Consider the following 57,671-nt stretch of genomic DNA (forward strand, 5'->3'; position numbering starts at 1 on the left):
TTTGTTGAACTTGTTAAGCCATAATTTCCCTCTTTTTGAGGGTTTTTACCTATAAATTTTTTGAGTTTATAGGTAAAAATATAGAAGGGATAAAATGGATTATTCGAGGCCAATAGAAATAGTGCATAATGTTTTTTGGGTAGGATATGTAATTCCTAATGACCCATTTCAATGTCATGTATATTTGATAAAAAATGGTAAAGAGAGTATTTTAATTGATCCTGGCAGTATGATAACTTTTCCAATAGTACTTGAAAAAATAACATCAGTTATGCCGCTTAAAGATATAAAATATATTATTATGCATCATCAAGACCCAGATATTGTTGGTTGCTACTCAACTCTTGAAACTCTTTTTCCAAAGGGTGAAAGATATATAGTTACTCATTGGCGTACTGAAATGCTTCTTAAGCATTATCAATGGAAAACGCCTTTTTATTTAGTAGATTCAAATGATTGGAAATTGAAAGCTGGAGATAGAGAACTTGAATTTGTTTTTACTCCATATGCTCATTTTGCAGGAGCCTTTTGTACATATGATAAAAAAAGTAAAATTTTATTTTCTAGTGATTTATTTGGAGGTTTAACACCTGAGTTTGAACTTTTTGCAAAAGATGCCAATGAATATTTTGAATATGCAAAAACTTTTCATAAACATTATATACCAAGTAAAGAAGTTTTAAATTATTCTATTAATAAAATAGAAAAAAAAGATATTTCAATGATAGCTCCACAACATGGAAGTATTATAAAAAGAGAACTTATTAAACCTTTAATTGAAAAGTTAAAAAGTTTAGATTGTGGTCTTTACTTAATGGATGATTATATTAGCGATTTAGATATCTTGTCTAAAACTGATGAAGTTTTTAAAAAATTTTTAAAAGACTCAGTTTCTCTTTCCTCTTTTGAGCTTATATTGAAAAATTTATTTTCGAATTTAAAGGAAATACTGCCTTTAATAGAAAAAATAAAAGTATGTGGGAAATCTTTCTATTCTGATAAAGAGTACTGTTTTGAATATAAAAACTTTAAATTAAAAGAGACTAAATATAAAAAGGAAACTTTTTCATTTAAAAAAGAACTTTTTGATGAAAAACATAAAATAATTGGAAATATGTATATTTTTATTGCAAAAGATATAGATGAAAAAGATAGAAAATTTTTAGATTTATTATTAAAACAGATATCAACACCTCTAGCAATTTCACTTGAAAAAGAGATGATTTTAAGAGATTTAGAAAAGAATAATCAACTTTTATATGAAAAGTCATTAAGAGATCCATTAACAGGACTCTATAATAGAGGATTTATGAAAAGTTATTTAAATAAAATATGTGAAGCAAAAAGATATAATATTCCTTTAAGTATTGCAATTATTGATATAGATTTTTTTAAAAAAATAAATGATAATTATGGTCATTTAATAGGAGATTGTGTATTAAAAGAACTTTCAAATCTTTTAATAAAAAATTTCAGAAATTCTGATATAGTTATAAGATATGGAGGAGAAGAAATATTAGTTGTTATGCCTTTTACAACATTAGACAGAGCCTGCAAAAAAATAGATAAAGTTAGAAAAAAGATAGAGACTTATGATTTTTGTGGGAAAAATTGTTTAAAAGTTACAATCAGTGCTGGAGTAAGCGAATTTGAGGGAGAAGATTTGGGAGATCTTATTCAAAAAGCAGATAAGAATTTATATGAGGCAAAAAAATCTGGCAGAAACAGAGTTGTATGTAAGGAGAAGTGATGGATTTTGTATTACAACAGATTATTAATGGGTTTTCACTTGGGAGTATGTATGCATTAATTGCAATTGGGTATACTTTAGTTTATGGTGTGCTTAGACTCATAAATTTTGCCCATGGTGATATTATGATGGTAGGGGCATTTTTAGCTTTTATTTTTGTAGGAATATTTACAGGTTGGAAGTTTAATCCAGTAACTTTACCTGTATTTATTGCAAGTGTAGGTCTTTCAATTTTATTTACCTCAATTATAGGAGTAATGACTTATATAACAGCTTATAAACCTCTTCTTGATAAAAATGCTCCTAAAATTTCACTTTTAATTACTGCTATTGGTATTTCATTTTTTTTAGAGTCTCTATTTAATGTTATAGCAAATCAATATTTTGGAGGTAATTATCAAAGTTTTTATTTTCCTAAATGGTTTTCTCAAGTTTTTGAGTTTGGTAGGATTACCGTGCCTATTCTTACAATTTTAGTTCCTATTATGACAGTTTTATTATTAGGAGTAGTATTATATATTCTTTATAAAACTAAAATAGGAATTGCTATTAGAGCTCTTGCTTTTGATATACAAACGGTTAAATTAATGGGAGCTGATTCTAATAAAATTATTGCTTTTGTTTTTATTCTTGGTTCTAGTTTAGCGGCTCTTGGGGGAATATCTTATGCAATGGCTTATCCAAGTATTGATCCTTATATGGGGGTATTAGTAGGCCTTAAAGCATTTGCTGCTGCAGTAGTTGGAGGTATAGGTAGTGTAACAGGAGCTGTTATTGGTGGATTTATTCTAGGATTCGTTGAAGTTGCAATTCCTGGATTTTTTCCAGAACTCGGTGGATGGAAAGATGCTTTTGCCTTTATTTTACTTATTTTTGTGTTATTATTTAAGCCAACTGGAATTATGGGAATCGATTTTGAAAGACAAAGGTTTTAAAAATGCAAAATGGAGAATGGAAAATGGAATATAAACTTAGTTTATCTTCTACTAATTATTTTACTTTAGTTGTGATTGTTACAGCTATTTTTGTAGGATTTTTATATGTTTCACCAACACTTTTAAATGACTATACTATTACTGTGCTTGGAAATATTTATATTTTTATTATCTTAGCAGTTAGTTATAACCTTATTAATGGAGTTACAGGGCAATTTTCATTAGAACCAAACGGGTTTGTAGCAATAGGTGCATACGTCACAGCAATTTTAATGTTATCCCCTGAAATGAAAGAAGAGATGTATATGTTAACAGAGCCTTTGCCTCTTATTAGAGAACTTTTCTTGCCAAATCCATTTTTTGTTTTAATAATAAGCGGTATAGTATCAGCATTAGTTGCACTAACTCTTGCTTTTCCTGTTTTTAGAGTAAGAGGTGATTATTTAGCAATTGTAACACTTGGATTTGGTTTTATTATTAGAATTTTTCTTATTAATAATCCAGAAATATCTAATGGTTCTATGGGGCTTGATTCAATTCCACCATTTGCAAGTTATTTTTGGATAGGAGTAGCTGCACTTATTACTGTTATTTTAGTTTATAATATAGTATATTCTCGTTTTGGTAGAGCGATGAAGGCTGTTAGAGATGATGAAGATGCGGCTCTTGCTATGGGAGTTAATACTTTTAATGCAAAAACACTAGCTTTTATGACTAGTGCATTTTTTGAAGGAATGGGTGGAGGTTTGATGGCTAGTAGTATTGGTTCAATTTCACCAGATCAGTTTACATTTATGTTGACATTTCAGTTATTAATTATTATAGTATTAGGCGGTCTTGGAAGTATGAGTGGTGCAATTATTGGTACGTTTTTATTTATTGGAGGTATGGAAATGTTAAGGCCTCTAGATGAAACAGCTTGGAGTATTGGGCCAATTCATGGTATTCCAGGTCTTAGAATGGTTGTATTTAGTTTAATTCTTTTATTAATTATGCTCTTTGCAAGAAGAGGCTTGCTTGGAGATAAAGAAATATGGGATTATATAAAATTTAAAAGGAGAGATAATGACTGATATTTTAAAAATTGGAAAATATGAATTTACAAGTAGATTAATTGTAGGAAGTGGAAAATACCCTGACTTTCAAACTACTCGTGACGCAACTCTTGCAAGTGGTGCTGAAATGATTACAGTTGCAGTTAGAAGGGTTAATATACTTGACCCAAATGAAGAAAATTTAATGGACTATTTTAAAGATACTGATGTTAAAATCTTACCAAACTCTGCTGGATGTACTACGGCAGAAGAAGCAATTACACTTTTTAGATTAGTTAGAGAAGCTACTGGTATTGACATTATAAAACTTGAAGTTATTGGGGATACTGCAAAAACTTTATATCCAGATGTAATAGAAACTTTAAAAGCATGTGAAGTTTTAGCAAAAGAAGACTTTACTATAATGGCTTATACTAATGATGATCCTATTATGGCAAAAAGACTAGAAAACGCAGGTGCTGCGGCAGTAATGCCTTTAGCTGCTCCTATTGGAAGTGGGCTTGGAGTTCAAAATAGATACAATGTAGTATTTATAAAGGATGCAGTAAATGTACCAGTAATTGTAGATGCTGGAATTGGAACAGCAAGTGATGCAGCAGTTGCTATGGAACTTGGTGCTGATGGAGTACTCACAAATACTGCTATTGCTAAGGCTCAGGATCCTATTGCAATGGCTGAAGCTATGAAACATGCTGTAATTGCTGGAAGACTTGCTTTCAAAGCTGGTAGAATTCCTAAAAAACCTTATGCTACTGCTTCTTCACCACTTGAGGGGCTAATAGAGTTTTAGCCTATTTTCTCTTTGGAGGTTTAGTTGAATATATTTTTATATTTTTTGTTATTTTTAGTTTTTATTTATATTTTTGCGGCTTTATATTTATATCTTACTCAAGATAAAAAAGTTTTTAATGGAAAATGGGCTAAAGAATACTCACCAAAACTTATAAAGAAAATCTATTTTAAAACAAAAGATGGAACAATTCTTGAGGGTGGATTTACTAAAAATGGTGAAAACTTACCACTAGTGTTATATTTTAGTGGAAATGCAAATAATGTTTTAGAATTTTTAGACAAAATTGCCACAAATCTTAAAGATTATAATTTTATTGGATTTAATTATCCTGGATTTGCTAAAAGTGAAGGTAAAGCAAGCGAGGAGTGTGTATTACAATATGCTACTGAGATTTATGATAAATATCACCCTGATATTGTTATGGGAAGGAGTCTTGGTAGTGCAGTAGCAAGTTTTGTTGCAAGTAAAAGGGATGTAAAAGGAGTGGTGCTTATTACTCCTTTTGATAGTATTGAAAATATAGCAAAAAAGAAATATCCAATTTTTCCGATTTCCTTACTTCTAAAACATAAATTTAAAGAAGCTGATTTTATTTCTAAAACAAAAGCACCTGTTGTAGTAGTAGCATTAAAAGATGATGATTTAATTCCGAGTAGTTCTTTAGAGAATTTATTATCACATATTAAAAATTTAAAAGATGTAATTTATTTTGATGAAATCCCTCATGGATTTATTTTTGACCATCCAGATATTATAAAAATTTTACATAAAGCATTAAAGGAAGTAAGTGAAAGCAGTGTTTTTTGATTTAGATGGTACTTTAATTGATAGTGCAGAAGATTTAGCAAATTCTATAAATTTTATGTTAAAAAGTATAGGAAAAAATCCATATGATATAGAACTTATTAAAACTTGGGTAGGAAATGGGGCTACAATGCTTGTAAAAAGAGCTCTTAGTGGTAGTTTTGAGATAGGTTATATTGATGAAAATGAATTTAAAAAAGCTCTTAATATTTTTATGGAGCATTACAAAAATAATTTATGCATAAAAACACAAATGTATCCTGGTGTAAAAGAGACTTTAGATAAGCTTAAAGCTAAAAAATTGGCAATTATTACTAATAAGCCTTTTAAATTTGTGACTCCAATTTTAAAAGAATTTAAAATAGATGGATATTTTGATTTAATCTTAGGAGGTGATAGCCTAGATGAGAAAAAGCCATCTAAAAAACCTCTTTTATTTGCATGTGAAAAGTTAAATGTAAGTCCAAGTGATACCATTATGGTTGGAGATAGTAAGAATGATATTTTTGCGGCTAAAAGGGCAGGAATAAAGTCAATTGCCATTACTCATGGATATTCTCAAGGTGAAGATATAAAAGGACTTGATGCTGACTTTGTTGTAGATGATATTAGAGAAATCTTAAAGGTAATATATGGGTAAAGTAGCAATAATTGGCGGAGGAGTTGCTGGGTGTGGAGCAGGTATTTATTTAAAACAAAGAGATGTTGATGTAATGATTTTTGAAAAGAAAAGTTCACTTGTATCAGGTCCTCCTATGTGTCATTTGCATGCAGGAGGAAATTTATATCCTGAAATATCTCTAAACCAAAGACTTCAGCTTCTAAAAGAATCAATTGATTTTTTGAAGTTCTTTCCTTTTGCAATTGATTATAGACCTACAATAGTAGCAGTTCCAAAAGATGTCAATATTTCTATGAAAGAAATTTTAAATGCCCTTGAAAAGATAAAGGATTATTATAAAGAGTTAGTGAAAAAAGATAAAAGTAATAAAGTTTTAGGTGATCCAGATGAGTATTATAAAATATATTCAAAAGAAGAAATTGAAAAATTAAAGTCAAAAGTAAATGTTCCAAAATCAAATGAAGATTGGATGGCAGTATTTGCTAGAAATATTGATTTAGATACCATTAAGTATCCAGTGATTTTAGTAAAAGAGTTTGGACTTAATGTTTTTAGAATAGCAGCAAGCGCTGAGATTTTACTGAAGGATAACTTTTTGTTAAACACTGAAGTAGTTGATGTAAAAAGAGTAGGGGATAAGTGGGAAATTATTTATAAAAAAGAAGGTAAGGTTTTTAAAGATGTATTTGACTATTTAATCAATGCAGCTGGGTTTGAAAGTGGAGTGATTGATGATTTTGTTGGATTTAAAGAAGAAAGATTTGTAGAGTTCAAAGCAGCTTATGTTACAAAATGGGAAAATGATGAAAAATATTGGCCAGAAATTATTTTTCTTGGAATTAGAGGTACTGATAAGGGGCTTGGACAATTTACTCCATATCCAGGGAGTCATTTTCAGTTACATTATATGAGTAAAAAATCAACACTTTTTGAAGATGGATTAGTAAAAACTAAGGATTCCTCTCAACCAGAGTTACCTAAGAGACATATAGAAAAAATAGAAAAAGGTTGGAATTTTGAAGAGGTAGAAAAAAGAACTAAAAAAGCAATTGAATATATCTCAAAATTTATTCCATAATTTAAAACGGCAAAAGTAACAAAAGTGCCTCTCTTTGGTGCTCAACAGATTCCAGGCAATGATCCAGAACTTCGTGCAGCTGAGGTTTTTATAGGAGATAGATATGCAAGATGTGAAATTGTAAAGGCTTCTTCTATTATAGAAATGTCAAAAGTAATTGAAAAAGAACTTAAAAATTTAGGGTTTAAAATAAATAACAAAAAAGATTTAGAAATTAATGAAAAAGAGATAGAAAATTTAGCTAAAAACTTGGCAAAAAAAAGAGGATATCCTGAGGATTTAGGACAAATTAATTTTAAAAGATATTAATGAAATAAAGAAAAGCAAATTTTTTAACGATATGCAAAAGCTAAAAAGTAGAGACATACGCTGCCCTAACAGGTTAAGTGCACTTTTTTTAACGCTTTTGCGTCGCTAAAATTTGCAATTGTTTCGCTCTTTTAGTTAGTGCTTAAAGATGTTGGATATTTAATGGGTTTTAGTATAAAAATCACAAACGCTAAAGTGCCCTTACGGTTTGGTGTGATTAATTTAGCAAAAATTTTTATTAAAAAAAGTTACGTTTTTATTTTGTAAGATATTATTTTAGGTTTAGTATATAAAATTAGATATTAAGTTGTAAACACATTTTTGAAGATGCTTTAATGAAGTTTAAGTGGCGGAGAGGGTGGGATTCGAACCCACGGTACGGTTGCCCGTACAACGGCTTTCAAGGCCGCCGCCTTCAACCACTCGGCCACCTCTCCAACATTAATTAAGAGCTTAGATATAAGTAGTGGTGCCCGGGGCCGGACTCGAACCGGCACGGGCAAAATGCCCGAGGGATTTTAAGTCCCTTGCGTCTACCAAGTTCCGCCACCCGGGCTTGGAGTGAAATTATAGCAAGTTTTTCTTAAATTTTGCTTAACTGGAGGCGCCACCCGGATTCGAACCGGGGATCAGGGCTTTGCAGGCCCCTGCCTTAGCCACTTGGCTATGGCGCCAAAAAATTTTTAATGGAGCGGGCTACGGGGCTCGAACCCGCGACCTCCACCTTGGCAAGGTGGCGCTCTAGCCAACTGAGCTAAGCCCGCTTGGAGTGAAATTATATTAAAAAAAAGAAAAAAAAGCAATAGAATTTTTTACTGTTGTAATACCAATTCAAATAAATTAAGACATCTAAAGTTTTGGAAAAGAAGATGAAGATATAATACCAATTCTCAATTAGTTAGTTACTTTAAAAATGTTTAAAACTGCCATTATTTCAATACTTTTCATCATTTTCCATTGTCCATTTTCCATTGTCAATTGGTATAATACCAATTCCAAGATATTTAGACACTTCAGTATAATAAAATTTAGTTAATCAAATACAACCAATTAAAGCATATACTTCTATTTAAAAACTATGACTATATTAGAATTGGTATAAGGAAAAGAAAGAAAAGATAAAGAGTAAATGTAAGATTTTAAATAAGGTGTGGTATTAGTATGTTTTAAATAAATTAGACTAATTTAGTAAGTTTATTGAGTGTTTTTTTAAAGCATAAGAAGTATTTAAAAAAAGAGGAAAGAAGAAGTTAAAGTTTTGGACCAGCTTTTTCGTATTCTCTCCCCTCACTAACGTCTTCATATCTTTTGAAGTTTTCAATAAACATAGAAGCTAGTTTTTTAAGTTGAGCATCATATTCTTCTTTATTTTCCCATGTATTTCTTGGATTTAGCACTTTTGTATTTACTCCTGGCAATTCTTTTGGAATTGCAAGATTAAACACAGGTAAAGTTTCAAATTCAGCCTTCTCAATACTTCCATCAAGGATTGCATTAATACATGCTCTTGTATCTTTAATACTCATTCTTTTACCTATTCCATAAGGACCACCAGTCCATCCTGTGTTTACTAAATATACATTTACATTGTGTTTATCAATCTTTTCTCCAAGAAGTTTTGCATAAACTGTAGGATGAAGAGGTAAGAAAGGTTCTCCAAAACAAGCACTAAATGTTGCAACAGGCTCAGTAATTCCTCTTTCAGTTCCAGCTACTTTTGCAGTATATCCGCTTAAGAAATAATACATTGCTTGTTCTTTTGTAAGTTTAGATACAGGTGGTAATACTCCAAATGCATCTGCTGTTAAGAAAATAATATTTTTAGGATGTCCACCTTGGAGTGTGCATTCGTAATTTTCTATATGTTCTATAGGATATGAAACTCTTGTGTTTTCAGTTTTGCTTGAATCAGTATAGTCTACTTCTCCGTTATCTTTTATTACTACATTTTCAAGTAGTGCACCTCTTTTTATTGCTGAGTATATTTCAGGTTCGCTTTCTTTATCAAGGTTGATGACTTTTGCGTAGCATCCACCTTCAAAGTTAAATACTCCATTATCATCCCAACCGTGTTCATCATCACCTATAAGTTTTCTTTTTGGATCTGTTGATAAAGTAGTTTTTCCAGTACCAGATAATCCAAAAAATAAAGCTACATCACCTTTTTCTCCGATATTAGCAGAACAATGCATAGAAAGTTTGCCTTCGAGTGGTAACCAGTAGTTCATCATAGTAAATATACCTTTTTTCATTTCACCACCATACATTGTACCACTCATAACTGCTAAATTTTCTTCTATATTAAATGCTACAAAAATATCACTATTTAGATTTTCTTCTTTATAATTTGGATATTTTGCAGGTCCTGCTACTAAAAATGTAAAATCTGGTTTGAAGTTTTCAAGCTCCTCTGTGTTTGGCAATATAAACATATTCATTACAAAATGTGCTTGCCAAGCAATTGGAGTTATAAATCTTATTGCACGTCTAGAGTCAATACTAGCACCTACAAAAACATCGATAACATATAATTCATCATATTTTGATAGTTCTTCTTTTGTGAATTTTTCGAGTTTTTTGAAAGTTTTAGGAGTAATTGGTTGGTTTATATTTCCCCATGCTATAAATTTATCGCTTGGAGGTTGTTTTACAAAGTATTTATCTTTTGGGCTTCTTCCTGTGAACTCTCCAGTATCTACAGCTGTAGCACCACTTAAAGTCTCTTTAACTTCACCTCTTTTTAATGTGTCTTCAATTATTTTATCATAACTTGGGTTTTGAATAATATTTTTGGCCTTTATACCAATCTTTTCAAGTTCTTTTATCATAATTTTCTCCTAAATAAATGTGGTAATTGGAGCATAATTATAACAAATTTTTGAGTGTATATATAAAGATAAGGAAAATTTTTATTAAAAGATAATTATTAAAGAAAAGAAGAGAGGGAGATTATAGGTCTTTTTCAAGACCAGATTTTTTTAGAGTATATTCAATAAATTTGTAACTAATAATAATTAAAATTGGCCACATAAAAAATATAATAATACCCCATGTTGAGTCTATTTTATGAACTTCTGGGTTAATTCCATTTGGCATTAATTTTTCAGTAGCCATAAGGAAACTGCCAAAAAACATCATTAATAAGAAAATTATTTTTTTCATTCTCACTCCTTAATATGCATGAGATTCTGGATCTGCAATTTCTTCTCTTGTAATAGGACCTTCTTTTTTCATTTGATACCATACCCAAATGATGTATCCTAAAACAAATGGTACAGCAACACTAACCCATGCCATAACCATAAGAGTATATTTGCTACCAGAAGCATTTTGGATTGTTAAACTACTTTGTAAATCAGCATAGCTTGGATAAAACGGTGTACCATTTAGACCAGCTAGTGTAAATACAATAATACCAATTAATACAGTACCAAGTCCACTAAACCAAATACCTTTATTTGATTCTTTAAATGCTGTAATAAATACTCCATATACAAATAATACAAGACCAATTAATAAAACAATTAATTGAATTGCACCAAATGCTAGTAAGTTTTGTAGATATTTTCCATCTACTAAAGTTACAGTACCTTTAGGGTCATGTATATCATATGAATACCCTTTCATTGTTAAAAGACCATAAAGTACTACAAGTAAAGCAACTAATAATATTGCAAAACATCTTTTTACTGTAGCTCTAAGTCTTGCTATTAAATCAGGAAACTGCCTGTTGTCAATATCATTAATTAACCAAAGAGCGCCTAAAATTCTAGCTACTGCAAATACTAAAATACCCATAGCAAGGTTAAACCATGCACCATGTTTAAAGTCAATTGCTGCTTCTAAACCTCTTAAATTGATTCCATCAGGAGCAGTTCCCCACTCAAGAATTCTTGTAGCATAATCAAATCTAAAGTTACTTCCTGTAAAAAATGTACCAACTGCTGCACCAATTAATATTATACCTACAACACCGTTGAAGTAAAGGAAAAATTTATAAGCACCTTTACCAATTAAATTGTTTGGCTTATTCATATATTCATAAGATACTGCTTGAAGTACGAATGCGAATAGAATTAGCATCCATACCCAATAAGCCCCACCAAACGAAACTGAATAAAATAGTGGAAACGCTGCATAGAGTGCCCCACCAAAAAGAACTAAAGTTGTAAAAGTTAGCTCCCATTTTCTACCAAGAGAGTTAAGAATAGCTCTCTCTTCTGTTTCATCATTTGTTAAATGAAATAGAGTTTGTCCACCTTGAACAAATGTCATAAGTAAGAATAGTCCTCCAAGAACCGCAACAATTATCCACCAATAAAATTGGAGATAAAAGTGTGTTGCGTCTACTGTAATTGGTGCCCAATTCATTAGTGCGCTCCTTTTGGTCCAGATTTAACGACCGTAAATAGGATTTTTAGTTCTGCAATACCAAGAATTACAAATGCTGTTAAGAACATAAAGAATGTAGCTTGAACATTTTGTAGTGCAATTGGTGTTACAGATTCTGCTGTTGGAAGTACTCCAAATACTGTCCATGGTTGTCTTCCAATTTCTGCTGTCATCCATCCAAAGCTTGTTGCAATCCAAGGTAGTGGAACTGAAATAACAGCTAGTTTTTGAAGTAGTGTACTGTTTTCAAATGTTCCTTTCATAATTGCTACATAAGCTAAAATGAATAGAATAATAAACCAGAAACCTAAAGCAACCATAATATGGAATGCATAGAATACAGGTGGTACTGGTGGATAGATTAGGTTAGGATCTTTATTTGCAAAATATCCATATCCAATTAAGTCAGCTTTTGTCAGTTTAGTTCCAGTTTCAGGATCTTGCCAAATAACTTTATAAAAATCAGCTTTTGCTGCTTCCATAGCTTGTGTATCACCAGCTTTTTTAGCTTCATGATATTTGAATAGATCTTCTCTTGCTTCTTTACCAATTTGAGCTAATTTACTTAAAGGCCAAATGCCATATTCTTCATTTCCTTGTACTAAGTCTTTAAGTCCAGGTACGAATGCATTTAGGTCTCTTTTTCCAAGAAGTGATAACATTTTTGGAAGTTCAATTTTAAATACAAAAGCTTCATCATTACTTTGAACTGTTCTAGCATCTAATGCTTTAGGAATACCAATTGCTACAATTGGTGCTCCTCTTTCACCAACGTAAAGTCCTTCAGCTGAAGCAATTTTTGTTGGTTGAGTATTTGCAACTTCATATGCATGTTCATCTCCAATTACTGCAAGGAAAATTGATGAAATCAAACCAAAAGCTGCTGCAACTGCTGCTGATTTTTTAGCAAAGTCAACATGTTTTTTTCTTAGTAAATATAATGCAGATATACCAAGAACGAAAATACTTGCCATTGTATAACCAGAACTAACCACGTGTAAGAATTTAACTTGAGCAACTGGTTGAGTGATCATTGCCCAGAAATTTGTCATTTCCATTCTTGAAGTGTCAATATTGAAGAAACCAAATTCATTACTTGGATGTTGCATAAATCCGTTTGCAATTAAAATCCAAAGTGCTGAAAGGTTTGAACCAATCGCAAGTAGCCACGTAGAAGCTAAGTGCACACCTTTAGATACTCTTTTCCATCCAAAGAAAGAAATTGCTGCAAATGTTGCTTCCATAAAAAATGCAACTATACCTTCAACTGCAAGAGGTGCTCCAAATAAGTCACCAACCACCCATGAGTATGTAGACCAGTTTGTCCCAAACTCAAATTCGTGAATAATACCAGTAGATAGACCAAGTGCAAAGTTAATTCCAAAAATTAATTGCCAAAACTGAGTAATTTCTTTCCACTCTTTTTTACCAGTTTTTACGTAAATTGTCTCAAAAAATGCTACCATAAAAGACATACCTAACGTAAACGGTACAAAAAAGAAGTGGAATAGTGCAGTCATTGCAAATTGGGCTCTTGCCCATTCAAGCATGCTGTAATCTATCATGCTATTCCTCCTTTGTTTGTTTGGTGGTTGTAATTCCTGTAAGTTGCTTAATATATAATTCTTTTAAGTTTTCTTCTCCCTTTACTTTTGTATGAATATTAGGGAAAAAGAAAACTTTAAGCACTACAAAAATTACAACCAATTTGATAATAATAATAACCCACAGCTTACGCCCAAGGTCTGATAGGTTTTTAAACCCATCAATGTAAAAGAACAAGATTCGTTTAAACATAAAGCCCTCCTTCGAGGCTATTGAAAATTATATATCAATTTAGTTTATCAGTCAATAAAATTTAACAAATAATTAATAAAAATATTGAGAAATTATCTCAATGATTTTATTTTAACTTTAAAAATTGTTAATGGTAAAATTAGAGTAAAATAGAGGAAAAAGGAGAGTTTATTCAGTAACTGTAACTTCTTTTACTTCACTCTCCCAAAGACCATGTTTAGTACAATAACTCATTGCAGTTAGTTTAAGTTTATTTTTAGTAGGGATGATATGAAAATCAACTTCTACATGGTCTTTTTGATTTCCAAGAGTACCTGGAGCAAATGTAGCTTGTCCTAGTAATGTTTCTCCATCCCAAAGTTGAACATATGCAATGTAATGATCAAAATCATCAGGATGAGAGTATTCATTTCCAACTTTAACTTTAACTTTAAATTTTTCACCTTTTTTTGCATTGTCTTCACAAATTACAAATGGTGAATGTCTGTCGATATAGTCTTTTTTTGCTTCTCTATCTATTTGAGAAATGTCTTGGTATCTGTTTACTTTTGGCATTTTTGCCTCCTTTTGATAAAATTTGTGGATATATTATAACACAAAAAATAAAAAAGACAATAGGACTCTGAATTAATTAATAAAAAATTATAAAAATTTAGAAAGGAAAAATTTGAAAAAAGTTGAAGTTTTTACTGATGGAAGTTCGCTCGGAAATCCAGGTCCTGGGGGATGGTGTGCAATATTAAGATATAAAAATTATGAAAAGATCCTAAAAGGAGGTGAAAAATATACAACTAACAATAAAATGGAACTAATTGCAGTTATTGAAGCTTTAAACCAACTTAAAGAGCCTTGTGAGGTAGATTTATATAGTGATTCTACTTATGTATTAAAAGGAATAAAAGAATGGTTAAATAATTGGATAAAAAAAGACTTTAAAAACGTAAAAAATCCTGAGCTATGGAAAAAGTATATTGAAGTAAGCAAGCCACATAAAATTAATACGATTTGGGTCAAAGGACACTCTGGATTTAGAGAGAATGAAATTTGTGATAAAATTGCAAAAGAGGAAGCTTTAAAAATGAAAAGTGAAAAATGAAAAATTTTGGAGTAAAAAATGCTTATTACAAAAGAAGAAATATCTAAATATTTAAAAGAAGTGCCTCCTGTTCCTGAGAGTGTACAAAAATGTTTAAAGTATTTAAAAGAAGGTGAACTTAAAAAGGCAGCTCTTGAAGCTGATAAAGATTTTGTTTTAAAAAAACAAATTGAAAATATTGTAAATTCTGCCTATTTTTCTCTTCCAAATAAGGTTGAAGATACTATACAGCTTTTTAGTATGATTGGTCTTGAGATGGCAAAAAGTATAGTGTATTCTTATCTTGTAAGTTTACTTCAACCAAAGACATGGAAAATATTTAATATTCCTTTTGCTGATTTTCAAGCAAGTTTTATGAATGAGTTTGAAAAGTATATGATATTAGAATTTGGTGAAGAAACTTTTAAAAACTATGCAGAAATAGGGGCAATAGTTCCTGCGAGTGTATGTGTTTGTGATAAACTTTTAGGGAGTAAAAAAGAAGAACTTGATATAATAATGAGTTCTACTCCAATAGAATATGGCACTCTTATAAAAAGAATGACAGGAATAACTCTGTTTGGTATTGCAGCAACAATTACTAAAATTTGGGGACTTGAAGAAGAAAAAGTATCTGTATTAGCTCAAGCTGATTGTGATAGTTGTAAAAATAAAATTGCAGCTTTAACTCATTTTTTGTTTTTTTATTTAAGTAGTAAACCGCAGTTTTATGATATTAATTCTTTAATAGAATTTAAATTAGAATGTATATCATTAATACCAAAAACATATGAAAGGATTACAAATGATAGCTGAAGAATTACAAAAGAGCTTGGGATATCAGTTTAAAAATGAAAAATTGATAACCGAGGCTCTAACACATAGAAGTTATACAAAAGATTTTAATAATGAAAGATTAGAATATTTAGGAGATGCAGTACTTGATTTAATTATTGGAGAATACCTCTATCATCTTTTTCCAGATGCAGAAGAAGGTATTTTATCAAAGCTTAGAGCAGCTCTTGTAAATGAAGACTCTTTTGATAAACTTGCTAGAAGGCTTGATCTTGGGAAATATTTGTTTCTTTCACCTGCAGAAGAAAACAATAGAGGTAGAGAAAAGCCATCAATTCTCTCCAGTGCATTTGAAGCATTGATTGGTGCACTCTATTTAGAGGCTGGTTTTGATATGGCAAAAGAAGTTACTTTAAAGCTTTTAAAAGAAGAATACCCAATAATTACGCCAGAGAAGTTGCTTAAAGACTATAAAACAACTCTTCAAGAAATAACTCAGGCTCATTTTGGAGTAGTACCTGAGTATAAACTTATTAGTGCTACTGGACCAGACCATAAAAAAGAGTTTGAAATAGGTGTATATATTAATGATAAAGAGTATGCAAGAGCAAAAGGAAAAAGTAAAAAAGCAGCTCAGCAAGAAGGGGCTAGACTTACTATTGAAAAACTAAAAAAAGAATTAAATTTGTAATTTGTGTATTGGTTAATTGGTTGATTAGGCTTTAAAACAACGAATTGGAGGTTTAGAGTGTTTAATAGTTTTGGTGAAATTTTTAGGTTTACTACATTTGGTGAATCACATGGAGTAGCTTTGGGTGTGGTGATTGACGGAGTACCAGCTGGAGTTGATTTTGATGAAGAGTTTTTAATTAGTGAGCTTGATAGAAGAAGACCTGGTAAAAATAGATTTGCTACAGGAAGAAAAGAAAGTGATACACCTGAGGTTTTAAGCGGGATATTTGAAGGAAAAACAACTGGTACTCCTATTGCTATGGTAATTTTTAATAAAGACCAAAAAAGTAAAGATTATTCAAATATAAAAGATATCTTTAGACCTGGTCATGCTGACTTTACTTATTATCATAAATACGGAATAAGAGATTATAGAGGTGGTGGAAGAAGTAGTGCAAGAGAAACTGCTGCACGTGTAGCAGCAGGTGCGGTTGCTAAGATGATTTTAAGAGAATTTAATATTGAAATTCAAGCAGGGGTTATTGAAATAGGTGGAATTAGGGCTAAAGAAGAAAATTTTGAATATGCAAAAAATTCTCCTGTTTTTGCGTTAGATGAAAATGTAGAAAAAAAATGGATGGAAATTATTGATAAAGCAAGAAATGAACATAATTCATTAGGAGGAGTTGTAAAACTTAAAATAAGAAATCTTCCAATAGGATTAGGTGACCCTATTTATTATAAGCTTGATAATATTTTAGCTAGTGCAATGGTTAGTATCAATGCCGTAAAAGGTATATATATTGGAAATACAAAAGCTCATAAGCTTACAGGACTTGAAAATAATGATGAAATAAGTAAGAATGGATTTTTAAGCAATAATTCAGGAGGGGTTCTTGGAGGTATAAGTAATGGTGAAGATGTTGAAATTGAAATATATTTTAAGCCAACTCCATCAATCTTTAAACCCCAAAAATCAATTGATATAGCAGGAAGAGAAGTAGAAGTAAACTTAAAAGGAAGGCACGACCCAATTGTAGCCGTTAGAGGCTCTGTTGTAACAGAAGCAATGGCGGCGTGCGTGGTTGTGGATATGATGCTACTTAATATGACAAGAAAAATGGAGTATTTAAAGAGAATTTATCAATAAATGTGAATAGCAAGCCAAATTGCTATTTTTTTTGTTTTTAAGAGAGTGTGAGGAGTTTTTGCTGGAATAAACAGAAAATCTCCTGCTTTTAGTTTTTTAACTTCTCCATTTATCTCAATTTTTGCACAGCCTTTGAGTAAAACTACCCATTCATCTTCTTTTTGACAAAAAGTTTGAGGAGTTTTTAGGCTGTTTGAGATAATTTTTTTGATTTTAATATTTTTATGTTTTAGTAGAGTTTTAAATATTTCATTATCAATTTCAGGTAATGTTTCAATTTCAAATAAATTTTCCATTTTTCTCCATTTGTTTTGCTTTTTTCCAAAAAATTTTCAAAGCTTTTTTTTCTCTCCAGCCAATTTTATAATAAATAATTTTGTCTAAGTATTCCTTAGCTTCTTTGTAGCTAATTTCAATATTTTCAGCATATTTCGTTAAAGTTGTGTAAGGGATTTTTTGTTTTTGTCTTAGGAAGTTTTTTATTAATTTTTTATATTTTTTATTGTTTTTATTTGCACAAAATACAGCAAATACAAATGGAAGTTTATATTTTTTATACCAAACTTCTGCTAAATCAATACAATTTTTCTCTTTAAAAGCTTTATCTCCTATTACAACTTTTCCGTTTTGTTTTAGAATTTTTGCAAGGACGTTTGATGTAGCAGATTCAGTATCTTCTCCCTTTCCTTTACATACAATTACTGTTTTTACTTTTTTTTGGGCAATAATACCCGCATTGAAGCATTTTTTATTTTTTGTTTTTATTGAAGAGATAAATGCAGCTTCAATTTGTCCTTTTTCAAACCATTCATTGATTTTTGCAGGGTAAGACTTACTAACTTTTATCCCTTTTTTTTTCAAAAATTGATAAAATGGCAAGAGGTTTAGATAATTAATATGACCGATCTTCATAAGAACCTTTTTAATGAAATTTTATCATAAAGAGAAAAAATGAAATTACTTTTAAAAAAATCAATACATTCGGCTTTTATAATATTAAAATATGTAATTCCAATATATATTTTGGCAGATATTTTATATTATTATAATGTTTTGTCTTATGTAAGTTTTATATTTGAACCTATAACTAAATTGCTTAATTTGCCAAAAGAAACAGCTCTTTCTATAATAAGTGGAGTTTTTTTAAATCTTTATGCAGCAATTGCTTTTGCAGCACCTCTTGATTTAGATGCAAAACAGTGGAGCATACTTGCTATTTTTCTTGGAGTTTGTCATTCTTTATTGGTTGAGAGTGCAATTTTAAGAAAACTTGGCGTTTCAATAAAATATTCTTTTATATTGAGGATTTTAGGTGGTTTTATAATTGCTTATAGTGCTACTTTTATTCCTAATAATTATTTTGGAAACATTACTTTAAATAATGCTTCTTTTGTTAGACCTCATTATGAAAGTTTTATCAGTATGTTATTAAACTCTTTTTATAATTCTTTAATTTTGTCTTTAAAGATTATAATTTTGATAGTTTTTTTGATTTTTATAATGGAAGGAACAAAAAGAATTTTTAAAAATTTTAATATAAGCAAAAGTTTTTCTATTTTAATAGGATTATTTTTAGGGATTACTTATGGTGCAGCTATTTTAATTGAAGAATCAAAAAAAATGAAAAAAAGTGATATTTTTTTTATTGCGACTTTTTTAAGCATTTGTCATTCTGTAATTGAAGATACATTGTTATTTGTTATATTTGGGGCAAATTTTATTATTGTAGTTTTAGTAAGACTAATTTGGGCTATAATAATAGCTTATATGATAACTTATTTATACAATAAGAAATTCTTAAAGATATAAATTTTTTCAAAAATTGATAAAATGGCAAAATATTTAAATAATAAAAAGGATAGAAATGGTAACGGTAGAGTTTTTAGGACCTATTGGAAAAGAACCAATTAAAGTTAATGTTAAGAGTTTAAAAGAACTTCGTGAGATTTTAAATAGAGATGAAAATTTAAAAAAATGGCTTGAAAATTCAGCTGTTGCAGTTAATGATAAGATTGTAAGTAGTTTAGATGTTAGTTTGAAAGATGGAGACAAGGTAGTTATACTGCCTCCAGTTTGTGGAGGATAATGAAGTAGCCAAGTTCCAAGGTTATAAGAAATATTGTAAGGAGATGTCATGGTTGAGATTTTTAAAGGTGGAATACCAGTAGTTGATACATTAAACAGATGGTATGAAGAGTTTAAATTAGATGGTTTTGGGGCTATGATTCCTTTTATTGGGATTGTCAGACCTGATAATGGGGTTGAGGGGCTTAGTTTTGATTTATATCTTCCTATGCTAAATGAATGGTTTAAAAAATGGACTAATTTAAAAGATGTAAAAATAATAATGGCTCATAGTTTTGGTGATGTAATGGTAGGAGAGTCAAGCTTTTTGTGTGTAGTTTTTACAAGACATAGACGAGAAGGGTTCAAGTATTTAGAAGAATTTGTAGAAGATTTTAAAGCAAATGCACCTATTTGGAAATATGACTTAATTAATGGTAAAAGAGTTTTTGCAAGCGATAGAGCAAAACCATTGCCTCAGGCTGGAATACTTAAATAAATGGAGAATAGGGAATGATTAATGAAGGAGCCAAGTTCCAAGTTTTGAGTTTAATAAATAATCAATATACCAATACCAAATATACAAATACACGAAAGGTCTAAAATGGCTCACATTAGTTTTGAAAAATCAATAAAAATTTTAAATGAAAATTTGCCTAGGTGTAAAGGAAGTGAAAAAGTATTTTTAAGTGATTCTCTAAATAGAGTTTTAGCAAAAGACATAATAGCAAAATATGATAATCCTTATATGCCAACTGCATCAATGGATGGATATGCAATAAAATATGAAGATTTAAATAAAGAGATAAAAATAATAGGAGCTAACCCTGCTGGAAGTTTTGAATATGATGAAATAAATGAAGGTGAGGCAGTTAAAACCTATACTGGGTCGTTTATGCCAAAAGGTGCTGATACTCTTGTGCCAATTGAAAATGTTGAGGTTAAGGGAGATAAATTAATAGTTAAAGAAAAAGTTGAAAAAGGTTATGCAGTTAGACCTGTGGGAGAGGATTTTAAAAAGGGTGAAGTTTTAATAGAAGAAGGAAGTTTACTTAAAGCAGGCGAAATTGGAGTTTTGGCATCTTTAGGGATTCCTGTGGTAGATGTGGTTAAAAAGCCGACTGTCAGTATCCTTGCTACAGGTGAAGAGATTGTGGACTTGGATGAAGAGTATAATTTAGGACAAATTAGAAGCTCAAATAACTATACTCTAACTGCTCTTGCAAAAAGTCTTGGATTTAATGCAATTAATCTTGGAATTGCTGGTGATAAAAAAGATGAAATTAAATCAAAAATCCTTGATGCTCTTAAAAATAGTGATATTGTAGTAACTACTGGTGGAGTTAGTGTTGGAGATTTTGATTTTGTAAAAGAGATTACAGGTGAATTTGAAGTACTGTTTCACGGAGTAAATATAAAACCAGGTCAATGGATAATGATAGCAAAAGCAGGAGAAAAATATGTAGTTTCACTTCCAGGATTTCCATATAGTAGTTTTGTGACATTTTTAGTTTATGTAGCGCCAATTTTAGAGAGTTTAGAAAATAGAAAGGTGCTTAAAAAAATAAAAGCAAAGCTTAAGCATAAGTTTATTAAAAAATTTAAAAAATATCAGTTTGTTGCAGTAAATATTGAATATGAAAACGGTTTTTTTGTAGATACTTTTGATAAAAAGCAAGGAAGTAGTGGAATTCTTACAAATTTAATTAATAATAAAGCCTTAATGTGTTTGAGTGAGGGGTTATATGAGCTAGAAGAGGGAAGCGAGGTTGATGTTTTGGTGTATGAAAGAGTCATATAAATGGAAAATGTAAAATTGAAAATGCAAACGAAGTGAGTAGATGTTGTAGAGGTTAGTAATGGTTGTAGAGGTTGTTCTAAAATTCTAATACTTCTATAACCTATAATACCTCTATTACTTCTAAAACCTTTAATACTTTTGATAAAAAATTACCAATATACAAATATACCAAATAAAAATTGATAAAAAAAATAAAAACAGAAAGGAAAAAAATGAAACTAAAAACTCCAATGTATGTGATTGAAGAAGAAAAGCTTGAAAAAAATTTAAAAGTCCTTGATAAAGTTCAAAAAGAAGGAAACTCAAAAATTCTTGTAGCTCTAAAAGGATATGCGGCTTGGTCTACTTTTGACTTATTAGAAAAATACTTATCAGGCGCTACTGCTAGTGGGCTTTGGGAGGCGAAACTCGCTAATGTGAAACCTTGGGAAGTACATACATATTGTCCTGCATTTAAAGATGATGAAATAGATGAGGTAGCGGATATCTCTCATACAGTTGTATTTAATTCATTTAATCAATTAGAGAGATTTGAAGATCGTGTAAAAGATAAATCTTTAATAGGTCTTAGGGTAAACCCTGGAGTTTCAAGTTCTCCTGTACCACTTTATGATCCATGTGCTCCATATAGCCGTCTTGGAATTACAAAAGAAAATTTTAGAGCTGATAAATTAAAAAATGTAAGTGGACTTCATTTTCATGCCCTTTGCGAACAGCTAGATACTGCACTTGAGAGAACACTTGAAGGATTTGAAAAAAATTTTGGTGAGTATATAAAAGATATGGAGTGGGTAAATTTTGGTGGAGGTCATCATATTACAAGAGAGGGTTACAATGTAGATAATTTAATTAGACTAATCCGTGAGTTTAGAAATAGATATCCAAATATAAAAGATGTATATCTCGAACCTGGTGAAGCAGTAGGGTTAAATGCTGGATATTTAGAGGCAGAAGTGCTAGATATTATTGATAATGGTATGAAAATAGCAATACTTGATACAAGTGCTGAAGCTCATATGCCAGATGTATTAGCAATGCCATATCGTCCAAATGTTAGAGGTGCTGGAAAACCAGGGGAGAAAAAATATACTTATAGATTTGGTGGAGTTACTTGTCTAGCTGGGGATGTAATAGGAGATTATAGTTTTGATGAACCTCTAAAGGTTGGTGATAGAGTAATATTTGAAGATATGGCGATTTATACATATGTTAAAAATACTGCATTTAATGGGGTGAGACTGCCAAGTATAGTTATAAAAAGAAAAGATGGAACATTTAATATAGCAAGAGAATTTCATTATGAAGATTTTAGAGATAGACTAAGCTAATTCACATTACATTTTTCATTCTCTACTTTTCGCTTTTCATTTTTATTTTTCTTGGTATAATACCGCAAAAAAAGGGTTTTATTTTGGCTAAAAATTTGATAATAGTAGAATCTCCTGCAAAAGCAAGAACAATTAAAAACTTTTTAGGTAAAGATTATGAAGTAATAGCTAGTAAAGGACATATTAGAGATTTGCCAAAAACTTCTTTTGGTATAAAAATAGAAGATGATAAATTTATTCCTCAATATCGCGTTACAAAAGATCATCAACAAATAGCAAAAGAGTTAAAAGAAAAAGCTAAAAAAGCAGACACTATATATATAGCGACAGATGAGGATAGAGAAGGTGAAGCTATAGGATTTCATATAGCGCATGTTATTGGTAAAAACCCAGATGAGCTACCAAGAATAGTATTTCACGAAATTACAAAATCAGCTATAAAAAAAGCTCTTGAAAATCCAAGACAACTTGATATAAACCGTGTAAACGCACAGCAGGCAAGAAGGCTTTTAGATAGAATTGTTGGGTATAAATTATCACCTCTACTTAATAAAAAAATACAAAAAGGTCTTAGTGCAGGAAGAGTTCAAAGTGCAGCTCTTAAACTAGTAGTTGATAGAGAAAGAGAAATAAAAGAATTTAAGCCAAAAGAATATTGGACGATTGAAGGGATTTTTAAAAATAAAGAAGGTAATTTAATAAAATATAACGGTAAAAAGATAGAAAAATTTGATATAAAAACAAAAGAAGAAGCAGAGAAAATTGTAGATGAATTAAAACCTCTTGAATATGTAGTAAGTAAAATTGAGAAAAAAATTACAACGTCAAAATCTCCTGCTCCTTTTATGACTTCAACTCTTCAGCAAGTTGCAAGTAGTGAACTTGGCTTTAGCCCAAGAAAAACTATGCAAATAGCACAAAAATTGTATGAAGGTGTGAAAACTCCAGTAGGAGAGACGGGGATAATTACATATATGAGAACAGATAGCTTAAATATAGCAAAAGAAGCGCAAGATGCGGCAATTAAATTTATCAAAGAAAATATAGGTGAAGAATATGCCGAGCCTAAAACTTACACTACAAAAAATCAAACAGCCCAAGAAGCGCATGAGGCGATTAGACCAGTTGATGTGAGATTAACTCCAGAAGATTTAAAAAATTACTTAACAAAAGATGAATTGAAACTTTATAGACTAATTTATAATAGATTTCTTGCAAGCCAAATGAAAGATGCTAAGTTTGAAACTCAAAATATTTATATTTCAAATGAAAAAGGTGAATTTAAAATAAGTGGCAAAAGACTTATATTTGATGGCTATTATAAAGTTTATGGTAAGCCAAGTGCTGATACTTTACTTCCTGAATTTAAAGAAAATGAAAAGCTAAAACTAGATAATATCAAAGCGACTCAGCACTTTACAAAACCGCCTGAAAGATTTACTGAAGCTAGTCTTATTAAAAAGCTTGAATCACTTGGAATTGGTAGGCCTTCAACATATGCGCCGACAATTACACTTCTTCAAAATAGAAATTATGTTGAGGTAAAAGAAAAAAAACTACATCCAACAGAAATCGCATTTACTGTAATAGAAATACTTGAAAAACATTTTCCAAATATTGTAGATGCTAATTTTACAGCAAATATGGAAGAAATGCTTGATAATATAGCTAGTGGCTCTAAAAACTGGCAAGAGATGTTAAAAGAATTTTATTATCCATTTATGGAACTCATACAAAAGGGTGAAAAAGAAATTCCATCTCAAAAAATCTCAAAACCAATAGGTGAGCTTTGTTCTGAGTGTGGGGCACCTTTAGTTATTAGAAAAGGGAGATTTGGAGAGTTTATTGCGTGTAGTAGTTATCCAAAATGTAAATATACCCGTGCTATTGAAGAAAAAGAACAAAAAGTTGATGTAAAATGTGATAAGTGCGGTGCTGATATGGTTATAAAAAGAGGAAAAAGAGGGGAGTTTTTAGCGTGCAGTAATTATCCTGAATGTAAAAATACAAAACCTTTAAATCCCCCAGAAGTACTTGAAGATGTAAAATGTATTGAGTGTGGTGGAGATATTATAAAAAGAAAAGGTCCAAGAGGTGAATTTTTTGGGTGTAGTAACTATCCAGAGTGTAAATTTATTTCAAAATATCGACCTGTGAATAAAAAGTGTAGTGAGTGTGGGTATTTGATGGCAAAAAGAACCTATAGAGGTAAGGAAGTTTATGAGTGCATTAAGTGCAAACATAGAGAAACAATCGAGAATTAAATTTTGATTTTGGATTAAAGTTTAAAATTTAACAAAAAGGAAATTATTTGAGAGTTGGGATAATTTCAGATACACATAAAAAGTTAGGGCGTGCTAAAAAGGCAGTTGATTTTTTACTTGAGAAAAAAATTGAATTTTTAATTCATGCAGGGGATATTGTCCGAGAAGAATTACTTGAGTATATTCAAGATAAGCTAAGATATGTAGCAGTGCTAGGAAATAATGATTTTCATTTGTATGATGTTACAGATAGATATAATCTTGTAACAGAACCATATTATTTTAAGCTAGCAAATAAAACATTCAAACTTATGCACTATCCAAGATATATGTTTCCTCTTGATACTGATATAATTGTTTATGGACATACTCATGATGTAGATATTACATTTAATGGTAAGAATTTAATTTTAAATGCTGGAGAAGTTTGTGCAAGAGAGCACAATTTTTCTACATGTATGACACTTGATATTGAAAAAAGTAAATATATAGTTACACTTTATTATAGAAAAATTGGTGAAAAGATATGGAAAAGTAAAGTTAAAGAGTTTTTATTAATGGAGAATGGAAAATGATATATTTATGTGCTATTTCAAATATCCGCTCAGGGGCTTGCAATGAAGATTGTAAGTTTTGTACTCAAAGTGTAAAATGGGGTGCTGATATTAATAGATATAAAGAAAAAAGTATTGAAGAAATAGTAAATGAAGCAAAGTTAGCAAAAAAAAATAAAGCAGTAGGCTTTTGTCTTGTTACTAGTGGGAAAAGTCTTGATAACAAAACAGTTGAATATGTTTCTCGCGCTACAAAAGCTATTTTAAAAGAAGTTGATATAAATATTATAGCTTGTAATGGTGTAGCAAGTAGAGAATCTTTGAAAGAACTAAAAAAAGCAGGTGTAAAAATTTATAACCACAATCTTGAAACAAGTCGTGAATATTATACTAAAATTTGCACTACTCACTCTTGGGAAGAAAGATTTATTACATGTGAGAATGTAAAAAGTGTAGGTCTTAGGCTTTGTAGTGGAGGGATATTTGGAATGGGAGAGAGTAAAGAAGATATAAATTCATTAATTGAAAGTTTAAAAAAATTAGACCCTAATGGAATACCTATTAATTTTTTTATAGAAAATGAAAAACTTCCATTAAAAGCTACTCATAATAAAAAAGTAGCTATTGATATTATTAGAAATTTTAGAAAAAATTTTCCAAATAGTATAATAATGCTAGCAGGTGGAAGAGAAGTAGTCTTTGGTAAAGAGTGGTTAGATGGAGTTAAAGCCGGAGCAAATTCTATAATTATTGGAGACTATCTTACTACAAAAGGTGAAAAACCTGATAAAGATTTAGATATACTTATAAAAAAAGGAATAGAAATAGCAAATGAATGCTGATATTATTTTAATCATTACTTTATCTATAATTTTACTAATTTCTCCATTTATTAGTAACTTACTAAAACTTCCTATTTCTATGGTAGAAATTACTTTAGGAAGTGTTGCAGCAGCTTCTGGACTTTTGCATGAAAATGAAAGTTTTAAACTTTTAGCAGAAGTTGGATTTTTATATTTAATGCTTTTAGCTGGAATGGAAGTAAATCTTAAAGAATTATTAAAACTTGATAAAAATATAATAAAAAAAGGACTGTTGTTTTTAGCTGTGCTTTATATTTTATCAATAATAAGTGTTGGGATTTTTGGTTTTTCAAAGATATTTATAGCTATTTTACCTCTTATTTCAATTGGACTAATTCTTTCAATTCAACAAGAAATTGGAAAATTTCCTTTTCTTGATTTAGCTCTTAAAATAGGAGTAATAGGAGAACTTATTTCAATTTTAGTACTAACTATTATTAGTGGGTATTTTGAATTTGGGCTGAGTACTGATTTACTTTTTAATATTGGGATGCTTTTTGGATTTTTAGTTATTCTTGGAATTGTGTTTGTTTTATTTAGAGCAATTCTTTGGTGGTTTCCTCATTTAAAACACTATTTAATGCCAGGAGTCGATAAGTATCATCAAGATGTGAGAATTGCAATAAGTTTATTTTTTATTATGATTGCTGTTATGCTTGTTTTACATCTTGATGTGGTTCTTGGAGCTTTTGTTGTGGGAGTGTTTTTGACAACCTTTTTTGATCATAATCATAATTTAGAACATAAACTATCTCCTTTTGGGTTTGGATTTTTGATTACTATCTTTTTCGTGCATGTTGGAAGTAGTATAAATATAAAAGCAATAAATTTATCAATGATAAGCGATGCTTTATTTGTTACGTTTTTAATGTTGCTTTTAAGGATCTTAAGCGCATTTATTTTTATTAAAGAACTGGGATTTAAAAATGCTAGTTTATTTGGGATGAGTCTTTCTATGCCTTTAACTCTTTTAATAGCAACGGCAACTTTAGCTTATCATAATCATACGATTAGTAGTTATTGGTATACAGTGTTAGTTTTTACAGCAGTTTTAGAAGTTATTATTGTAATGCTTGGAGTTAAATTTATAAATAAGTTAAAATTTCAAAAAAAAGGATAATTAATGGTAGTTACTCGTTTTGCACCAAGTCCTACTGGATATTTGCATATAGGGGGATTAAGAACTGCTCTATTTAACTGGCTTTGGGCAAAAAAAAACAGTGGAAAGTTTAGACTTAGAATTGAAGATACAGATTTAAGTAGAAATAAACAAGAAGCAGTTGAAGCAATAATTAAAGCTTTTAACTGGACAGGATTAAATTATGATGATGAAGTAGTATTTCAAAGTGAAAGATTTGATATTTATAAAAAGTATATAAATGAGCTCCTAGAAAAAGGGCTTGCTTATAAGTGTTATTTGACAAAAGAGGAGCTTGATAAGATTCGTGAGGCTAAAATGAAAGGCGAGGAGCCTCCTATTGATATTAGAAAATATAGAGATTTTAAAGGAGAGCTTGATAAGCCATATGTAATTAGATTTAAAACACCACTTGAAGGTAAAATTTGTTTTGAAGATGGAGTTAAAGGGCTACAGTCAGTAGATGCAAAAGAGATAGAAGATTTTGTAATAGCAAGAAGTGATGGAACTCCTACTTATAATTTTGTAGTGGTAATTGATGATTATGAAATGGGCATGACTGATATAATTAGAGGTGATGACCATTTAAGAAATACATTTAAACAGATTTTGGTATATAAAGCATTTGGCTGGGATGTGCCAAAATTCTATCATGTGCCAATGATTCATAATGAAAAAGGCGCTAAAATGTCTAAGCGCGATGGTGCAGTTGATGTTATGGAATATAAAAGAGAAGGCTATCTTCCTGAAGCACTTCTTAACTTTTTAGTTAGACTTGGCTGGTCGTATGGAGATCAAGAAATTTTTAGCATTGATGAGATGATTAATTTATTTGACCCAAAAGATATCAATAAAGCTCCAAGCAGATTTAATAAAGAAAAACTTGATTGGCTAAATAGCCACTACATCAAAAACTCACCAAATAGTAGACTTGAAAAACTTCTTAGGGACTACGGAGTAGATATAATAAATCATGATAAAAAAGAAATTTTAATAGATGAACTTAAAGAGAGGGTAAAAACTATCAAAGAAATGGCAGAGGAAATAGAAAAAATACTAAACACTCCAAGTGAGTATAATGAAAAAGCAGTTAAAAAGTTTATAAAAGATGAGGTAATTGAAAATCTTAAAGAGTTTACTATATTTATAAAGGATAAAGACCCAAAACTTCCACCTGAATGGCACGATATAATGAATGAATTTTTAGAAATTAAAGGACTTAAACCAAAAATGCTTATGCCGCCATTACGCATTGCAATGGTAGGAGATACGAAAGGAATTGATTTATCAGCACTTTTAAGTGTACTAGGAAAAGAAGAAGTTATTAAAAGAATAAATAAACTTATTGCAATGAATGAAATTTTTTAATACTTAAAAGCAGAGTAAAAATAATTATGGCATAAATCATCTCCCCTCCAATTGTAGCAATTATAAATCCTATACTCAAAACGGCCAAGATTGCCGTTTTTTTGTTACTCATTCTAATTTTATTGATACTAATACCAATTCCAAAATACCTAAGAACTTATGATATAATAACTTTATGAGAGTAGTAAAATATAAAGAATTAATAAAAGAGAGTGTAGAAGAGTTAGAGGAGTTGTTAAGAAAAGAGAAAGATGAGAGAATTTACAAAAGAATAAAAGTTATTTATCTATTAAAGAAAACCCCAAATATTCAATTAAAAGATGTAAGTGAGAAGTTGGATATAAGCATACAATCAGTAAAGAAATATTGGGGATTATACAGAAGAGGAGGAATAGAGAATTTAAAACTTAATTATAAAGGGAGAATACCAATATTAAATAAAGAAGAGTTTGAGAAATTCAAAGAAAAAGCAAAAGAAGGGGTTGATAGTCTAAAATCAATGCAAGAATGGATAAAGAAGGAATATAACAAAGAATTATCAATAAAAACAATAAGTTATTGGTGCAAGAAATTAGGTATTAAAAAAAAAGGGCAGACCTTCAAATATTAATAAAGATGAGAATAAAGTAAAAGAGTTTAAAGAGAGAAGAATTAAAGAAATAGTAGAGAATAATCCAAATGCAAGAATAAAGTTTTATGATGAGAGTAGATTTGGGTTGATAACAGATGTAGGAAGGAAATGGACAGCAAAAGGAATAAAGCCAATAATATCATATCAACAGAAATATGAATATTTTTATTTATATCAAGCAACAGATATAAAAAGTGGAGAAGATTTTTCAATGTATATGTCACATTTAGATAGTATTTGTTTTAATGAATATTTAAAAAACTTAAGTGAAAAATTTAGAAATGATAATATAGTTTTAATAATGGATAATGCGAGTTTTCATAAATCTAAAAAACTTGATATTCCAAAAAATATAAAAATTGAATATCTTCCTCCATATTCGCCAGAGTTAAATCCACAAGAGAGAAGATTTGAAGATATAAAGAAATTTTTAAAAAATATAATATTTAAAACAATAGAAGAATTAGAAAAAAAGTTGAAGAAATTTTACTTTCATATACAAGTGAGCAAATCAAATCTTTGGTTTCTTATAAATATATTATAAAGGTTATGAATATATGAGAATTGGTATTACATAATAAATTCAATATAAAGCAGTTTATTAAGCTCATTCAATAATACCAATTCTTAATTAGTTAGTTACTTTATAAATGTTTAAAATTTCCTTAATTTCAATACTTTTCATCATTTTCCATTGTCAATTGGTATAAGAGGGATAAACTTTAACTACTTCAAGCTAAAAAGCTCGAATTGTTTACATTTTAAGAGTACGTTTTTTAATGCTAGTTTTGAGGTAAAACTTGATAGTTTTCACTTATGAATATGGTTGTAAATTAAAAATCTTTTTAATTTGATAAAATTAGTATCTGGTGAAAGATTAAAAAGGTTGGAAGTGAATAAGAAAACAAAAGGCTTACTGGAAATGCTTGGAGCTACCTTTATTTGGGGTAGCGTACCACTTATGGGGATATGGTCTAATTTTCCATCTCCTGTATTTATATTTTTTAGGGTTTTGTTTGCTTTTCCTTTTATTTTTTATTTTGTTGTTAAAAGAGTATCTATTAAAGAATTTTTAAAATTAAAACCGTTTTGGCCTCTTTTAATTAGTGGCATTATGCTTGGGAGTAATTGGATATTTTTCTTTTGGGCATTAAACTTAACTGATGTGTCAACTGTGGTTGTAATATATTACGCAGGACCTATTATTTCGCTTCTTTTAGCATCAATTTTTTTAAAAGAAAAGTTAAATATCTATATCATAACTTCAGTTATCTTGGCTGTTTTAGGAGTTGTTATAAGTATTAAAGGTGAAATAAAAGCTAATTTAGGGGCTGTTATCGCAATATTAGCTGCAATAAGTTATGGACTTTTGGGGTTCTTTTCAAAAATAGCAACCCTTTATCATAAAGCCTCTATAGTAACTGCTTGGCAGATTTTGATTTCTATTTTTTTAACAATGCCATTTTTATTTTTAAATGAATGGGAATTAACAATGCAAGGTTTAATAGTTTCTATTATAGCAGGAATTGTTCACACAAGCTTAGCACTTTTTCTTTGGTATGATTCTTTAAATTATATAAAACTAACTCTTGCAAGTATACTTCAATATCTTGATATAATTTTTGCATTTGTTTTAGCATTTTTGTTTTTAGGGCAAGTGCCAAGTTTTTATCAAATATTAGGAGCTGTTTTAATAATTTTAGCTGGAATTATAAGCACTTTTAAGGAGATGAAGTGAAATTAAATGCAGATGTGGGTGAGAGTTTTGGAAGTTGGAAGATGGGAATGGATGAAGAAGTAATTCCTCTTATTGATATGGCAAATGTAGCTTGTGGATTTCATGCATCTGACCCAATGACAATTGATAAAGCAGTTTTGCTTGTAAAGAATAATAGTATTATTCTTGGAGCACATCCAGGATACCCAGATTTATTGGGATTTGGGAGGAGATCGATTAAGTGTTCGTCAGTTGAGATAGAAAATTATATAATATATCAAGTAGGGGCGCTTAGGGCATTTGCTAGAAAATATGGAATTGATGTAGAGTATATAAAGCCACATGGAGCTTTGTATAATGATATGATGAGAGAAAAAGAAGTTTTTAGAGGAATTTTAAAGGCTGCTAATATTTTAAATTTGCCTGTTATGGTTTTAAGCTCGCTTAAAAATGAAGAGTATTTAAAAGAGGCAAAAGAGTTTGGAGTTGATTTGATTTTTGAAGCATTTATTGATAGAAATTATGATGATTTTGGTTTTTTAGTGCCAAGAAGTCAAAAAAATGCAGTTATTGAAGACATAGATGAGATGGTTAAAAGATATTTAGATTTAAAAAATGGTAAAATCTATTCAATTAATGGCAAGGAGTTATTTATAAAAGCTGATACAATTTGTGTTCATGGGGATAATGAAAAAGCACTTGAAGTAATTAAGAGAATAAGATGTATAAAATAAAGCTAGCAAGCTTTGATAGTTTGATTATTGAATTTGGTGAGGTTAGCAGAGATACTCTTTTGATTGTAAGGCAAAATTATGAAACTTTAAAGAAGTTTTATGAAGTAGTCCCGTCATATAATTCAATTTTAGTTAGATTTGGGTATAAAAACTATAATGAAGCAAGAAAAGAAATAGATAGTTTACTTACATCTGAAATTAAAGAGATAGATAGTGAAATTAAAATAATTCCTGCTTTTTATTCACTTGAGGTTGGGCCCGATTTAAAAAGAATAGCTGAGATTAATAAAATTAGCATAAAAGAGGTAATAAAAAAGCACTCATCGAAAATTTATGATGTATATGCAATAGGATTTTTGCCTGGATTTGCTTATATGGGAGTAGTTGATATCCTTGCTCCAAGGCTTGAATCTCCAAGAAAACTGGTAAAAAAAGGTAGTATTGGAATAGCTGGCATTCAAACGGGGGTTTATCCAAAAGATTCTCCTGGTGGGTGGAATATAGTTGCAAAAACTTATATTGAAATGTTTAATAATGGTAGTTTTTTAAAAGTAGGAGATAGAGTGAAGTTTGAACCAATTACTCGTGAAGAATTTATAAAATGTGGAGGAGTGATTGAAAGCTTTTGAAGTAATTAATAGTGGTTTTTTAACTACTTTTCAAGATCTTGGAAGAATAGGATATCTTGATATCGGAGTTGGACCATCAGGTGCAATAGATGAGTATTCTTATAAGATAGCTAATATTTTACTTGAAGATAAAAACAAGTGTTGCTTAGAAATTGCTTTTGGGGGAGTTAGACTCAGAAGCTTTATAGATACTTCAATTTCTATTTTTGGCGCAATTTGTGATGTTGTAATAAATGGAAAAAAATTTTTTTCAAATAGAACTTTTAAGATAAAAAAAGGAGATTTAATTGAAGTAAAACCTTTTAAAGAGGGAAATTTTTTATATTTTTGTATAAAAGGTGGATTTAAAGTAGAAAAATTTTTAGATAGTTGTAGTGTAAATCTAAGAGAAGAGATAGGAAAAAAGTTAGAAAATAAAGATATACTGTTTGCAAATGAGAAAGGATATGTAATAAATAAGGATGCAAGAAATCTATATATTCCTTCTCAAAAAGAGATAATTTTAAGAATAGTTTTTGGATATGAAGATGAATTGTTTGATAAAAGTAAATTTTTGAATACTACTTTTAAATTAAAAACTCTAAATCGTCAAGCTGCAGTTCTTAGTGGAAGGGTTGTTCCAAAAAAAGGAGATATTATTTCAAATGGAATTGCCTTTGGAGCTGTGCAGGTCCCAAAAAGTGGTGAGCCTATAATTTTATTAAAAGAGAGACAAAGTATAGGTGGATATCCAAAAATAGGAAGTGTATTACCTCTTGATTTATTTAAACTATCTCAATTAAGAAGCGGAAGTACTATTATGTTTAAAGAAATTTCACCTGAAGTTGCATTAAAAGAGATGATAGAATATGAAGAGTTTGTTAAAAGACTGGAACTTCTCCCACTTCACTTCTTGAAGGAGGAAGAGAAATTTTTGTAAATAGCTCTTTTTCCCCATTTATAGTGAATGTATGAACACCTTTTGGGATTTTAAATTTTCTTGCAAGTTCTGGGTGAATTTCTAAAAGTCTTTTATAAAAATATCTAAATACAGGAGCGCTAACTCTTCCTCCACTCATTGATTTTCCAAGGCTTGTTGAATCATCATTTCCAAACCAGATAATTGTTTGAGTATCAGGAGTAAACCCAACAAACCAAGCATCTTTGTATTTATTTGTAGTACCAGTTTTTCCTGCTATTTCAATTCCTTTAACTCTTGCATTTCTACCAGTGCCTTTTTTTACTACATCCTTTAAAATATCTATTATTAAATATGCTTGATAGTCTGGTTCTACTTCATCGTGTTTTTCTTCAAATTTTATTGAGATATTTTCTTTTGGAATGGTAAGTTTTTTTACTATTCTTAATTTTGTTTTTATTCCATAATTACTAAATATAGTATATTTTTCGCTTAAACTCCAAATACTCTCTCCAATACTTCCAAGGACAATTGAGAGATTTTTAGGAATGTTTTTGAAACCAAAATCATAAAGGGAGTCTATTATTTTATTTAAACCAATAGCAAGTGCCAGATTTATAGTTGCAAGATTTCTTGAATGAACAAGAGCCTCTCTTAGAGTAATAAGTCCTAAAGTGTTTTTTTCATAGTTTTTTGGTTTCCAAACTTCATCTTCTTCTAGAGTTTTCCCTTTTATTTTAAAAGTTCTACTAATATCAGGGATAAGACTTGCAGGGTTGTATCCAAGATTTAGTGCAATTTGGTAAACAAAAGGCTTCATTGCACTTCCAATGCTTCTAATAGCTTGAGTAGCACGGTTAAATTTACTTTTTTTGTAATCTACTCCTCCAACAATTGCTAAAACATCTCCTGTTTGTTGATTTATTATTATCATTGCGCCGTTTAGTTTTGAAGCATTTAATTCTTTATTCATTTTGAGTAGTCTATTATAGTTCCATTTTATAGCTTCAAGTGCGAGTTTTTGGGTAGGAAGGTCTATAGTTGTGTAAATATTGTATCCTTTTGTGAGTAAGTTTGGATACTCTTTTTTTAGTTCTTTTATAGTGGCATCAACTGCCCAACTTGCTTTTGATTTTATCATTTTTTTATAAACTTTTGGAGTTTCAATTAAAGCTTTTTTATACTCTTCTTCATTAATCCATCCAAGAGAGTACATTCTCTTAAGAATAGAATTTGCTCTTTTTATATTAAGGTTATAATTTTTTGTAGGGTCATAAAGGCTTGGACCTTTAGGAAGAGCTATAAGCATTGCAATTTCTTTAAGTGTTAAATCTTTTAAGTTTTTATGAAAATATCCAAGTGCTGCCGTTTTTATTCCGTAATATCCATGACCTAAATAGATTTGATTTAAGTATCTTTCAAGAATTTCTTCTTTTGTGAGAAAACTTTCTACTTTTATAGAGATAATTATCTCTTTTAGTTTTCTTTCAATTGTTTTTTTTCTATTTAAATAGATATTTCTGACAAGTTGTTGAGTAATAGTTGATGCACCTTCTACTTTTTTACCAGCTTTTATATCTTTAATAATTGCCCTAATAATTGCATTATAATTAATTCCTGAATGTTCAAAAAAAGAAGTGTCTTCTGTTGCAAGAAGAGTTTCTATTATTCTTGCTGGAATTTCATCATATTTTGCGTAAATTCTATTTTCTTTTCCATATCTTATATCTATTAATTCTCCATTTCTGTCAAAAAATAGAGCTGATTGAGGAAGATTATAATAAATTATTTTCTCAGCAGTAAATTTTGTAGCATTATATAGATATGCAAGGTAAAGTAATGCTGCAATTATGGCAATAAATATCAAACTCAAAAAAAATGCAAATATTTTTTTAATCATTTTTGCCCTAAAAATTTTATTGTATTGGAAATTATATCAATATTAATATTTGTTCTCATAATTATTCTAAAAATAGGGGTTTTAACAGTCGGAGGACGAATAGCTCCGACTAAAACCTGAGCGTTTTGTAAAAGTGCTTTTTGTTTGCGAAGGAGGACTTTATTTGATATTGCAGGTATTATTTTAATTAAAGAGTCTGAATTAAATGTTAATTTTCTGTTTTTTATTTCAATTTTATACTTATCTAAGTTATTTTGTATTTTTTCAATCGCATAAAGGCCAAGAAGTGTATCAATAGGACTTAGGGCAGTTGTATAAATAATGCTTTTAGCTCTATTTATTAAAAAATCAATTATCTCTTTTTTTGCTAAAATGTATGCTCCATAACTTCCTAATGCTTTTCCTAAAGTTCCCATTTTTATAGTTTTGTTTGGATTTAGATTATATTCATCAGTAATTCCCATTAATTTATTACCTGCAACTCCTACGCTATGAGCTTCATCAATTATTAAGTACCCAATCTCCTGAGCAAAGCTTGTTATTTCTTTTTTTACTTTATCACCCATCATAGAATAAATTCCCTCAACTACAATAAAAACTCTTTTAAATTTTTTGTAGTCTTTACTTTTTTGTAATAAATCATCAAATGAATTATGCTCAAAAAATCTAACTTGTGCCCCAGTTAAACTACTTCCTACTATTCCACTTGCATGATATTCGCTATCTACTAAAAATAAGTCCCCTTTTCTACCAAGTGTAAAAAGTGCCATATTAGCTAAAAAACCACTTCCAACTATTACTGCTTCTTCGAAGTTATTTAGTTTTTTTAGAGTTTCTTCTAAAAGTTTGTGAACTGGATGGTATCCATTTACAAGCATTGAAGCTTTTGCACCGTGGGATAGAAACTTTTTTGCATGAAAATAGGCTTTATCTAAAATTTCTTCATCTTCTGCTAGACCTAAATAGTCATTACTTGCTAAATCTATTATATTTTCATCATATATTTTCCTCTCACGTAAACGATTTTTTATTTTTAATATATTTAATTCTTTTTGATACATTTGTCAACTTTCTATTTTCCTTTATAAATTCTCAATTAATGCTTAATTATGTTAAAATTTTATCAAAAAAGGCCTTTAATGGATATTAGGAAAAAGTTTTTAGAATTTTTTGAAAGTAAAGGACATAAAGTATACTCGTCAGCCCCTTTAGTTCCAGATGACCCTAGCTTATTATTTACAAATGCTGGAATGGTTCCGTTTAAGCCGATTTTTACTGGCGAAAAACCATCTCCTACACCTCCAAGGGCTACTTCAAGTCAGCTTTGTATGAGAGCAGGAGGAAAACATAATGACCTTGAAAATGTAGGATATACAAATCGTCATCATACTTTGTTTGAGATGCTAGGAAACTTTTCTTTTGGAGACTATTTTAAAGAGGAAGCTATTGCTTATGCATGGGAATTTGTAACTGAGGTACTTAAACTTCCAAAAGAGAGACTTTGGATTACAATTCATGAAAGTGATGATGAAGCTGGTAAAATTTGGGAAAAATATGTTGATAAAAACAGAATAGTAAAAATGGGTGATAAAGATAACTTTTGGCAAATGGGAGATACTGGACCATGTGGTCCTTGTAGTGAAATTCACTATGACCAAGGTGAAGAGTTTAACTCTCCTGAGGATTACTTAGGAGGAGATGGAGATAGGTTTCTTGAGATTTGGAACCTTGTATTTATGCAATATAACCGTGATGAGAAAGGAAACTTAACTCCGCTTCCAAAGCCAAGTATTGATACTGGAATGGGGCTTGAGAGAATTACAGCAATTGTTGAAGGAGCTACTAGTAATTATGATACTTCTATATTTAAGCCTTTAATTGAAAAGGTTGTAGAAATTACTTCAAAAGAATATTTTAAAGATAAAAGAGGGGCAAGTCATAGAGTAATAGCTGATCATATTAGAGCTGTGAGTTTTCTTGTAGCCCAAGGTGTTAGGTTCGATAGAGAAGGTAGAGGATATGTGCTAAGAAGAATACTTAGACGTGGTGTAAGACATGGGTATATGCTAGGACAAAGAAGTCCATTTATGTATAAAATTGTAGATACGTTAGTTCAAGAGATGGGAAGTCAATACCCTTATTTACTTGAGAAAAAAGAGTCAATTAAAGATGCGGTAAAACTTGAAGAAGAGAGATTTTTTGAAACAATTGATAAAGGTATGGCGTTATTTAAAGAAGAGCTTGCTAAAACTACAGGAGATACATTTAGTGGAGAAGTAGCATTTAAACTTTATGATACTTATGGTTTTCCACTAGACCTTACTGCTGATATGCTAAGAGAAGTTGGTAAGAGAGTTGATATAAAAGCATTTGAAGACCTTATGAAAGAGCAAAAGGAGCGTGCTAGAGCAAATTGGAAGGGAAGTGGGGATGTAAAAATTAATTTAAAAGACCTTGAAAAGTACCCTCCAAATAAATTTGTTGGATATGAATATTTGAACTTAACAACAAAAGTAAAAGCACTTTTTGATGAAAATATGAATGAAGTAAAAGAGCTCAAAAGCAGTGGTTGGGTAATGCTTGAAGAGACTCCTTTTTATGCTGAAAGCGGAGGGCAGGTAGGAGACAAAGGGATTTTGCAATGGAAAATGGAAAATGGAAAATGGAAAATTTTAGCAAAAGTTGTTGATACTAAGAAATTTGATGAGAGAAATTTATCTAAAGTAATAGAAGCTAATTTAAAAGTTGGAGATGAGGTTAAAGCAGTTGTAGATGAGAGCAGAAGAGAAATTGCAAAACATCACTCAGCTACCCACCTTTTACATTCAGCTCTAAGAAAAGTACTAGGAGAACATGTGACACAGGCTGGGTCACTTGTTGAAGAAAATAGGCTTAGATTTGACTTTACTCATCCAAAAGCTTTAACAAAAGAAGAATTAGACAAAATTGAAGAAATGGTAAATAATGTAATTGCAAGAGGAATTGAAGGTAAAGTGAGTGAAATGTCAATAGATGAAGCAAAAAAAGCAGGGGCTATGGCTCTATTTGGTGAAAAGTATGGTGATATTGTAAGAGTAGTAAAATTTAGTGATTTTAGTATTGAATTGTGTGGTGGGACCCATGTCAAAAATACAGCTGAGATTGGGAGTTTTTATATAGTTAAAGAATCAGGAGTTAGTGCTGGTGTTAGAAGAATTGAAGCGGTGGTTGGACTTAGTGCTTATAAACATGCTAAATTCTACATTGACTTAGTTGAAGATATTAAACAAGAGAATAAAGCAAAAGATTTAAAAACATTTATAGAAAAACAAAAAGAGGAAATTAAAAAATTGAAAGAAGAGATTAAGAATCTGCAAATCGCAGCTGTAAAGGAAATTAAACCTATTCATAAAGATGGAATTAATTTTGTAGTTGAGAGAATTGATAATGCTAATTTGCGTGAAATAGCAACTGATTTAAAAGGCAGAGTAGATAATCTGGTTGCATTTTTAGCGGGAGTTAATAAAGGAAAAGTTACGCTTGTAGCAGTTAGTAAAGTACCTAATGTAAAAGCTGGAGAACTTATTAAAGAGTTTGCTCCAATAGTTGGTGGAAAAGGAGGTGGAAAACCTGATTTTGCCCAAGGTGGTGGGAAAGATGCAAGTAAAATTGATGACTTAATTAAAAGTGTAAAAGAAAAATTTTTAATTTAACACTTCTTTTTCTTTTTTCTTACATCTATTTTACATTCTTTTATTATAATTACTTTCAAAAAGGCTTTTGATGTATAGTGTTTTGCTTGTAGAAGATGATTTACAACTTGCTAAAATTGTCAAAAGAATTTTAGCAAGTAAAGAATTTATAGTAACTCTTGTAAAAGATGGTAGTGAAGCTTTAGATTTTATAAAGAATAAGGATTATAATTTTTATCTTATTGATATAAATATTCCAGGTGTTAATGGTCTTGAGCTTGTAAAGTATATAAGGGAACTTAAAAAAGATGGTTATATTTTAATGTTAACAGCTTCAGTTGAAGAGTATAACTTCAAGAAAGCATATGAATATGGTTGTGATGATTATATAAAAAAACCTTTTCATGCAACTGAACTTGAAGTTAGAATAAAACATCTTTTAGAGCAAGAAGAAAAAAGTATTAGTTTTGATGATTATGAGTTTGTATTTGAATCAAACGATTTATTTAAAGATGGAGAACTTGTAAATCTTAGAAAAAAAGAAAAAAAACTTCTTTATATTTTATTAAAAAACATAAACTATACTGTAAATAATCAAAAAATTATTGATTTTGTTTGGGGTAGTGATAATAAAACTAACCCTTCTGTAAGACAACTAGTAAATGAACTTAGAAAAAAATTTGATAAAGACTATATAAAAACTGTAGTCGGAGTAGGTTATAGATTTGAAGTTTAGTATTAACTTAAATCGGATTTTTTTTATTATTTTTACTTTGATATCAGTGTTTATTTTTTTTGCTCTTTATAATCAGTATACTTACTCTAAAGAAGTTATGATTCAAAATTTTATTAATAAGCATTATGTTTATACTTTAAAAATTCAAGAAAAATTTAAATCAATTTTAGATAAAGTTCAATATTATTTTAAAGTAATGGAAAATGAAAATTTAAAAAAACTTGATACTTTAAAGATTTTATATGAAAATGGAAATCTTGATCCGGTAAAAATAGCAAATATTTTAAATAAAGATGTGCAATTTGGTCATTATGAAGTATTTGTTATAGATAAAAACTATAAAATAATAGATGCTAGTTATAAACCTGAAATTGGTTTTAATTTAGGCCAGTTTAAAATATATAGGAAAATACTACAATCTGTATTTGATGAAAAAATTCAAATTCATATTTCACCTCCTCATATTGATACTTCTTCTATGAATGTAAAAAAATATTTTCTAGTACGTTCACCTAATGGTAAATATCTTTTACAGCTAGCGTATGTAGTAGATATGTATTCTTTAATGAAAAAAATATATCAAGATGTTTTAAAAGATGTACCAGATTTAAAAAAACTTGATGTATTTTTTGTAGAAAAATATTTAATGTATAGGATTAACTTTGAAAAAAGATTTTCAAAAAAACTATCATTAGACACGGTACTGTCTAATACTTATAAATTATTAAAAAATATTTTAAAAGAAATGGGGTTTAATAAAAATGATATTAAGAAAATATTAGATAATATTAGCAAGAATTATTTCATTTCTAAAGTTATTACTGAAATTTTTAATGAAAGAAAAGATAAATTAATTATATTTAATGAAGACACCAATAGTTTAATAATTTATTCTATGATAGAAAGTGTTTTTGATAATCAAATAGATAGACTTTTACTAAGGAGTGAGTTTTCTACTAAAGAACTTATGCAAAATATTAATACTTTAAAAAGTAGATTTTATATAAATTTCTTTATAGTAGCGATAGCAATTTTTATAGTATATAAATTTATAATATTTAGAATTTCCTATGATATATCAAAAATTATTGATCATATGAAAAAAAATAAACGGCTAAATATTAAAACTTATATACAAGAAGTCAATGTTCTTAAAGAAATTTATAATGAATTTAGAGATAAATTAAATAGTGAGATTGAAAAAAATAAAAATTTATTAAAAGAAAATAAACGATTTATTGTAGATACCATTCATCAGATAAAAACACCTCTTAGTGTTATTACTCTTAATCTTGATTATATTACAAGTAAAACTACTAATGAAGAGATGTTAGAAATTTTAGAAGAGATTGAAGCAGCTGTTACAATGCTTACTAATTCTTATGAAGATTTATCATATCTTTCAGGAAATGGTATTTTAAAATATGAAGCAAATGGAGATCTTGATTTAAGTAAAGTAACTAAAGAACGTATTCACTTTTTTAATGCAGTATCAAAGGCAAATAATAAAACTCTTCATTATGATATAGAAAAAGAAGTTAAATTTAAGATTAATAAAATTGAGTTTGAAAGAATTGTAGATAATAATATTTCAAATGCTATTAAATATTCAACTAAAAATGATATTTTTGTATCTTTAAAAAAAGTAAATAATAAAATAATATTAAGATTTGAATCATATGGAGAAAAAATAAAAAATTCATCAGCAGTGTTTGATAAAAATTATAGAGAACATTCTCATAAAAGAGGTCTTGGTATAGGATTAAATATTGTAAAAGGAATATGTGAAAAATATAATATTGAATATACAGTTTATTATAAAGATGGTAAAAATATTTTTGAATATGTGTTTACATTAATGGACAATTAAAAATAGCTAAAAAATTTTTGGCTTATAGAAAAAAATTAATATTAATTATTGTTTAAGTTAATATTTTTTAAATAATTTGATTTTAAATTTTACATTCTTTATTCTCCAATGATATAATATGATACAATTTCATTAAAACCAAAGGGTAAAATTGTTAATTTTATGTAGTTCTTCAAAAACTCGTGCAAAGCTTCTAAAATCTTTTAATATTAATTTTATTCAAAAAAGTTGTGGTTTTGATGAAGATTTAGTTTCTACAAAAGATCCTTATGAGTTTGTTACAATAGCTAGTTTAGGAAAGTTTAAAGAATGCATAAAGTGTTTTGAAACGCAAGATATTGTGACTGCTGATACAGTTTTAACTGATGGAAAATTAATTTTAAGAAAAGCAAAAAACAAAGAAGATGCTAGGCGCATTCTTTTAGCTCAAAGTGGAAGAGAAATAAAAATCATAACTTCTATGTGGGTTAAATTTAATGGTAAAATATATTCAAGATTGGATGAAACAATTTATAAATTTAAAGAATTTGATAAAAATGATTTAGAAGAGTACTTAAATTCAAATGAATGGCAAGGCAAGGCAGGGGCTTGTATGGTTGAAGGTTTTTGTAAAAAATATATAAAAGAGGTAAAAGGATTTGAATCAACTGCTATGGGGTTATGTGTAGAAGAATTATTAAAAATAATAGGAGGTAATTATGTTAATAAGTGAAATTAAAGATTTTCAGAAAATTAGAAGAGAGGCAAGAGCGTATTTGTGTTTTTTACTTCAAAGAAATTTACCAAATAGATTGCCAAATATAGGAGTTGATGTAATATATGAAGGGCTTGAGAGAATAATTCATGAAATTCCTTTTGCAAATGCTGCTTATGTTTTGGATGCTGGAGGAAAACAAATAAGTAAACTTGTGACGTTAAAAGAAGAGTATAAAGAGTACTACATAGAACTTAATCAATCCAATAGAACCTATTTTTATAAAGCAGTTAAAGAAAAGAAGTGTATATTAACTGATCCGTATCCTACTTTAATTGGTGGGGATATGGTAGTTAGTGCAGCTATGCCTGTTTTTAATGACAAAGGACAGCTTTTATATGTAGCTGTAATAGATATTCCTTTAAAAGAACTTTTGAAACTTATTCATAAAGAAAGAGGGGATACATGGGTTCATAATTTCAATAGAATAGTTTATGGATTTTTTGCAATAGCACTTTTTGCTATCTGTGTACTATTATTTGTAGATGGAATGAAAATGTTTTTTACTTACTCTTTAGATAAAATAGATATTAAGAGAATGTTTGAATCTACTATTTTAATTACCCTGTCTTTAGCTCTTTTTGACCTGGTGAAAACTCTTTTATTTGAAGAAGTAATTGGAGAGAAAGACGAACATCCTTTAGCAATACATAAAACTATGATTAAGTTTTTAGGAAGTATTGTAATTGCTCTTGCAATTGAAGGGCTTATGCTAGTATTTAAATTTGCTATGATTGCACCTCAAAAACTAATGTATGCAGCTATGCTTTTAGCAGCTGTTACATTTTTACTTATAGGGCTTGCGTATTATATGAAAAGTGTTAGTAAAGATATGAAATGAGTTAAACTAAAAATGGAGAATCGATAATGAAAATAGGGATTGTTGATTATAATATGGGAAATCTTGCTAGCGTAAAAAATGCTTTTGAAAAAATTAATGCAAGAGCTGAAATTGTAAAAGATGCTGATAGACTAAAAGATTATGATAAACTTATTTTTCCAGGAGTTGGAGCATTTGGTGATGCTATGGAACATTTAAGAGAAACAAATCTTGATGTTGCGATGAAAGAATTTGTAAAAAGTGGAAAATATGTTTTGGGAGTTTGTCTTGGAATGCAGCTTTTGTTTGAAAAGTCTTATGAATTTGGAGAGCATAAAGGACTAGGTCTCATAAAGGGGGAAGTAGTAAAGTTTAATAAAAAATCACACACACATAAAATTCCTCATATGGGATGGAATAAAATGTTTTTTACTAAAAAATCACATCTTTTTGAGGGACTTGATGAGCCATATTTATATTTTGTTCATTCATATCATGTTGTATGTGATGAAGAATATATTATAGGAAAAACAATTTATGGATATGAGTTTGTAAGTGCAGTAAATGTTGATAATATATTTGGATTTCAGCCACATCCCGAAAAAAGTCATAATGCAGGGTTAAAAGTACTTGAAAATTTTGTAAAAATATAAGGAGTATTAATGGAAATTTTTCCGGCAATTGATCTAAAAGATGGAAAAGCTGTAAGACTTACAAAAGGACTAATGGATAGTGCTAAAATATATAGTAATGAGCCTTGGGAGCTTGCTAAAAAGTTTGAAGAAATGGGAGCTAAATGGCTTCATATAGTTGATTTAAACGGAGCATTTGCAGGAGAACCTAAAAATATAGACCAAATTGAAAAAATTAGAAAAAATACTAAATTAAAAATTCAGCTTGGAGGTGGAATTAGAGATGAAGATACTATAAAAAAATATCTTGATTTAGGAATAAATAGACTAATATTAGGAAGTATTGCTGCAAGAGAACCTGAAAGAGTAAAAGAACTTGCTTCAAAATATCCAGTTGCTGTTGGAATTGATGCTAAGGATGGAGTTGTAGCAGTTGATGGATGGGGTGGAAGCGCAGGAATTAAAGCAGTTAAACTAGCTGAAATTTATAAAGATAGTGATATTGAGTGTATAATTGCAACGGATATTAGTAAGGATGGGACTCTTCAAGGTTTGAATATTGAATTTATTCTTGATATAATGAGAGTATCTAAAAAAAATGTTATTGCAAGTGGTGGTGTTGCAAGTATTGAGGATATTAGAAAAGTAAAAGAAAATAATATCTACGGAGTAATTATAGGAAAAGCTTTTTATGAAGGAAAAATTGACTTAGAAGAAGTCTTAAAAATGTAATTTTTAAACTTTTTTTCAAAATGTCGATATGCATTCAATATAACGTATTTAAGGAGTTGATATGAAAATTTTGATAGTAGATGATGCTAAAACTATGAGGAAAATAATTTCAAATGTATTAAAACAGCTTGGATTTTCTCCTGAAGATCTGATTGAAGCTGAAAATGGAGAAGAAGCACTAAAAAAGTTAGAAGAGCATGAAAATGATATTGGTGTTATATTTCTTGATTGGAATATGCCAAAAATGAATGGATTTGAGTTTTTACAAAAAGTAAGAAGTCAAGAAAAATATAATCATATTAAAATTGTAATGGTAACAACAGAAACTGCTAAGAAAAATGTTATTGCAGCACTTAAAGCTGGAGCAAATAACTATATTGCAAAACCATTTAGTCCTCAGGTTTTAAAACAAAAACTAGAACAAATGAATATTAAAGTTTAAAAACTTTTTCTCTTTTTTCTATTGTATAATTGAGTCTTCAAAGTATTAAAGGAGATATCTTGAGTAATAGGCTGGCATATGAATAATATTTATTATGAACTTCAAATTACTACCTCTAGTTTTAAAGATGAAATTGAAAACTTTTTGATGGAGAGATTTTTTAATGGAATAGAAGAGAGAGGGAGTACTTTAATTTTAAGAAGTGAAGAAAAGCTTGATGAACTAATTGAAGAACTCAAAAATTATGTAAAAGCTTTAGAAGAGATTTTTTCTCAAAAAATAGATTTAGATATAAAAATAGAAGAAAAATCAAATAAAGATTGGATTAAAACTTATCAGGAGTCAATTAAACCTGTTGAGATTGAAGAATTTTATATTCATCCAAGTTGGTATGAAGAAGTTGAAGGAAAAGTTAATATTTTAATAGACCCTGCTCTTGCTTTTGGAAGTGGACATCATGAAACTACAAGAAGCTCAATAAAAGCTCTTAAAAAGTATGTAAAAAAGGGTGATACTTTACTTGATGTAGGATGTGGCAGTGGAATTTTAGGAATTATAGCAAGTAAATTAGGTGCAATTGTAGATGCATGTGATACTGATCCATTAGCAGTTAAGAGCACTAAAGATAACTTTGAGTTAAATAGAACAAAATATAATGAGATTTGGGAAGGTAGTGCTGGCAATACAGATAGAATATATGATGTAGTAGTAGCGAATATAATAGCTGATGTATTAGTTTTTATAGCCCCAGAGCTTAAAAAAAGAGTTAATAATATTTTAATTTTATCAGGTATAATTGACAAATATAAAGATAAGGTATTGAAAAAATATTCAGACTTTGATTTAATTGAAGAGATAAAAGATAATGAGTGGGTGACACTTATATTTAAGAAAGGAAGTTAATGGATAAGAAACAAAATGACAATAATAATTTTTTTAATAAAAATCCTTTATTACTGTTTATAGTTTTTGCAATATTAATAGTCGTAGTTTTTAGAAGTATTGCTCCAAATGCAGTTAGTGAAGTAAATAATTTCTCAAATGCTGGTACCAAGCAGGTAATGGCATATACTTACTCTGATATAAAAAAATTAGCAAAAGAGGGAAAGTTATTATATGTTGCTATTGGTAAGAGTTTTGTTAGGGCAAAACTTAAAGATGGAGAGATTATAACAGTTCAAAAGGTTCCAGGAGATAACACTTTAGTCCAGGTTCTTGATGAATATAAAGTTCCATATGGTGCAATGAATGATAACAATTGGTTAAGTGAACTTATTTTTGGATGGATTATTCCTATATTTATCTTTTTTGCAATTTGGATGTTTTTGGCAAGTCGTATGCAAAAAGGTATGGGAGGAGTTTTAGGAATAGGAAGTGCAAAAGGACTTATAAAATCTGAAAAGCCGAATGTAAAATTTGATGATGTTGCTGGAAATGAAGAGGCAAAAGAGGAAGTTAAAGAGATAGTAGATTTTCTAAAAAATCCAGATAGATATATAGACCTTGGTGCAAAAATACCAAAAGGTGTTTTGCTTGTAGGACCTCCTGGAACTGGTAAGACGCTTCTTGCAAAAGCAGTAGCAGGGGAAGCTAATGTACCATTTTTTGCTGTAAGTGGAAGTAGTTTTATTGAGATGTTTGTAGGTGTTGGGGCTGCAAGGGTAAGAGATCTTTTCAATCAAGCTAAAAAAGAAGCACCAAGTATTATATTTATTGATGAGATTGATGCTATTGGTAAGAGTAGAGCAGCAGGTGGTCCAATGGGTGGGAATGATGAAAGAGAACAGACTTTAAATCAACTATTAGCAGAAATGGACGGGTTTGATTCAAATGAACCTGTGATAGTTCTTGCAGCTACAAACAGACCAGAAATACTTGACCCAGCTTTACTTAGACCAGGAAGATTTGATAGACAAGTTTTAGTTGACAAACCTGATTTTAAAGGAAGAGTAGAAATTCTTAAAGTGCATATTAAAAAAGTTAAATCAGGAAGTGATGTAGATTTAGAAGAGATTGCAAGAATGACAGCTGGGCTTGCAGGAGCAGACTTAGCAAATATTGTAAACGAAGCAGCACTTCTTGCAGGTAGAAAAGGTAAAAAAGAAGTAAATCAAGAAGAATTTGTAGAAGCAGTTGAGAGACAGATAGCTGGACTTGAGAAAAGAAGTAGACGTTTAAATGATAAAGACAAGAAAATTGTTGCTTTCCATGAAAGTGGCCATGCTGTAATTGCTGAAGTTACACCTGAGGCTAGGAAAGTTAAAAAAGTTTCAATTGTTCCAAGAGGACTTGCAGCACTTGGTTATACACTTAATATGCCAGAAGAAGATAAATATTTAATGCAAAGAAAAGAATTAGTTGCTGAAGTTGATACCTTACTTGGAGGGCGTGCAGCTGAGGAAGTTTTTATAGGTGAAATTTCGACTGGTGCTGGAAATGATTTAGAAAGAGCTACTGATATTGTAAGAGCAATGGTTAGTGTTTATGGAATGACAGATGTTGCAGGATTAATGGTTCTTGAAAAACAGACAAATAGGTTTCTTGGAGGATTTTCTCAAGCAAGAGAGTATTCAGAAAAAACTCAAGAAGAAGTAGATAAATTTATTAAAGAATTTTTATCACAAAGATATGAGGCTGTAAAAGAAACACTTAAAAAATATTCACCTGTAATTGAAGCAATGGTAAAAGAATTGTATGAAAAAGAGGTTATTGATGGAAGTAGAGTAAGAGAACTTATTAAAGCTTACGAAAAAGAAAGACTTAAAGAAGAAGTAAATACCTCAAATGAAACAGATAATAAAGAAAAGTCTATAGAGTTTGAAAGTAAAGAAAAAGAGGATAAAAATGAAAACGGAAATAATTCTTAAAGAAGGCTATCCATATATAGGGGTTAGTGGAGGTCTTTTTTTAGTATCTTGGATTTTTGATTTTCCTTTTTTAGTTCAATTTATACTTTTTTTTATTTTTTTATTTATGATTTATTTTTTTAGAAATCCGGCTAGAATCCCAGAGGATGAAAGTGAAGGAGCTATAATTTCGCCAAGTGATGGAGTAGTTTTAGAGATTTCAAATGATATATCACCAATTACTAAAGAAAAAGCTATTAAAATTTCTATAAGATTATCATTATTTGATGTTCATATTCAACGCTCTCCAATTAAAGGTAAAATGATTGCAAAAGAGTATATTCATGGGACATTTCTTTCACTAAATTCTAATAAAGCAAGTGAATTGAATGAACAAAATAGAGTTTTATTTGAAAATAATAAGGCTAAAGTAGTAGTAAATCAAATAGCAGGATTTATTACAAGAAGAATTGTTAGTTTTAGAAATTTAGGAGACATTAAACTTGCTGAGCGTTATGGAATGATTATGTTTGGTTCTCAGGTTGATGTATATTTACCTCTGAATACTAGTGTAAAAGTTACTGAGTTTCAGAGAGTGAAAGCAGGGGAAACACTTATAGGATATTTGAATGAAAATTAATTTAGCATATCTTTTACCAAACTTTTTTACGGCCTTAAGCGCTTTTTTTGGAGTTATGGCAATTATTGCTGCATCGCAAGGAAGGTATGAAAAAGCATTTGTATATATTGTACTAAGTCTATTTGCAGATGGACTTGATGGAAGGGTGGCAAGACTTACAAATACTACTTCTAAATTTGGAGTTGAGTTTGATAGTTTAGCAGATTTAGTTGCATTTGGAGTAGCGCCGGGAATGTTACTTTTTTTTTCAATTGGTGAAAATTATGGAAGACTTGGTGCACTTATTAGTGGACTTTTTGTAGTATTTGGAGCTATTAGACTTGCTAGATTTAATGTAACTACTGGTGAACTTGATCCAAGATACTTTATAGGATTGCCCATTCCAACAGCAGCAGTTGTACTTAGTAGCTGGATAATGCTTGATGTGAAATATAATGGAAACTTTGATTTTATTATTTTGCTTGGAGCTTTGTTTATAGCTTTTTTAATGGTGAGTAATTTTAGATATCCAAGTTTTAAGAAGATTAATCTTGATAAAAAGGTAGCGTTAAAAGTATTAGTACTAATAATTTTGGTCTCATCATTCATATATTTGTATCCAATTGAAGCAATTGCTATAATTTTAAGTATTTATGTTTTTTATGGATTTACAAGAGGCATTATAAACTATTTAAAAATAATAAAAAAAGTTAATGGATAATTTTTTTCCATTGACAAAAATTAGAATATAAAGTATAATTATAAAAAACCATAAAGGATATTTAATGGAAATGGTTAAAATATTTGATACAACTTTGCGTGATGGAGAACAGAGTCCTGGTGCTAGTATGACTATTGAAGAGAAAATAAAAGTAGCACGTCAACTTGAAAAATTAAGAGTTGATGTTATTGAAGCTGGTTTTGCTGCTGCAAGTCCTGGAGATTTTGAAGCTATAAATATGATTGCAAAGGAAATTACTAATAGTGCAATTTGTTCGCTTGCAAGAGCAGTTGAAGGAGATATAAAAAAAGCAGCAGAAGCTATTGCGCCAGCACCTCTAAAAAGAATTCATACATTTATTGCAACAAGTCCAATTCATATGGAATACAAACTTAAAATGACTCCAGATGAAGTAATTAAAAGAGCCGTAGATGCAGTAAAGTTAGCTTGTACTTTTGTAGATGATGTTGAGTTTTCTTGTGAGGATGCTGGAAGAAGTGAAATGAGTTTTTTAAAAGAAATAATAGCAGCTGTAATTGAAGCAGGAGCAAAAACCATAAATATTCCAGATACTGTTGGATATAGATTTCCTAATGAGTTTGGAAATATGATAAAAGAGTTAGTTGATACTTTTAAAGAAAAGCAAGTTATTTTTTCAGTACATTGTCATAATGATTTAGGACTTGCAACTGCTAATTCTTTATATGCAGTTTTAAATGGTGCAAGACAAGTTGAATGTACTATTAATGGACTAGGAGAGAGAGCAGGAAATGCAGCTTTAGAAGAAATAGTAATGGCTATTAAAGTAAGACGTGATTTATTTGATGGAATTGATACGAGAATTGATACAAAAGAGATATATCCTACAAGTAGACTTATTGCAAGCGTAACAGGAATTGAACCACAACCAAACAAAGCAATTGTAGGTAGAAATGCTTTTGCTCATGAAAGTGGAATTCATCAAGATGGAGTGTTAAAACATAAAGAGACTTATGAAATTATGAGAGCTGAGGATATCGGTCTTGATGTAAAAGATACAATAGTGCTTGGAAAACATAGTGGTCGTCATGCTCTTAAGAAAAAACTTGAGTCTCTTGGATTTAATGATTTAAGTGAAGAAGAATTAAATGAAGTATTTATGAAATTTAAAAAATTAGCTGATAAGAAAAAAGAGATTTATGATGAAGATATTTTAGCAATAATGAATGAAGCAAGTGATAAAACACCAAAAGTTTATGAATTAATTTCTCTTCAACTTAGCGATTGCAGTGAGGGTATGCCAAGTGCTGCTGCTAAAATAAAATTTGAAGATAAGGTATTTAGTGATGCTGCAATTGGAGAGGGAACAATTGATGCAGTATTTAAAGTAATAGACAGAATAAGTGGGATTAATGGAAGACTTATGGATTATAAAGTAGAAGCGGTTAGTGAAGGGAAAGATGCTTTAGCTAAAGTTATGGTAAAAGTGATTTTTGATGAAAATAAGCCAGCAGTAATGGGACATGGACTAAGCATTGATACAATGCTTGCAAGTGCAAAAGCATATATTAATGCACTTAATAATTATTTACATATGAAAGATTTGTTAAGTAAAAAAATAAGCTATAAGGATAGTATTTAATGTTAAAAGTGGCAATACTTGGTAAGCCAAATGTAGGGAAAAGTAGTTTTTTTAATAGGATTTTAAGAGAAAGAGATGCAATAGTTAGTGATAAAGCAGGGACTACCCGTGATATTAAAAAAAGAATAGTAACTTTAGATGATGAACTTGAAGATATTATGATTTTAGATACTGGAGGACTTGAAGATAAAGATGAATTGTTTGAAAAAGTAAAACAAAAAGCATTAGATGAAGCAAAAAAAGCTGATTTAATTCTTTATATGGTAGATGCTAAAACTATTCCAGATGAAGAAGAAATAAAATATGTAAGAAGTTTACAAAAGTTTAACAAGCATATGATTTTAGTTGTTAATAAAGTTGATAATGATAAATTAATGCAAAATGTTTATGATTTTTATTCTCTAGGTATTGAAGAAGTATATCCTATATCTGTTGCCCACAATAGAGGTGTTGGTAAACTGATTGAAAGAATTAAAGAATTCGTTCCTAAAAAACTACAAATAAAGCAAGCTCTTTCAATTGAAGAGGATATTCCTCTTGAAGAGCTTTTGTCTGAAGAGTCGCAAGATTTAGAGTTTCGTGAGATAAAAGTAGCAATTGTTGGAAGAGTAAATGTTGGTAAAAGTTCTCTTCTTAATGCTTTAGTGGGTACTGAGAGAAGTATTGTGAGTGATGTGGATGGAACTACAATTGATCCAATAGACGAGACTATTTATTTTGAAGGGATTAATATAACGTTTGTAGATACCGCAGGGATTAGAAGAAGAAGCAAAATAAAAGATATAGAAAAATATGCACTTATGAGAACTGAGAAAGTATTAAAAGAAGCTGATATTGCAATTTTGGTACTTGATGCTAAAGAGGGAATAGTTGAACTTGATGAAAAGATTGGAGGTATTATTCAAAAACATAAAGTTGGCGCTATAATTGTTGCAAATAAATGGGATGAAAAAAAACAAGATTATAAAAAATTTGAAGAAGAGGTTAAGTATAGATTTGACTTTTTGAGTTTTGCTCCATTTATGGTTGTAAGTGCAAAAACAAAAAGAAATATTGAAAAATTAAAAGAAAAAATTATTTATGTATATGGAAATTATGCGAAAAGAGTTCCAACTTCAAAACTTAATGAATGGATAAAAGAAGCTAGCTTACGCCATCACTTACCAACTGATATTAGAGGAAGGGAGACGAAAATTTATTATGCTACTCAATTTGGCATAAAACCACCAACTATTGCTCTTGTTATGAATAGACCTAAACTTCATTTTTCATATGAGAGATATTTAATTAACTTTTTAAGAAAAAAAGAGGATTTTACAGGTACACCAATTGTACTTATACCAAGAGAAAAAGGAAAGAAAAATGAAAAAAATTAGTTTAGCTTTAGCTTTGGCTTTTAGTTTTGCAAGTGCTGATATTTTAAGTGTTAGTGCAGGTGTTGGTTATGAGCAGCAAAATATTGATGGTTATGTAAAAAGTGGTAGTACAATAAACTATTTTGGAAAACATTCTCCATATGGAGGTAATGTAGGTTATTTAGGTCTTAAATATGAAAATAATCCTTATGTATGGATTAAATTAATTCATCCAATTCCTATATTGCCAAATATTAAAGTTCAGTATACAAGATATGATTCTACTGGTCATAGTAATTATATTGCTGCAAATTTTGAAATATTTGGAGATGCTAAAATTAAGGGTGCTCTAACTAATGCTGATACGACTCAAACAATTAATTCATATGATATAACTCTTTTTTATGAATTTAAACCAGTAGTAGCTGATATTGAGCTTGGTCTTGGGACAGATTATTGGGATGGACATACTAAGATATATGGTACAGAACAAAATACAGGAACTACTAAAACATGGGTAGATAATGATTGGAGTGTAATTTTACCTTATGTTTATGCAAATGTTGAAACAATGCAAATTTTTGGATTTTCAGCACTAGGATATGTAAAATGGGCAAAAGCTGGAGATAATCACCATTATGAATATCTTGGAGCATTAAAATATACAATTGATATTCCAGGTCCTGTTAATCCATTTGTAAAAGTAGGATATAAATACAAAGAAGCATATGGAGTAGATGGTGACAATGAAACTAAGTTACAATACAAAGGAGCATTTTTGGAAATAGGAGCTAAGTTTTGAGAGTAGTTAGTGGAATGAGACCAACGGGTAAACTTCATTTAGGTCATTATATAGGAGTTCTTAAAAATTGGAAAAATTTACAAGAAAGTTATGATAGTTTCTTTTTTGTAGCTGATTGGCATGCGCTATCTACAAAATATGATGAAGGACTTGATTTAAAAGAGTTAAGTGTTGAGCTTGTTAAAGAGTGGATAGCATGTGGTGTTGATCCAAATAAAGCTACTCTTTTTATTCAAAGTGCAGTTAAAGAACATGCTGAGCTTTATTTGGTATTTAATATGATTACACCTGTTAGTTGGCTTGAGAGAAATCCAACTTATAAAGATGCAATGACTCAACCAGAATATAAGAAAAAAAATAATGCTGGATTTTTGACATATCCTGTTTTGCAAACGGCTGATATTGTTATTTATGATGCAGATTTAGTTCCAATTGGTGAAGACCAAAAGCCTCACCTTGAAATAGCAAGAGAGATTGTAAGACATTTTCACTATATTTATAAGACTGAAATTTTTAAAGAACCACAAGAGCTTTTAACTGAAGTTGCTAGACTTCCAGGACTTGATGGCAGAAAAATGTCTAAAAGTTACAATAATGCAATATATCTTGATGAAACGAGTGATGAGATTTGGAGTAAAGTTAGAAAGGCAAAAACAGACCCAGCAAGGATAAAAAAAACAGACCCAGGTCATCCTGAAGTGTGCACGGTATTTGATTATCATAAAGCTTTTTCAAATAAAGAGGAAGTAAAAGAAATAGAGAGTGCTTGTAAGGCAGGAAGTATTGGTTGTGTAGAATGTAAAAAAAGATGTGCTGCAAATATTGAAAATATTGTAGCACCAATTAGAGAAAGAAAAGCTAAGTTAAAAAATGATGAGATTTTAGATATAATTAAAGAAGGAAATAAAAGAGCCAAAAGTATTGCTAGTAAAAAAATGGAAGAAGTTAATAGAGTAATATTCTAAAGGAGTAAAATGAAAACAAAAAAGTTTTGGTGTGCTGAAAGGGTCCAAAGGCTTGTAATGAGTATGTTTTTATTACTTATTTTAGCATTACTTGCAAAAGGTTATACTGTAGTTGGACTTGGGCTTCTTGCATTTATGGCTATTATGCTTTTTATACATTTTGTTTTTGATTTTTGTCCATCAACAGTAGTATTACAAAAACTTTTTGGAAGTTGTTATTGTGAATGTAAGGAAGTAGAAAATGAAAATTAGTTATAAAGACGCAGGCGTAGATATTGATGCTGGTAATTCTTTAGTTGATAAAATTAAACCAGTAGTAAAAGAGACATTTAATGAAAATGTAGTTGGAGGAATTGGAAGTTTTGCTGGTGCTTTTAGACTTCCTGCAAGTTATAAAAAACCAGTGCTTCTTAGTGCAACCGATGGAGTTGGGACAAAACTAAAGCTTGCAATTGATGCTAAAAAATTTGATACAGTAGGTATTGACTTAGTAGCTATGTGTGTAAATGATTTGATTTGTAATTTTGGTGAGCCACTCTTTTTTCTTGATTATTATGCAATAGGTAAGCTTGATGTAGAAGCAGCTGCTGAGGTTATTAAAGGAATTGCAAAAGGATGCATTGAGGCTGAGTGTGCTTTAATTGGAGGTGAAACAGCTGAAATGCCAGGAATGTATAGTGAAGGAGACTTTGATTTAGCTGGGTTTGCTGTTGGAATTGCAGAAGAAGACGAGCTAAATCCAAAAGTAACAGAAGGAGATATTTTAATAGCTCTTCCAAGTAGTGGGATTCATTCAAATGGATATTCTCTTGTTAGAAAATTATTTTTTGAAAAGCTTGGAATGAAATTTGATGATGAAATTGATGGTCAGAAATTAATAGATATTTTGTTAACACCTACAAGAATTTATGTAAAAGAGTTTAAAAAACTAAAGCCTTTTATAAATGCATTAGCTCATATTACAGGTGGAGGAATTGTAGAAAACCTTCCAAGAGTATTACCTGAAGGTTTAGAAGCTATTGTTTATAAGGATAAAATAAAAGTACTTCCTATTTTTGAATTTATGAAAAAATATGTAGATGAGACAGAAATGTTTAGGACATTTAATATGGGTGTAGGTATGATTTTAGCGGTTGAAGAAAAAAATGTTGATAAAGTTCTAAATGAAACTGATGGATATATTATTGGTGAAATAAAAAAAGGACAAAAAGGAGTAAAACTAATATGAACCCCTCCCGTTTGCTCTCTTTAATAGTTGTAAAATTAGCAAAAACACCTTTTCCAAAGCCTATTCAATGTTTTATAAATAAAATGTATATAAGAGTTTTTAATATTGATATGAGTGAATTTATACCAGAGGATCCATGTGAATATAAAACTCTAAATGATCTTTTTATTAGACATAAAAAATATATAGAATTTTATGAAGATGATGATATTGTAGTAAGTCCTAGTGATTCAATGATTATTGCTGATGGAGAGATTGAAGATAATTATGTTTATCAAATAAAAGGCAAAAAATATAAATTAAATGACCTTATTCCATATGAAACAAAATTGAATAGAGGATATTTTATAAATCTTTATTTGTCTCCTAGAGATTATCATCGATTTCATGCTCCAATTGATATGGAAATTGTAAAAGTTACATATATTCCTGGTGTTTTAAAACCTGTAAAACCAACTCAGCTTGAAAAAGAGTTAGTTTTTACAAAAAATAAGAGAATAGTTTTAAAATGTAGAGATAAAAAAGACAGATATTTTTATTTTGTGGCTGTAGGCGCAATGATAGTTGGCAAAATTCATATGAACTTTGATAAAAGACTTCAAAAAGATTACAGTGAGATAGTTACATTTGAGTATAATGAACCAATAAAACTTAAAAAAGGTGATGAGTTAGGTCGTTTTGAATTTGGAAGCAGTATTTTGCTTTTCTTTGGAAGCGAGCATTTTAAATATTTAAATCAAAAAGATTTTGTGGAAGTTGGAGATATACTTGGGGAGATATATTAATAATGGAAAATGTAAAATGAGAAATGAAAAATTAAGTAACCAAGTTCCAAGTTCCAAGTTCCAAGTAGTGTTAATGTTATTACTTTTTTTCTCTCCTCTTTTAGGAGTTGATAAGCAAAAATTACTTGACTGTTATGAGATATTTGATCAAAAAAAAGCAGAACTTGAAGCTGAAGCTGAAAAAATTCTTGAACAAAAAGAAGCACTTGAAGCACTTAAAAATACTTATATGGCTTTAATCAAAAAAAAAGAACAAAAACTAAAATTGAAAGAACAAGAAATTAATGCTAGCTTAAAAAAAATAGAAAATGAAAAGAAAAGAATTGAGGAGTTATTAAAAGAAAATAAAAAAATTCTTGAAGATATAAAAAATGCAAAATTGGATAAAATTACTCAAAGTTATGCAAAAATGAGAGCTAAAAATGCTGCTGAAATTCTTTCAAAAATGCCAGAAAAAAAAGCACTCTTAATATTACAAAAACTCCAGCCAAAAGTACTTGCTAAAATCTTTTCAAAAATGGACCCTACTATTGCTGCAAAACTAAGTGATTCTTTATTAAAAATAAAGGAAAATAATGAAAGCACAACTAATCCTTAATGTAAGTACTCAAAAACATTTAATATCAAAAGCATTAACAGAGTATATTGATTTTTCAAAAAGAGTTTATATTGCATACGGAAGTACTAATCAATATCTTTTGTATCACTTAGGAATAGAAGTTGATAGTTTGTATATAGCAGGATGTTTTACTAATAATGCTTTAAATGTTACAAAAAATAGACCCTCACCAATTATGCTTGATAATGGAAAACTTCTTGATATAAAAGATTTTGAAATAACAAAAGAAGATTATTTTATAAAAGGGGCAAATGCTCTTTGGTATGAGAATAATAAAAAATATGCCGCAGTAGCTGCAGCAGATGAAAAGGGTGGCACTTATGGAAATTTTTATATAAAAGCAGCGTGTAAAGGAAGTAAAGTTATAATTCCTGTAACTCATGAGAAATTAATTCCTTTTTATAATCCATCTACTCAAAATGTAGAAATTGCAATGGGGTCTAAAATAGCAATGCTTAAATTTTTTTATGGAGAAATTTTTACGGAGATTGAGGCATTTAGAACTCTTTTTAGTTTAGAAGCAAAAATAATTGCAGCTGGAGGAATTTTAGGGAATGAAGGTAGTATAGTGGTTGAGGTGCAAGGTTTAGAAAAAAATATAAATCAAGCAGTTGATTTTATAAAAAAATATAGCTTTGCAATAGAGGAGAAGGGAGAGTTTTTCTTTTAATTTGATATAATTTTGAAAAAAGGCTAAATATGCTTATTAAAGAAGCTCAAGTCCCTTTCATTGCAAGAAAAATAGCTACAGATTTATTAAATAGTGAATATGTTACTTTTCCAAAAGGTATGGATTTAGCAATTAAAGAAATAGAAGATATTTTAATGGATGATGTTTTATGGGAGAGAGAAATAGAAGATAAAGCAAGGGAAATTTTAATAAATCAAGAAGAGGAAAATGAGTTTTTATTTTATGATGTAGATAGAAGAGAACTTTTTAAATTAATAAAAAAAGAGATATCAAAAAAAGAGGGGTTTCATATTAGAAGAGAGGATAGATTTGATGATTTAGCTCATTTTATGGTAAAAGAGCTTTGGGATAATGAAATTATTGATTATGATGTAAGAGATGGAAAAATAAAAAATATTATCTTTAACTCAATTATGGAGTTTTTAAATAGAGAACTTGAAGCGAGAGATGTTGTTTATAAAAAAATAGAAAATTATAAAAGACCATTAGTTCCTGGTAGTGATGAGTGGGAACTTGTATTTCAGAGGCTTTATGAACAAGAACTTAGAAAAAGAGGACTTATTTAAAGGGAAGCAATGAAAGTTAGTATTTTACTTGAAAATGGAATGTTTTTTGAAGCAAAAGGTTTTGGAGCAGAGGGTACAAA

General features: G+C 29.6%; 62 protein-coding genes and 4 tRNA genes (2 of these 66 only partly in view). 52 read left to right on the plus strand and 14 right to left on the minus strand.

What is annotated here, in order from left to right; genetic code table 11:
• The 9 genes from ACYQ1U_RS07465 to ACYQ1U_RS07505 all read left to right on the plus strand — a co-directional run.
• Positions 1-24 carry the 3' end of an ABC transporter substrate-binding protein gene (locus ACYQ1U_RS07465; RefSeq protein WP_459886139.1) on the plus strand. The gene continues 1,119 nt to the left of window position 1, outside the view, so 24 of the gene's 1,143 nt are visible here — the last part of the coding sequence; its start codon lies beyond the left edge, outside the window; the stop codon is at positions 22-24.
• Between the two features lie 70 nt (positions 25-94).
• Positions 95-1,750, plus strand: coding sequence for an oxygen-binding di-iron domain-containing protein (locus tag ACYQ1U_RS07470; protein ID WP_459886142.1), 1,656 nt, complete (start codon positions 95-97; stop codon positions 1,748-1,750).
• Positions 1,750-2,685, plus strand: coding sequence for a branched-chain amino acid ABC transporter permease (locus ACYQ1U_RS07475; protein WP_459886145.1), 936 nt, complete (start codon positions 1,750-1,752; stop codon positions 2,683-2,685). Before ACYQ1U_RS07470 ends, ACYQ1U_RS07475 begins: the two co-directional genes overlap by 1 nt.
• Before the next feature lie 23 nt (positions 2,686-2,708).
• Positions 2,709-3,758 (plus strand): branched-chain amino acid ABC transporter permease, encoded by a 1,050-nt coding sequence (locus ACYQ1U_RS07480; protein ID WP_459886435.1) that lies wholly within the window; start codon positions 2,709-2,711, stop codon positions 3,756-3,758.
• A complete protein-coding gene (locus ACYQ1U_RS07485) occupies positions 3,751-4,530 on the plus strand; it encodes a thiazole synthase (protein ID WP_459886148.1) in 780 nt (259 codons plus the stop codon). Before ACYQ1U_RS07480 ends, ACYQ1U_RS07485 begins: the two co-directional genes overlap by 8 nt.
• A gap of 24 nt (positions 4,531-4,554) precedes the next feature.
• Positions 4,555-5,340, plus strand: a complete 786-nt coding sequence (locus tag ACYQ1U_RS07490; protein WP_459886151.1) for an alpha/beta hydrolase — start codon at positions 4,555-4,557, stop codon at positions 5,338-5,340.
• On the plus strand, positions 5,321-5,977 hold the full coding sequence (locus ACYQ1U_RS07495) for a phosphoglycolate phosphatase (protein ID WP_459886154.1): 657 nt from the start codon (positions 5,321-5,323) through the stop codon (positions 5,975-5,977). The genes ACYQ1U_RS07490 and ACYQ1U_RS07495 overlap by 20 nt, the downstream gene beginning before the upstream one ends.
• Positions 5,970-7,037, plus strand: a complete 1,068-nt coding sequence (locus tag ACYQ1U_RS07500; RefSeq protein WP_459886156.1) for an FAD-dependent oxidoreductase — start codon at positions 5,970-5,972, stop codon at positions 7,035-7,037. The genes ACYQ1U_RS07495 and ACYQ1U_RS07500 overlap by 8 nt, the downstream gene beginning before the upstream one ends.
• A 24-nt stretch (positions 7,038-7,061) precedes the next feature.
• Positions 7,062-7,346, plus strand: a complete 285-nt coding sequence (locus tag ACYQ1U_RS07505; RefSeq protein WP_459886158.1) for a hypothetical protein — start codon at positions 7,062-7,064, stop codon at positions 7,344-7,346.
• Positions 7,347-7,693: 347 nt separating this feature from the next.
• On the opposite strand, the gene ACYQ1U_RS07510 is transcribed toward ACYQ1U_RS07505, so the two are convergent.
• From ACYQ1U_RS07510 to ACYQ1U_RS07555, 10 genes are all read right to left on the minus strand, one after another.
• A tRNA-Ser gene (locus ACYQ1U_RS07510) sits at positions 7,694-7,783 on the minus strand.
• Positions 7,784-7,813: 30 nt separating this feature from the next.
• Positions 7,814-7,902 (minus strand) — tRNA-Leu (locus ACYQ1U_RS07515).
• Positions 7,903-7,945: 43 nt separating this feature from the next.
• Positions 7,946-8,020 (minus strand) — tRNA-Cys (locus ACYQ1U_RS07520).
• Between the two features lie 13 nt (positions 8,021-8,033).
• Positions 8,034-8,110: transfer RNA gene (locus ACYQ1U_RS07525), tRNA-Gly, on the minus strand.
• Positions 8,111-8,596: 486 nt separating this feature from the next.
• Positions 8,597-10,174, minus strand: a complete 1,578-nt coding sequence (gene pckA, locus ACYQ1U_RS07530) for a phosphoenolpyruvate carboxykinase (ATP) (RefSeq protein ID WP_459886161.1) — start codon at positions 10,172-10,174, stop codon at positions 8,597-8,599.
• 121 nt (positions 10,175-10,295) lie between these two features.
• Positions 10,296-10,508, minus strand: coding sequence for a hypothetical protein (locus ACYQ1U_RS07535; protein ID WP_459886164.1), 213 nt, complete (start codon positions 10,506-10,508; stop codon positions 10,296-10,298).
• 9 nt (positions 10,509-10,517) lie between these two features.
• The gene (locus ACYQ1U_RS07540) at positions 10,518-11,717 is read right to left on the minus strand and encodes a cytochrome d ubiquinol oxidase subunit II (protein ID WP_459886167.1); all 1,200 of its coding nucleotides are present in this window, start codon (positions 11,715-11,717) and stop codon (positions 10,518-10,520) included.
• On the minus strand, positions 11,717-13,303 hold the full coding sequence (locus tag ACYQ1U_RS07545; protein ID WP_459886170.1) for a cytochrome ubiquinol oxidase subunit I: 1,587 nt from the start codon (positions 13,301-13,303) through the stop codon (positions 11,717-11,719). Before ACYQ1U_RS07545 ends, ACYQ1U_RS07540 begins: the two co-directional genes overlap by 1 nt.
• Position 13,304: 1 nt before the next feature.
• On the minus strand, positions 13,305-13,535 hold the full coding sequence (locus ACYQ1U_RS07550) for a DUF4492 domain-containing protein (RefSeq protein WP_459886173.1): 231 nt from the start codon (positions 13,533-13,535) through the stop codon (positions 13,305-13,307).
• A 168-nt stretch (positions 13,536-13,703) separates the two neighbouring features.
• Entirely contained in the window at positions 13,704-14,090 is a 387-nt protein-coding gene (locus ACYQ1U_RS07555; RefSeq protein ID WP_459886175.1) for a class II SORL domain-containing protein, read from the minus strand.
• A 112-nt stretch (positions 14,091-14,202) separates the two neighbouring features.
• Between ACYQ1U_RS07555 and rnhA the strand changes: the two genes are divergently transcribed.
• From rnhA to aroC, 4 genes are read left to right on the plus strand one after another with little or no spacing between them, the layout of a single operon-like run.
• Entirely contained in the window at positions 14,203-14,631 is a 429-nt protein-coding gene (rnhA, locus tag ACYQ1U_RS07560; protein ID WP_459886178.1) for a ribonuclease HI, read from the plus strand.
• An 18-nt stretch (positions 14,632-14,649) separates the two neighbouring features.
• Complete coding sequence (locus ACYQ1U_RS07565) at positions 14,650-15,426, plus strand: HDOD domain-containing protein (RefSeq protein ID WP_459886181.1); 777 nt, start codon at positions 14,650-14,652, stop codon at positions 15,424-15,426.
• Complete coding sequence (gene rnc, locus ACYQ1U_RS07570; RefSeq protein WP_459886184.1) at positions 15,416-16,096, plus strand: ribonuclease III; 681 nt, start codon at positions 15,416-15,418, stop codon at positions 16,094-16,096. The genes ACYQ1U_RS07565 and rnc overlap by 11 nt, the downstream gene beginning before the upstream one ends.
• Positions 16,097-16,153: 57 nt before the next feature.
• On the plus strand, positions 16,154-17,227 hold the full coding sequence (gene aroC, locus ACYQ1U_RS07575; protein ID WP_459886187.1) for a chorismate synthase: 1,074 nt from the start codon (positions 16,154-16,156) through the stop codon (positions 17,225-17,227).
• On the opposite strand, the gene ACYQ1U_RS07580 is transcribed toward aroC, so the two are convergent.
• Both ACYQ1U_RS07580 and ACYQ1U_RS07585 read right to left on the minus strand, forming a co-directional pair.
• Positions 17,221-17,523, minus strand: a complete 303-nt coding sequence (locus ACYQ1U_RS07580) for a cupin domain-containing protein (protein ID WP_459886190.1) — start codon at positions 17,521-17,523, stop codon at positions 17,221-17,223. The genes aroC and ACYQ1U_RS07580 overlap by 7 nt on opposite strands.
• A complete protein-coding gene (locus ACYQ1U_RS07585) occupies positions 17,507-18,139 on the minus strand; it encodes an MqnA/MqnD/SBP family protein (protein ID WP_459886193.1) in 633 nt (210 codons plus the stop codon). Before ACYQ1U_RS07585 ends, ACYQ1U_RS07580 begins: the two co-directional genes overlap by 17 nt.
• Before the next feature lie 39 nt (positions 18,140-18,178).
• Between ACYQ1U_RS07585 and ACYQ1U_RS07590 the strand changes: the two genes are divergently transcribed.
• From ACYQ1U_RS07590 to ACYQ1U_RS07665, 16 genes are all read left to right on the plus strand, one after another.
• Entirely contained in the window at positions 18,179-19,036 is an 858-nt protein-coding gene (locus ACYQ1U_RS07590; RefSeq protein ID WP_459886195.1) for a nucleoside recognition protein, read from the plus strand.
• A 55-nt stretch (positions 19,037-19,091) separates the two neighbouring features.
• Positions 19,092-19,313 carry a MoaD/ThiS family protein gene (locus ACYQ1U_RS07595; RefSeq protein WP_459886198.1) on the plus strand — a complete coding sequence of 74 codons (222 nt, stop codon included), beginning with the start codon at positions 19,092-19,094 and terminating at the stop codon, positions 19,311-19,313.
• Between the two features lie 48 nt (positions 19,314-19,361).
• The gene (locus ACYQ1U_RS07600) at positions 19,362-19,790 is read left to right on the plus strand and encodes a molybdopterin synthase catalytic subunit (RefSeq protein WP_459886201.1); all 429 of its coding nucleotides are present in this window, start codon (positions 19,362-19,364) and stop codon (positions 19,788-19,790) included.
• Positions 19,791-19,895: 105 nt separating this feature from the next.
• On the plus strand, positions 19,896-21,092 hold the full coding sequence (locus ACYQ1U_RS07605) for a molybdopterin molybdotransferase MoeA (RefSeq protein ID WP_459886203.1): 1,197 nt from the start codon (positions 19,896-19,898) through the stop codon (positions 21,090-21,092).
• Between the two features lie 212 nt (positions 21,093-21,304).
• The gene (gene nspC / locus ACYQ1U_RS07610) at positions 21,305-22,420 is read left to right on the plus strand and encodes a carboxynorspermidine decarboxylase (RefSeq protein WP_459886206.1); all 1,116 of its coding nucleotides are present in this window, start codon (positions 21,305-21,307) and stop codon (positions 22,418-22,420) included.
• A gap of 83 nt (positions 22,421-22,503) precedes the next feature.
• Positions 22,504-24,684 (plus strand): type I DNA topoisomerase, encoded by a 2,181-nt coding sequence (gene topA / locus ACYQ1U_RS07615; RefSeq protein ID WP_459886209.1) that lies wholly within the window; start codon positions 22,504-22,506, stop codon positions 24,682-24,684.
• A 47-nt stretch (positions 24,685-24,731) separates the two neighbouring features.
• A complete protein-coding gene (locus tag ACYQ1U_RS07620; RefSeq protein ID WP_459886212.1) occupies positions 24,732-25,259 on the plus strand; it encodes a metallophosphoesterase family protein in 528 nt (175 codons plus the stop codon).
• Complete coding sequence (locus tag ACYQ1U_RS07625; protein ID WP_459886215.1) at positions 25,256-26,080, plus strand: biotin synthase; 825 nt, start codon at positions 25,256-25,258, stop codon at positions 26,078-26,080. The genes ACYQ1U_RS07620 and ACYQ1U_RS07625 overlap by 4 nt, the downstream gene beginning before the upstream one ends.
• Positions 26,070-27,221 (plus strand): cation:proton antiporter, encoded by a 1,152-nt coding sequence (locus tag ACYQ1U_RS07630; protein ID WP_459886218.1) that lies wholly within the window; start codon positions 26,070-26,072, stop codon positions 27,219-27,221. The genes ACYQ1U_RS07625 and ACYQ1U_RS07630 overlap by 11 nt, the downstream gene beginning before the upstream one ends.
• 3 nt (positions 27,222-27,224) lie before the next feature.
• Positions 27,225-28,607, plus strand: a complete 1,383-nt coding sequence (gltX, locus tag ACYQ1U_RS07635; protein WP_459886221.1) for a glutamate--tRNA ligase — start codon at positions 27,225-27,227, stop codon at positions 28,605-28,607.
• A gap of 175 nt (positions 28,608-28,782) precedes the next feature.
• Positions 28,783-29,217 carry a helix-turn-helix domain-containing protein gene (locus tag ACYQ1U_RS07640; protein WP_459886224.1) on the plus strand — a complete coding sequence of 145 codons (435 nt, stop codon included), beginning with the start codon at positions 28,783-28,785 and terminating at the stop codon, positions 29,215-29,217.
• Positions 29,213-29,782, plus strand: coding sequence for an IS630 family transposase (locus tag ACYQ1U_RS07645; RefSeq protein WP_459886437.1), 570 nt, complete (start codon positions 29,213-29,215; stop codon positions 29,780-29,782). The genes ACYQ1U_RS07640 and ACYQ1U_RS07645 overlap by 5 nt, the downstream gene beginning before the upstream one ends.
• A 348-nt stretch (positions 29,783-30,130) precedes the next feature.
• Entirely contained in the window at positions 30,131-30,976 is an 846-nt protein-coding gene (locus ACYQ1U_RS07650; RefSeq protein WP_459886227.1) for a DMT family transporter, read from the plus strand.
• Positions 30,973-31,689 (plus strand): 5-oxoprolinase subunit PxpA, encoded by a 717-nt coding sequence (locus ACYQ1U_RS07655; protein ID WP_459886230.1) that lies wholly within the window; start codon positions 30,973-30,975, stop codon positions 31,687-31,689. The genes ACYQ1U_RS07650 and ACYQ1U_RS07655 overlap by 4 nt, the downstream gene beginning before the upstream one ends.
• Positions 31,677-32,318 (plus strand): 5-oxoprolinase subunit B family protein, encoded by a 642-nt coding sequence (locus tag ACYQ1U_RS07660; protein WP_459886233.1) that lies wholly within the window; start codon positions 31,677-31,679, stop codon positions 32,316-32,318. The genes ACYQ1U_RS07655 and ACYQ1U_RS07660 overlap by 13 nt, the downstream gene beginning before the upstream one ends.
• On the plus strand, positions 32,305-33,237 hold the full coding sequence (locus tag ACYQ1U_RS07665) for a 5-oxoprolinase subunit C family protein (RefSeq protein ID WP_459886235.1): 933 nt from the start codon (positions 32,305-32,307) through the stop codon (positions 33,235-33,237). The genes ACYQ1U_RS07660 and ACYQ1U_RS07665 overlap by 14 nt, the downstream gene beginning before the upstream one ends.
• On the opposite strand, the gene ACYQ1U_RS07670 is transcribed toward ACYQ1U_RS07665, so the two are convergent.
• Together ACYQ1U_RS07670 and ACYQ1U_RS07675 are read right to left on the minus strand one after the other, a co-directional pair.
• The gene (locus ACYQ1U_RS07670; RefSeq protein ID WP_459886238.1) at positions 33,179-35,116 is read right to left on the minus strand and encodes a transglycosylase domain-containing protein; all 1,938 of its coding nucleotides are present in this window, start codon (positions 35,114-35,116) and stop codon (positions 33,179-33,181) included. The genes ACYQ1U_RS07665 and ACYQ1U_RS07670 overlap by 59 nt on opposite strands.
• Entirely contained in the window at positions 35,113-36,177 is a 1,065-nt protein-coding gene (locus tag ACYQ1U_RS07675) for an aminotransferase class I/II-fold pyridoxal phosphate-dependent enzyme (protein ID WP_459886241.1), read from the minus strand. The genes ACYQ1U_RS07670 and ACYQ1U_RS07675 overlap by 4 nt, the downstream gene beginning before the upstream one ends.
• A 78-nt stretch (positions 36,178-36,255) precedes the next feature.
• Here ACYQ1U_RS07675 and alaS point away from each other — a divergent pair, with 78 nt between their 5' ends.
• The 23 genes from alaS to carA all read left to right on the plus strand — a co-directional run.
• The gene (gene alaS, locus ACYQ1U_RS07680) at positions 36,256-38,808 is read left to right on the plus strand and encodes an alanine--tRNA ligase (protein ID WP_459886244.1); all 2,553 of its coding nucleotides are present in this window, start codon (positions 36,256-36,258) and stop codon (positions 38,806-38,808) included.
• A gap of 70 nt (positions 38,809-38,878) precedes the next feature.
• Positions 38,879-39,523: a response regulator transcription factor gene (locus tag ACYQ1U_RS07685; protein WP_459886248.1), complete on the plus strand. Its 645-nt coding sequence runs from the start codon at positions 38,879-38,881 to the stop codon at positions 39,521-39,523.
• 97 nt (positions 39,524-39,620) lie between these two features.
• Positions 39,621-41,393 (plus strand): sensor histidine kinase, encoded by a 1,773-nt coding sequence (locus tag ACYQ1U_RS07690; protein ID WP_459886251.1) that lies wholly within the window; start codon positions 39,621-39,623, stop codon positions 41,391-41,393.
• Positions 41,394-41,544: 151 nt separating this feature from the next.
• Positions 41,545-42,105: a septum formation inhibitor Maf gene (maf, locus tag ACYQ1U_RS07695; protein ID WP_459886254.1), complete on the plus strand. Its 561-nt coding sequence runs from the start codon at positions 41,545-41,547 to the stop codon at positions 42,103-42,105.
• Positions 42,092-42,988, plus strand: a complete 897-nt coding sequence (locus ACYQ1U_RS07700; protein WP_459886256.1) for a PDC sensor domain-containing protein — start codon at positions 42,092-42,094, stop codon at positions 42,986-42,988. The genes maf and ACYQ1U_RS07700 overlap by 14 nt, the downstream gene beginning before the upstream one ends.
• Positions 42,989-43,014: 26 nt before the next feature.
• Positions 43,015-43,620, plus strand: a complete 606-nt coding sequence (gene hisH / locus ACYQ1U_RS07705; protein WP_459886259.1) for an imidazole glycerol phosphate synthase subunit HisH — start codon at positions 43,015-43,017, stop codon at positions 43,618-43,620.
• Between the two features lie 9 nt (positions 43,621-43,629).
• Positions 43,630-44,331: a 1-(5-phosphoribosyl)-5-[(5-phosphoribosylamino)methylideneamino]imidazole-4-carboxamide isomerase gene (gene hisA, locus ACYQ1U_RS07710; protein ID WP_459886261.1), complete on the plus strand. Its 702-nt coding sequence runs from the start codon at positions 43,630-43,632 to the stop codon at positions 44,329-44,331.
• 61 nt (positions 44,332-44,392) lie between these two features.
• Complete coding sequence (locus ACYQ1U_RS07715; protein WP_459886264.1) at positions 44,393-44,773, plus strand: response regulator; 381 nt, start codon at positions 44,393-44,395, stop codon at positions 44,771-44,773.
• A gap of 78 nt (positions 44,774-44,851) precedes the next feature.
• Entirely contained in the window at positions 44,852-45,676 is an 825-nt protein-coding gene (locus tag ACYQ1U_RS07720) for a 50S ribosomal protein L11 methyltransferase (RefSeq protein WP_459886266.1), read from the plus strand.
• Complete coding sequence (ftsH, locus tag ACYQ1U_RS07725) at positions 45,676-47,640, plus strand: ATP-dependent zinc metalloprotease FtsH (protein WP_459886268.1); 1,965 nt, start codon at positions 45,676-45,678, stop codon at positions 47,638-47,640. The genes ACYQ1U_RS07720 and ftsH overlap by 1 nt, the downstream gene beginning before the upstream one ends.
• Positions 47,618-48,259 carry a phosphatidylserine decarboxylase gene (locus ACYQ1U_RS07730; RefSeq protein WP_459886271.1) on the plus strand — a complete coding sequence of 214 codons (642 nt, stop codon included), beginning with the start codon at positions 47,618-47,620 and terminating at the stop codon, positions 48,257-48,259. Before ftsH ends, ACYQ1U_RS07730 begins: the two co-directional genes overlap by 23 nt.
• Entirely contained in the window at positions 48,249-48,959 is a 711-nt protein-coding gene (gene pssA / locus ACYQ1U_RS07735; protein ID WP_459886273.1) for a CDP-diacylglycerol--serine O-phosphatidyltransferase, read from the plus strand. The genes ACYQ1U_RS07730 and pssA overlap by 11 nt, the downstream gene beginning before the upstream one ends.
• A 64-nt stretch (positions 48,960-49,023) precedes the next feature.
• Positions 49,024-50,580: a 2-isopropylmalate synthase gene (locus ACYQ1U_RS07740; protein ID WP_459886276.1), complete on the plus strand. Its 1,557-nt coding sequence runs from the start codon at positions 49,024-49,026 to the stop codon at positions 50,578-50,580.
• Positions 50,580-51,956, plus strand: a complete 1,377-nt coding sequence (gene der / locus ACYQ1U_RS07745) for a ribosome biogenesis GTPase Der (RefSeq protein ID WP_459886279.1) — start codon at positions 50,580-50,582, stop codon at positions 51,954-51,956. Before ACYQ1U_RS07740 ends, der begins: the two co-directional genes overlap by 1 nt.
• On the plus strand, positions 51,943-52,737 hold the full coding sequence (locus ACYQ1U_RS07750) for a porin family protein (RefSeq protein WP_459886282.1): 795 nt from the start codon (positions 51,943-51,945) through the stop codon (positions 52,735-52,737). Before der ends, ACYQ1U_RS07750 begins: the two co-directional genes overlap by 14 nt.
• Complete coding sequence (trpS, locus tag ACYQ1U_RS07755) at positions 52,734-53,702, plus strand: tryptophan--tRNA ligase (protein WP_459886285.1); 969 nt, start codon at positions 52,734-52,736, stop codon at positions 53,700-53,702. The genes ACYQ1U_RS07750 and trpS overlap by 4 nt, the downstream gene beginning before the upstream one ends.
• Before the next feature lie 9 nt (positions 53,703-53,711).
• Entirely contained in the window at positions 53,712-53,954 is a 243-nt protein-coding gene (locus ACYQ1U_RS07760; protein ID WP_459886288.1) for a phosphoribosylaminoimidazole synthetase, read from the plus strand.
• On the plus strand, positions 53,944-54,930 hold the full coding sequence (gene purM, locus ACYQ1U_RS07765; protein WP_459886290.1) for a phosphoribosylformylglycinamidine cyclo-ligase: 987 nt from the start codon (positions 53,944-53,946) through the stop codon (positions 54,928-54,930). The genes ACYQ1U_RS07760 and purM overlap by 11 nt, the downstream gene beginning before the upstream one ends.
• Positions 54,927-55,715: a phosphatidylserine decarboxylase gene (locus ACYQ1U_RS07770; RefSeq protein ID WP_459886293.1), complete on the plus strand. Its 789-nt coding sequence runs from the start codon at positions 54,927-54,929 to the stop codon at positions 55,713-55,715. Before purM ends, ACYQ1U_RS07770 begins: the two co-directional genes overlap by 4 nt.
• A gap of 16 nt (positions 55,716-55,731) precedes the next feature.
• Positions 55,732-56,313, plus strand: coding sequence for a MotE family protein (locus tag ACYQ1U_RS07775; RefSeq protein WP_459886296.1), 582 nt, complete (start codon positions 55,732-55,734; stop codon positions 56,311-56,313).
• Positions 56,291-57,004, plus strand: coding sequence for a hypothetical protein (locus tag ACYQ1U_RS07780; protein WP_459886299.1), 714 nt, complete (start codon positions 56,291-56,293; stop codon positions 57,002-57,004). The genes ACYQ1U_RS07775 and ACYQ1U_RS07780 overlap by 23 nt, the downstream gene beginning before the upstream one ends.
• Before the next feature lie 29 nt (positions 57,005-57,033).
• Positions 57,034-57,591 carry a DUF507 family protein gene (locus tag ACYQ1U_RS07785; protein ID WP_459886302.1) on the plus strand — a complete coding sequence of 186 codons (558 nt, stop codon included), beginning with the start codon at positions 57,034-57,036 and terminating at the stop codon, positions 57,589-57,591.
• A 9-nt stretch (positions 57,592-57,600) separates the two neighbouring features.
• Positions 57,601-57,671, plus strand: the 5' portion of a protein-coding gene (gene carA / locus ACYQ1U_RS07790) for a glutamine-hydrolyzing carbamoyl-phosphate synthase small subunit (RefSeq protein WP_459886304.1). Its footprint extends 1,057 nt past the window's final position; the window shows 71 of its 1,128 coding nt (coding positions 1-71); the start codon lies at positions 57,601-57,603; its stop codon lies off the right edge, out of view.

The organism is Caminibacter profundus (assembly GCF_054657155.1).

What these genes read in the sequence shown, in the direction of transcription:
- ACYQ1U_RS07470 (WP_459886142.1), top strand. Translation starts at nt 95, where the DNA reads ATGGATTATTCGAGGCCAATAGAAATAGTGCATAATGTTTTTTGGGTA.
- ACYQ1U_RS07475 (WP_459886145.1), top strand. Translation starts at nt 1,750, where the DNA reads ATGGATTTTGTATTACAACAGATTATTAATGGGTTTTCACTTGGGAGT.
- ACYQ1U_RS07480 (WP_459886435.1), top strand. Translation starts at nt 2,709, where the DNA reads ATGGAATATAAACTTAGTTTATCTTCTACTAATTATTTTACTTTAGTT.
- ACYQ1U_RS07485 (WP_459886148.1), top strand. Translation starts at nt 3,751, where the DNA reads ATGACTGATATTTTAAAAATTGGAAAATATGAATTTACAAGTAGATTA.
- ACYQ1U_RS07500 (WP_459886156.1), top strand. Translation starts at nt 5,970, where the DNA reads ATGGGTAAAGTAGCAATAATTGGCGGAGGAGTTGCTGGGTGTGGAGCA.
- pckA (WP_459886161.1), bottom strand. Translation starts at nt 10,174, where the DNA reads ATGATAAAAGAACTTGAAAAGATTGGTATAAAGGCCAAAAATATTATT.
- ACYQ1U_RS07535 (WP_459886164.1), bottom strand. Translation starts at nt 10,508, where the DNA reads ATGAAAAAAATAATTTTCTTATTAATGATGTTTTTTGGCAGTTTCCTT.
- ACYQ1U_RS07540 (WP_459886167.1), bottom strand. Translation starts at nt 11,717, where the DNA reads ATGAATTGGGCACCAATTACAGTAGACGCAACACACTTTTATCTCCAA.
- ACYQ1U_RS07545 (WP_459886170.1), bottom strand. Translation starts at nt 13,303, where the DNA reads ATGATAGATTACAGCATGCTTGAATGGGCAAGAGCCCAATTTGCAATG.
- ACYQ1U_RS07550 (WP_459886173.1), bottom strand. Translation starts at nt 13,535, where the DNA reads ATGTTTAAACGAATCTTGTTCTTTTACATTGATGGGTTTAAAAACCTA.
- ACYQ1U_RS07555 (WP_459886175.1), bottom strand. Translation starts at nt 14,090, where the DNA reads ATGCCAAAAGTAAACAGATACCAAGACATTTCTCAAATAGATAGAGAA.
- ACYQ1U_RS07565 (WP_459886181.1), top strand. Translation starts at nt 14,650, where the DNA reads ATGCTTATTACAAAAGAAGAAATATCTAAATATTTAAAAGAAGTGCCT.
- rnc (WP_459886184.1), top strand. Translation starts at nt 15,416, where the DNA reads ATGATAGCTGAAGAATTACAAAAGAGCTTGGGATATCAGTTTAAAAAT.
- ACYQ1U_RS07580 (WP_459886190.1), bottom strand. Translation starts at nt 17,523, where the DNA reads ATGGAAAATTTATTTGAAATTGAAACATTACCTGAAATTGATAATGAA.
- ACYQ1U_RS07585 (WP_459886193.1), bottom strand. Translation starts at nt 18,139, where the DNA reads ATGAAGATCGGTCATATTAATTATCTAAACCTCTTGCCATTTTATCAA.
- ACYQ1U_RS07590 (WP_459886195.1), top strand. Translation starts at nt 18,179, where the DNA reads ATGAAATTACTTTTAAAAAAATCAATACATTCGGCTTTTATAATATTA.
- ACYQ1U_RS07595 (WP_459886198.1), top strand. Translation starts at nt 19,092, where the DNA reads ATGGTAACGGTAGAGTTTTTAGGACCTATTGGAAAAGAACCAATTAAA.
- ACYQ1U_RS07600 (WP_459886201.1), top strand. Translation starts at nt 19,362, where the DNA reads ATGGTTGAGATTTTTAAAGGTGGAATACCAGTAGTTGATACATTAAAC.
- ACYQ1U_RS07605 (WP_459886203.1), top strand. Translation starts at nt 19,896, where the DNA reads ATGGCTCACATTAGTTTTGAAAAATCAATAAAAATTTTAAATGAAAAT.
- nspC (WP_459886206.1), top strand. Translation starts at nt 21,305, where the DNA reads ATGAAACTAAAAACTCCAATGTATGTGATTGAAGAAGAAAAGCTTGAA.
- ACYQ1U_RS07625 (WP_459886215.1), top strand. Translation starts at nt 25,256, where the DNA reads ATGATATATTTATGTGCTATTTCAAATATCCGCTCAGGGGCTTGCAAT.
- ACYQ1U_RS07630 (WP_459886218.1), top strand. Translation starts at nt 26,070, where the DNA reads ATGAATGCTGATATTATTTTAATCATTACTTTATCTATAATTTTACTA.
- gltX (WP_459886221.1), top strand. Translation starts at nt 27,225, where the DNA reads ATGGTAGTTACTCGTTTTGCACCAAGTCCTACTGGATATTTGCATATA.
- ACYQ1U_RS07640 (WP_459886224.1), top strand. Translation starts at nt 28,783, where the DNA reads ATGAGAGTAGTAAAATATAAAGAATTAATAAAAGAGAGTGTAGAAGAG.
- ACYQ1U_RS07660 (WP_459886233.1), top strand. Translation starts at nt 31,677, where the DNA reads ATGTATAAAATAAAGCTAGCAAGCTTTGATAGTTTGATTATTGAATTT.
- ACYQ1U_RS07670 (WP_459886238.1), bottom strand. Translation starts at nt 35,116, where the DNA reads ATGATTAAAAAAATATTTGCATTTTTTTTGAGTTTGATATTTATTGCC.
- ACYQ1U_RS07675 (WP_459886241.1), bottom strand. Translation starts at nt 36,177, where the DNA reads ATGTATCAAAAAGAATTAAATATATTAAAAATAAAAAATCGTTTACGT.
- alaS (WP_459886244.1), top strand. Translation starts at nt 36,256, where the DNA reads ATGGATATTAGGAAAAAGTTTTTAGAATTTTTTGAAAGTAAAGGACAT.
- ACYQ1U_RS07685 (WP_459886248.1), top strand. Translation starts at nt 38,879, where the DNA reads ATGTATAGTGTTTTGCTTGTAGAAGATGATTTACAACTTGCTAAAATT.
- ACYQ1U_RS07690 (WP_459886251.1), top strand. Translation starts at nt 39,621, where the DNA reads ATGATTCAAAATTTTATTAATAAGCATTATGTTTATACTTTAAAAATT.
- ACYQ1U_RS07700 (WP_459886256.1), top strand. Translation starts at nt 42,092, where the DNA reads ATGTTAATAAGTGAAATTAAAGATTTTCAGAAAATTAGAAGAGAGGCA.
- hisH (WP_459886259.1), top strand. Translation starts at nt 43,015, where the DNA reads ATGAAAATAGGGATTGTTGATTATAATATGGGAAATCTTGCTAGCGTA.
- hisA (WP_459886261.1), top strand. Translation starts at nt 43,630, where the DNA reads ATGGAAATTTTTCCGGCAATTGATCTAAAAGATGGAAAAGCTGTAAGA.
- ACYQ1U_RS07715 (WP_459886264.1), top strand. Translation starts at nt 44,393, where the DNA reads ATGAAAATTTTGATAGTAGATGATGCTAAAACTATGAGGAAAATAATT.
- ACYQ1U_RS07720 (WP_459886266.1), top strand. Translation starts at nt 44,852, where the DNA reads ATGAATAATATTTATTATGAACTTCAAATTACTACCTCTAGTTTTAAA.
- ftsH (WP_459886268.1), top strand. Translation starts at nt 45,676, where the DNA reads ATGGATAAGAAACAAAATGACAATAATAATTTTTTTAATAAAAATCCT.
- ACYQ1U_RS07730 (WP_459886271.1), top strand. Translation starts at nt 47,618, where the DNA reads ATGAAAACGGAAATAATTCTTAAAGAAGGCTATCCATATATAGGGGTT.
- pssA (WP_459886273.1), top strand. Translation starts at nt 48,249, where the DNA reads ATGAAAATTAATTTAGCATATCTTTTACCAAACTTTTTTACGGCCTTA.
- ACYQ1U_RS07740 (WP_459886276.1), top strand. Translation starts at nt 49,024, where the DNA reads ATGGAAATGGTTAAAATATTTGATACAACTTTGCGTGATGGAGAACAG.
- der (WP_459886279.1), top strand. Translation starts at nt 50,580, where the DNA reads ATGTTAAAAGTGGCAATACTTGGTAAGCCAAATGTAGGGAAAAGTAGT.
- ACYQ1U_RS07750 (WP_459886282.1), top strand. Translation starts at nt 51,943, where the DNA reads ATGAAAAAAATTAGTTTAGCTTTAGCTTTGGCTTTTAGTTTTGCAAGT.
- ACYQ1U_RS07760 (WP_459886288.1), top strand. Translation starts at nt 53,712, where the DNA reads ATGAAAACAAAAAAGTTTTGGTGTGCTGAAAGGGTCCAAAGGCTTGTA.
- purM (WP_459886290.1), top strand. Translation starts at nt 53,944, where the DNA reads ATGAAAATTAGTTATAAAGACGCAGGCGTAGATATTGATGCTGGTAAT.
- ACYQ1U_RS07770 (WP_459886293.1), top strand. Translation starts at nt 54,927, where the DNA reads ATGAACCCCTCCCGTTTGCTCTCTTTAATAGTTGTAAAATTAGCAAAA.
- ACYQ1U_RS07775 (WP_459886296.1), top strand. Translation starts at nt 55,732, where the DNA reads ATGAGAAATGAAAAATTAAGTAACCAAGTTCCAAGTTCCAAGTTCCAA.
- ACYQ1U_RS07780 (WP_459886299.1), top strand. Translation starts at nt 56,291, where the DNA reads ATGAAAGCACAACTAATCCTTAATGTAAGTACTCAAAAACATTTAATA.
- ACYQ1U_RS07785 (WP_459886302.1), top strand. Translation starts at nt 57,034, where the DNA reads ATGCTTATTAAAGAAGCTCAAGTCCCTTTCATTGCAAGAAAAATAGCT.